This window comes from Agrobacterium radiobacter (assembly GCF_040801995.1).
Classification (GTDB): Bacteria; Pseudomonadota; Alphaproteobacteria; order Rhizobiales; family Rhizobiaceae; genus Agrobacterium; species Agrobacterium radiobacter.
The window spans coordinates 172,871-227,411 of sequence record NZ_JBEGHX010000002.1 but is presented as its reverse complement, the minus strand read 5'-3'; the positions used below and the strand labels follow the sequence as shown (position 1 = coordinate 227,411).

57 protein-coding genes (2 of these 57 cut by a window edge) are annotated in these 54,541 nt (G+C 59.5%); 27 read left to right on the top strand and 30 right to left on the bottom strand.

The window, feature by feature from the left end; genetic code table 11:
* On the bottom strand, nt 1-542 hold the 5' portion of the coding sequence (locus tag MRBLRC7O_RS15055; protein WP_020812568.1) for an NAD-dependent epimerase/dehydratase family protein. The gene continues 256 nt to the left of window position 1, outside the view; the window shows 542 of its 798 coding nt (coding positions 1-542); the start codon lies at nt 540-542; its stop codon lies beyond the left edge, outside the window.
* A 139-nt stretch (nt 543-681) separates the two neighbouring features.
* Here MRBLRC7O_RS15055 and kduI point away from each other — a divergent pair, with 139 nt between their 5' ends.
* From kduI to MRBLRC7O_RS15015, 8 genes are all read left to right on the top strand, one after another.
* Nucleotides 682-1,506 (top strand): 5-dehydro-4-deoxy-D-glucuronate isomerase, encoded by an 825-nt coding sequence (kduI, locus tag MRBLRC7O_RS15050; protein WP_020812567.1) that lies wholly within the window; start codon nt 682-684, stop codon nt 1,504-1,506.
* Entirely contained in the window at nt 1,503-2,246 is a 744-nt protein-coding gene (gene kduD, locus MRBLRC7O_RS15045; protein ID WP_020812566.1) for a 2-dehydro-3-deoxy-D-gluconate 5-dehydrogenase KduD, read from the top strand. The genes kduI and kduD overlap by 4 nt, the downstream gene beginning before the upstream one ends.
* A 114-nt stretch (nt 2,247-2,360) precedes the next feature.
* On the top strand, nt 2,361-3,272 hold the full coding sequence (kdgD, locus tag MRBLRC7O_RS15040; protein ID WP_003508120.1) for a 5-dehydro-4-deoxyglucarate dehydratase: 912 nt from the start codon (nt 2,361-2,363) through the stop codon (nt 3,270-3,272).
* A gap of 24 nt (nt 3,273-3,296) precedes the next feature.
* Entirely contained in the window at nt 3,297-4,433 is a 1,137-nt protein-coding gene (locus MRBLRC7O_RS15035; protein ID WP_065695350.1) for a D-galactarolactone cycloisomerase, read from the top strand.
* Nucleotides 4,430-5,308 (top strand): amidohydrolase family protein, encoded by an 879-nt coding sequence (locus tag MRBLRC7O_RS15030; protein WP_020812563.1) that lies wholly within the window; start codon nt 4,430-4,432, stop codon nt 5,306-5,308. The genes MRBLRC7O_RS15035 and MRBLRC7O_RS15030 overlap by 4 nt, the downstream gene beginning before the upstream one ends.
* A gap of 143 nt (nt 5,309-5,451) precedes the next feature.
* Nucleotides 5,452-6,429: a TRAP transporter substrate-binding protein gene (locus MRBLRC7O_RS15025; protein WP_060723533.1), complete on the top strand. Its 978-nt coding sequence runs from the start codon at nt 5,452-5,454 to the stop codon at nt 6,427-6,429.
* Nucleotides 6,430-6,498: 69 nt separating this feature from the next.
* On the top strand, nt 6,499-7,020 hold the full coding sequence (locus MRBLRC7O_RS15020; RefSeq protein ID WP_020812561.1) for a TRAP transporter small permease: 522 nt from the start codon (nt 6,499-6,501) through the stop codon (nt 7,018-7,020).
* Between the two features lies 1 nt (nt 7,021).
* Nucleotides 7,022-8,302: a TRAP transporter large permease gene (locus MRBLRC7O_RS15015; RefSeq protein ID WP_020812560.1), complete on the top strand. Its 1,281-nt coding sequence runs from the start codon at nt 7,022-7,024 to the stop codon at nt 8,300-8,302.
* Between the two features lie 29 nt (nt 8,303-8,331).
* Here MRBLRC7O_RS15015 and MRBLRC7O_RS15010 read toward each other — a convergent pair whose 3' ends face one another.
* Complete coding sequence (locus tag MRBLRC7O_RS15010) at nt 8,332-9,258, bottom strand: helix-turn-helix transcriptional regulator (protein ID WP_020812559.1); 927 nt, start codon at nt 9,256-9,258, stop codon at nt 8,332-8,334.
* A 212-nt stretch (nt 9,259-9,470) separates the two neighbouring features.
* Here MRBLRC7O_RS15010 and MRBLRC7O_RS15005 point away from each other — a divergent pair, with 212 nt between their 5' ends.
* The 6 genes from MRBLRC7O_RS15005 to MRBLRC7O_RS14980 all read left to right on the top strand — a co-directional run bounded on the left by MRBLRC7O_RS15005 (nt 9,471) and on the right by MRBLRC7O_RS14980 (nt 16,459).
* Nucleotides 9,471-10,352, top strand: a complete 882-nt coding sequence (locus MRBLRC7O_RS15005) for a carbohydrate ABC transporter permease (protein ID WP_020812558.1) — start codon at nt 9,471-9,473, stop codon at nt 10,350-10,352.
* A gap of 4 nt (nt 10,353-10,356) precedes the next feature.
* Nucleotides 10,357-11,241, top strand: coding sequence for a carbohydrate ABC transporter permease (locus tag MRBLRC7O_RS15000; RefSeq protein ID WP_003508131.1), 885 nt, complete (start codon nt 10,357-10,359; stop codon nt 11,239-11,241).
* A 2-nt stretch (nt 11,242-11,243) separates the two neighbouring features.
* Nucleotides 11,244-12,344 (top strand): ABC transporter ATP-binding protein, encoded by a 1,101-nt coding sequence (locus MRBLRC7O_RS14995; protein ID WP_003508132.1) that lies wholly within the window; start codon nt 11,244-11,246, stop codon nt 12,342-12,344.
* 43 nt (nt 12,345-12,387) lie between these two features.
* Nucleotides 12,388-13,656 (top strand): ABC transporter substrate-binding protein, encoded by a 1,269-nt coding sequence (locus MRBLRC7O_RS14990; RefSeq protein WP_020810474.1) that lies wholly within the window; start codon nt 12,388-12,390, stop codon nt 13,654-13,656.
* Between the two features lie 110 nt (nt 13,657-13,766).
* A complete protein-coding gene (pglA, locus tag MRBLRC7O_RS14985) occupies nt 13,767-15,320 on the top strand; it encodes a polygalacturonase PglA (protein ID WP_031233944.1) in 1,554 nt (517 codons plus the stop codon).
* Between the two features lie 8 nt (nt 15,321-15,328).
* Complete coding sequence (locus MRBLRC7O_RS14980; RefSeq protein WP_020810475.1) at nt 15,329-16,459, top strand: glycoside hydrolase family 88/105 protein; 1,131 nt, start codon at nt 15,329-15,331, stop codon at nt 16,457-16,459.
* 12 nt (nt 16,460-16,471) lie between these two features.
* Here the strand turns inward: MRBLRC7O_RS14980 and MRBLRC7O_RS14975 are convergent, their stop codons facing one another.
* On the bottom strand, nt 16,472-16,708 hold the full coding sequence (locus MRBLRC7O_RS14975; protein ID WP_020810476.1) for an acyl carrier protein: 237 nt from the start codon (nt 16,706-16,708) through the stop codon (nt 16,472-16,474).
* A 310-nt stretch (nt 16,709-17,018) separates the two neighbouring features.
* Between MRBLRC7O_RS14975 and MRBLRC7O_RS14970 the strand changes: the two genes are divergently transcribed.
* A complete protein-coding gene (locus tag MRBLRC7O_RS14970; protein ID WP_020810477.1) occupies nt 17,019-18,116 on the top strand; it encodes an acyltransferase family protein in 1,098 nt (365 codons plus the stop codon).
* A 380-nt stretch (nt 18,117-18,496) separates the two neighbouring features.
* On the opposite strand, the gene MRBLRC7O_RS14965 is transcribed toward MRBLRC7O_RS14970, so the two are convergent.
* The 12 genes from MRBLRC7O_RS14965 to MRBLRC7O_RS14910 all read right to left on the bottom strand — a co-directional run bounded on the left by MRBLRC7O_RS14965 (nt 18,497) and on the right by MRBLRC7O_RS14910 (nt 26,858).
* The gene (locus tag MRBLRC7O_RS14965) at nt 18,497-18,784 is read right to left on the bottom strand and encodes a hypothetical protein (protein WP_020810478.1); all 288 of its coding nucleotides are present in this window, start codon (nt 18,782-18,784) and stop codon (nt 18,497-18,499) included.
* 548 nt (nt 18,785-19,332) lie between these two features.
* The gene (locus MRBLRC7O_RS14960) at nt 19,333-19,473 is read right to left on the bottom strand and encodes a hypothetical protein (protein ID WP_003508140.1); all 141 of its coding nucleotides are present in this window, start codon (nt 19,471-19,473) and stop codon (nt 19,333-19,335) included.
* A 96-nt stretch (nt 19,474-19,569) separates the two neighbouring features.
* The gene (locus tag MRBLRC7O_RS14955) at nt 19,570-19,785 is read right to left on the bottom strand and encodes a hypothetical protein (protein WP_003508141.1); all 216 of its coding nucleotides are present in this window, start codon (nt 19,783-19,785) and stop codon (nt 19,570-19,572) included.
* 35 nt (nt 19,786-19,820) lie between these two features.
* Entirely contained in the window at nt 19,821-20,057 is a 237-nt protein-coding gene (gene rpsU, locus MRBLRC7O_RS14950) for a 30S ribosomal protein S21 (protein WP_020810479.1), read from the bottom strand.
* Nucleotides 20,058-20,085: 28 nt separating this feature from the next.
* A complete protein-coding gene (locus tag MRBLRC7O_RS14945) occupies nt 20,086-20,376 on the bottom strand; it encodes a hypothetical protein (RefSeq protein ID WP_031233945.1) in 291 nt (96 codons plus the stop codon).
* Nucleotides 20,377-20,485: 109 nt separating this feature from the next.
* Complete coding sequence (locus MRBLRC7O_RS14940; RefSeq protein WP_003508146.1) at nt 20,486-20,695, bottom strand: cold-shock protein; 210 nt, start codon at nt 20,693-20,695, stop codon at nt 20,486-20,488.
* A 281-nt stretch (nt 20,696-20,976) separates the two neighbouring features.
* Nucleotides 20,977-21,147: a hypothetical protein gene (locus tag MRBLRC7O_RS14935; protein WP_003508147.1), complete on the bottom strand. Its 171-nt coding sequence runs from the start codon at nt 21,145-21,147 to the stop codon at nt 20,977-20,979.
* Nucleotides 21,148-21,484: 337 nt separating this feature from the next.
* Nucleotides 21,485-22,720, bottom strand: coding sequence for a Gfo/Idh/MocA family protein (locus MRBLRC7O_RS14930; protein ID WP_020811352.1), 1,236 nt, complete (start codon nt 22,718-22,720; stop codon nt 21,485-21,487).
* Between the two features lie 19 nt (nt 22,721-22,739).
* Complete coding sequence (locus MRBLRC7O_RS14925; protein WP_003508150.1) at nt 22,740-23,561, bottom strand: sugar phosphate isomerase/epimerase family protein; 822 nt, start codon at nt 23,559-23,561, stop codon at nt 22,740-22,742.
* Nucleotides 23,562-23,585: 24 nt separating this feature from the next.
* Nucleotides 23,586-24,749, bottom strand: a complete 1,164-nt coding sequence (locus MRBLRC7O_RS14920; RefSeq protein WP_020811351.1) for a dihydrodipicolinate synthase family protein — start codon at nt 24,747-24,749, stop codon at nt 23,586-23,588.
* 10 nt (nt 24,750-24,759) lie between these two features.
* The gene (locus MRBLRC7O_RS14915) at nt 24,760-25,902 is read right to left on the bottom strand and encodes a Gfo/Idh/MocA family protein (protein ID WP_020811350.1); all 1,143 of its coding nucleotides are present in this window, start codon (nt 25,900-25,902) and stop codon (nt 24,760-24,762) included.
* Nucleotides 25,903-26,147: 245 nt separating this feature from the next.
* The gene (locus MRBLRC7O_RS14910) at nt 26,148-26,858 is read right to left on the bottom strand and encodes a TetR/AcrR family transcriptional regulator (protein ID WP_003508154.1); all 711 of its coding nucleotides are present in this window, start codon (nt 26,856-26,858) and stop codon (nt 26,148-26,150) included.
* A 117-nt stretch (nt 26,859-26,975) separates the two neighbouring features.
* On the opposite strand from MRBLRC7O_RS14910, the gene MRBLRC7O_RS14905 reads away from it, so the two are divergent.
* The 4 genes from MRBLRC7O_RS14905 (at nt 26,976) to MRBLRC7O_RS14890 (ending at nt 31,253) form a co-directional block, all read left to right on the top strand.
* Entirely contained in the window at nt 26,976-28,265 is a 1,290-nt protein-coding gene (locus MRBLRC7O_RS14905) for an ABC transporter substrate-binding protein (protein WP_020810283.1), read from the top strand.
* A 6-nt stretch (nt 28,266-28,271) separates the two neighbouring features.
* Nucleotides 28,272-29,225 carry a carbohydrate ABC transporter permease gene (locus MRBLRC7O_RS14900; RefSeq protein WP_020810284.1) on the top strand — a complete coding sequence of 318 codons (954 nt, stop codon included), beginning with the start codon at nt 28,272-28,274 and terminating at the stop codon, nt 29,223-29,225.
* Nucleotides 29,218-30,093 carry a carbohydrate ABC transporter permease gene (locus MRBLRC7O_RS14895; protein WP_020810285.1) on the top strand — a complete coding sequence of 292 codons (876 nt, stop codon included), beginning with the start codon at nt 29,218-29,220 and terminating at the stop codon, nt 30,091-30,093. Before MRBLRC7O_RS14900 ends, MRBLRC7O_RS14895 begins: the two co-directional genes overlap by 8 nt.
* Before the next feature lie 86 nt (nt 30,094-30,179).
* Nucleotides 30,180-31,253: an ABC transporter ATP-binding protein gene (locus MRBLRC7O_RS14890; protein WP_003508161.1), complete on the top strand. Its 1,074-nt coding sequence runs from the start codon at nt 30,180-30,182 to the stop codon at nt 31,251-31,253.
* Nucleotides 31,254-31,294: 41 nt separating this feature from the next.
* On the opposite strand, the gene MRBLRC7O_RS14885 is transcribed toward MRBLRC7O_RS14890, so the two are convergent.
* The 6 genes from MRBLRC7O_RS14885 to MRBLRC7O_RS14860 all read right to left on the bottom strand — a co-directional run bounded on the left by MRBLRC7O_RS14885 (nt 31,295) and on the right by MRBLRC7O_RS14860 (nt 36,845).
* Complete coding sequence (locus MRBLRC7O_RS14885) at nt 31,295-31,774, bottom strand: helix-turn-helix domain-containing protein (protein WP_020810286.1); 480 nt, start codon at nt 31,772-31,774, stop codon at nt 31,295-31,297.
* Nucleotides 31,771-32,031, bottom strand: a complete 261-nt coding sequence (locus MRBLRC7O_RS14880) for a DUF4160 domain-containing protein (RefSeq protein WP_020810287.1) — start codon at nt 32,029-32,031, stop codon at nt 31,771-31,773. The genes MRBLRC7O_RS14885 and MRBLRC7O_RS14880 overlap by 4 nt, the downstream gene beginning before the upstream one ends.
* A gap of 93 nt (nt 32,032-32,124) precedes the next feature.
* Nucleotides 32,125-32,901, bottom strand: a complete 777-nt coding sequence (locus tag MRBLRC7O_RS14875; RefSeq protein ID WP_020810288.1) for a sugar phosphate isomerase/epimerase family protein — start codon at nt 32,899-32,901, stop codon at nt 32,125-32,127.
* The gene (locus tag MRBLRC7O_RS14870) at nt 32,898-33,914 is read right to left on the bottom strand and encodes a hydroxyacid dehydrogenase (protein ID WP_020810289.1); all 1,017 of its coding nucleotides are present in this window, start codon (nt 33,912-33,914) and stop codon (nt 32,898-32,900) included. The genes MRBLRC7O_RS14875 and MRBLRC7O_RS14870 overlap by 4 nt, the downstream gene beginning before the upstream one ends.
* Nucleotides 33,911-35,788, bottom strand: coding sequence for a DUF2264 domain-containing protein (locus tag MRBLRC7O_RS14865; protein WP_020810290.1), 1,878 nt, complete (start codon nt 35,786-35,788; stop codon nt 33,911-33,913). Before MRBLRC7O_RS14865 ends, MRBLRC7O_RS14870 begins: the two co-directional genes overlap by 4 nt.
* Nucleotides 35,781-36,845: a LacI family DNA-binding transcriptional regulator gene (locus MRBLRC7O_RS14860; RefSeq protein WP_060726496.1), complete on the bottom strand. Its 1,065-nt coding sequence runs from the start codon at nt 36,843-36,845 to the stop codon at nt 35,781-35,783. Before MRBLRC7O_RS14860 ends, MRBLRC7O_RS14865 begins: the two co-directional genes overlap by 8 nt.
* Nucleotides 36,846-36,957: 112 nt before the next feature.
* Here MRBLRC7O_RS14860 and MRBLRC7O_RS14855 point away from each other — a divergent pair, with 112 nt between their 5' ends.
* From MRBLRC7O_RS14855 to MRBLRC7O_RS14825, 7 genes are all read left to right on the top strand, one after another.
* Entirely contained in the window at nt 36,958-38,250 is a 1,293-nt protein-coding gene (locus tag MRBLRC7O_RS14855; RefSeq protein ID WP_026372429.1) for an ABC transporter substrate-binding protein, read from the top strand.
* Between the two features lie 180 nt (nt 38,251-38,430).
* A complete protein-coding gene (locus MRBLRC7O_RS14850) occupies nt 38,431-39,360 on the top strand; it encodes an ArsR/SmtB family transcription factor (protein ID WP_020812829.1) in 930 nt (309 codons plus the stop codon).
* A gap of 121 nt (nt 39,361-39,481) precedes the next feature.
* The gene (gene arfA / locus MRBLRC7O_RS14845; RefSeq protein ID WP_020812830.1) at nt 39,482-40,993 is read left to right on the top strand and encodes an arabinosylfuranosidase ArfA; all 1,512 of its coding nucleotides are present in this window, start codon (nt 39,482-39,484) and stop codon (nt 40,991-40,993) included.
* Nucleotides 40,994-41,000: 7 nt separating this feature from the next.
* On the top strand, nt 41,001-42,074 hold the full coding sequence (locus MRBLRC7O_RS14840; protein WP_020812831.1) for an ABC transporter ATP-binding protein: 1,074 nt from the start codon (nt 41,001-41,003) through the stop codon (nt 42,072-42,074).
* 75 nt (nt 42,075-42,149) lie between these two features.
* Nucleotides 42,150-43,424, top strand: a complete 1,275-nt coding sequence (locus MRBLRC7O_RS14835; RefSeq protein WP_020812832.1) for an extracellular solute-binding protein — start codon at nt 42,150-42,152, stop codon at nt 43,422-43,424.
* Nucleotides 43,425-43,490: 66 nt separating this feature from the next.
* Complete coding sequence (locus MRBLRC7O_RS14830) at nt 43,491-44,375, top strand: carbohydrate ABC transporter permease (protein ID WP_020812833.1); 885 nt, start codon at nt 43,491-43,493, stop codon at nt 44,373-44,375.
* Entirely contained in the window at nt 44,372-45,199 is an 828-nt protein-coding gene (locus MRBLRC7O_RS14825; protein WP_003508186.1) for a carbohydrate ABC transporter permease, read from the top strand. The genes MRBLRC7O_RS14830 and MRBLRC7O_RS14825 overlap by 4 nt, the downstream gene beginning before the upstream one ends.
* A gap of 12 nt (nt 45,200-45,211) precedes the next feature.
* Here the strand turns inward: MRBLRC7O_RS14825 and MRBLRC7O_RS14820 are convergent, their stop codons facing one another.
* The 4 genes from MRBLRC7O_RS14820 to MRBLRC7O_RS14805 all read right to left on the bottom strand — a co-directional run bounded on the left by MRBLRC7O_RS14820 (nt 45,212) and on the right by MRBLRC7O_RS14805 (nt 49,279).
* Nucleotides 45,212-45,943 carry an ABC transporter ATP-binding protein gene (locus MRBLRC7O_RS14820; protein ID WP_020812834.1) on the bottom strand — a complete coding sequence of 244 codons (732 nt, stop codon included), beginning with the start codon at nt 45,941-45,943 and terminating at the stop codon, nt 45,212-45,214.
* Complete coding sequence (locus MRBLRC7O_RS14815; protein ID WP_020812835.1) at nt 45,940-46,809, bottom strand: ABC transporter permease; 870 nt, start codon at nt 46,807-46,809, stop codon at nt 45,940-45,942. The genes MRBLRC7O_RS14820 and MRBLRC7O_RS14815 overlap by 4 nt, the downstream gene beginning before the upstream one ends.
* Entirely contained in the window at nt 46,806-47,801 is a 996-nt protein-coding gene (locus MRBLRC7O_RS14810; protein ID WP_367727478.1) for an aliphatic sulfonate ABC transporter substrate-binding protein, read from the bottom strand. The genes MRBLRC7O_RS14815 and MRBLRC7O_RS14810 overlap by 4 nt, the downstream gene beginning before the upstream one ends.
* 149 nt (nt 47,802-47,950) lie before the next feature.
* Complete coding sequence (locus tag MRBLRC7O_RS14805) at nt 47,951-49,279, bottom strand: LLM class flavin-dependent oxidoreductase (RefSeq protein ID WP_111821041.1); 1,329 nt, start codon at nt 49,277-49,279, stop codon at nt 47,951-47,953.
* Here MRBLRC7O_RS14805 and MRBLRC7O_RS14800 point away from each other — a divergent pair.
* The gene (locus tag MRBLRC7O_RS14800; protein ID WP_060723496.1) at nt 49,278-49,457 is read left to right on the top strand and encodes a hypothetical protein; all 180 of its coding nucleotides are present in this window, start codon (nt 49,278-49,280) and stop codon (nt 49,455-49,457) included. The two genes, MRBLRC7O_RS14805 and MRBLRC7O_RS14800, sit on opposite strands and share 2 nt — an antisense overlap.
* Before the next feature lie 248 nt (nt 49,458-49,705).
* Here MRBLRC7O_RS14800 and MRBLRC7O_RS14795 read toward each other — a convergent pair whose 3' ends face one another.
* The 5 genes from MRBLRC7O_RS14795 to MRBLRC7O_RS14775 form a co-directional block, all read right to left on the bottom strand.
* Nucleotides 49,706-50,827, bottom strand: a complete 1,122-nt coding sequence (locus MRBLRC7O_RS14795; RefSeq protein WP_065695353.1) for a sn-glycerol-3-phosphate import ATP-binding protein UgpC — start codon at nt 50,825-50,827, stop codon at nt 49,706-49,708.
* 32 nt (nt 50,828-50,859) lie between these two features.
* A complete protein-coding gene (locus MRBLRC7O_RS14790) occupies nt 50,860-51,744 on the bottom strand; it encodes an ABC transporter permease subunit (protein ID WP_111792128.1) in 885 nt (294 codons plus the stop codon).
* A gap of 7 nt (nt 51,745-51,751) precedes the next feature.
* Nucleotides 51,752-52,642 carry a carbohydrate ABC transporter permease gene (locus MRBLRC7O_RS14785; RefSeq protein ID WP_003508200.1) on the bottom strand — a complete coding sequence of 297 codons (891 nt, stop codon included), beginning with the start codon at nt 52,640-52,642 and terminating at the stop codon, nt 51,752-51,754.
* An 81-nt stretch (nt 52,643-52,723) separates the two neighbouring features.
* The gene (locus tag MRBLRC7O_RS14780; protein ID WP_367727477.1) at nt 52,724-54,067 is read right to left on the bottom strand and encodes an extracellular solute-binding protein; all 1,344 of its coding nucleotides are present in this window, start codon (nt 54,065-54,067) and stop codon (nt 52,724-52,726) included.
* Nucleotides 54,068-54,315: 248 nt separating this feature from the next.
* Nucleotides 54,316-54,541 carry the 3' end of a VOC family protein gene (locus MRBLRC7O_RS14775; protein WP_080570359.1) on the bottom strand. Its footprint extends 248 nt past the window's final position, so only the last 226 of its 474 coding nucleotides appear in the window; the start codon falls outside the window, past its right edge; its stop codon occupies nt 54,316-54,318.

Below are 54,541 nucleotides of genomic sequence, written 5' to 3'. Positions count from 1 at the left end.
TCGTATGAGAACCATGTGGAAAGCATGCGGTAATTGGTGGGTTCCGGTGTGCAGGAGCCGATGCGCACCAGCGCCGTCTCCTGCCCGAACTTCTCGAAATACATGCGGGCAAGGCTTTCGCCGAAACATTTGGAAACGCCGTAAAGCCCGTCCGGCCGGACGGGCACGTCGGGACCGAGCCTCTCGGTCTGGGAATAATAGCCAATTGTATGGTTTGAGCTGGCAAAGACGATGCGCGGCCGGCCATGGGCGCGGGCGGCCTCGTAGAGATTATAAAGCCCGATGATATTGCCCTGAAGGATTTGTTCGAAGGGCTTCTCCACCGATATGCCGCCCAGATGAACAATGCCGTCGCAACCGGCGACCATGGCATCCACGGCATTCGCATCCGCAAGGTCGCATTGCACGCATTCCTCGTTCGGCCCCGCCGGGTCGAGCGGGGCGAGATCGGCAAGACGCAATATCTCGGCCATCGGTGCAAGGCGTTCACGCATCACGCGGCCAAGCTGGCCCGCCGCACCGGTAACAAGAAGCCGTTTCATTGCAATTCTCCCAAGCCTGTTCCACGTCCGCAGCCTGGTCGAGATATGCCGGCACCTCTTGACCTTGTCATACAGATCGTACAAAAAGCGGATAACATATATTATGTGCCATACGCAACAATCATGAAGGATGAGTTTGATGCTGACCGTCGAAACAAGGCAGGCCGTGAACCCGGAATATGCAAAAACGCTGGATACCGAAGGGCTCCGCCGGCATTTCCTCGCCAACGACATGTTCCGTTCCGGTGAAATCAGGCTGATCTATACCCATTATGACCGTTTTGTCATGGGCGGCGCGGTGCCAAATGGTGCGCCGCTGACGCTGGACAAGGTGGAAGAAACCAAGACGCCGTCCTTCCTCGACCGGCGTGAAATGGGCATCGTCAATATCGGCGAGGCGGGCACCGTCAGCGCCGGCGGCGAGACCTACACGCTCAATCGCGGTGACGTGCTTTATCTCGGTGCGGGCAGCGGCGCGGTAACGTTTGATGGTGCCGGCCGATTCTACATCACGTCTTGCCCGGCGCATCGCAGCCTGCCGGCAAAGCTCGTCAGCCTTGCCGACAGCAAGGAGGTCAAGCTCGGCGCGACCGAAACCTCCAACAAGCGCACCATCAACCAGTTCATCCATCCGCTGGTCATGGAAAGCTGCCAGCTGGTGCTGGGTTATACGATGCTTGAGGACGGCTCCGTCTGGAACACCATTCCCTCGCATATTCATGACCGCCGCATGGAAGCCTATCTCTATTTCGGCATGGATGAAAAGTCGCGCGTCCTGCATCTGATGGGCGAGCCGCAGGAGACCCGCCATCTGTTCATTTCGAACGAAGAAGGCGCGATTTCGCCGCCCTGGTCCATCCATTCCGGTGCCGGCATCGGTTCTTACACCTTCATCTGGGCCATGGCGGGCGACAATGTCGACTATACCGACATGGACTTCATCCAGCCGGGGGATCTGAAATGAGAAATCCCTTTTCGCTTCAGGGGCGTAAGGCGCTCGTGACAGGCGCGAATACCGGTCTTGGTCAGGCGATTGCGGTGGGGCTCGCCGCAGCCGGTGCGGAGGTGGTCTGCGCCGCGCGCCGCGCGCCGGATGAAACGCTTGATATCATCGCGAAGGATGGCGGCAAGGCGAGCGCCCTGTCGATCGATTTCGCCGATCCGCTGGCGGCGAAGGACAGTTTTGTCGATGCCGGCTTCGATATTCTCGTCAACAATGCCGGCATCATCCGCCGTGCCGATTCAGTCGAGTTTTCCGAACTCGACTGGGACGAGGTTATGGATGTCAATCTCAAGGCGCTGTTTTTTACCACGCAGGCCTTTGCGAAAGAGTTGTTGGCAAAAGGTCGGCCCGGCAAGGTGGTCAATATCGCCTCGCTCCTGTCGTTTCAGGGCGGCATTCGCGTCCCGTCCTACACGGCGGCGAAACATGGCGTCGCCGGTCTTACCAAGCTTCTGGCGAATGAGTGGGCTGCGAAGGGCATCAATGTGAATGCCATCGCGCCCGGTTACATCGAAACCAACAATACCGAGGCGCTGCGCGCTGATGCCGCCCGCAACAAGGCCATTCTCGAGCGTATTCCGGCGGGGCGGTGGGGCCATTCCGAAGATATCGCCGGCGCAGCGGTCTTTCTGGCTTCGCCGGCGGCGGATTATGTGCATGGCGCCATTCTCAATGTCGATGGCGGCTGGCTGGCGCGTTGATCTGTGACAGATTTTCGAAATTCATCATACAAGATGTATGATGAGTTGTTGACAAAGATGCGGCAAGCGGCTTAGGTGGCTTTCAGTCAGTGAACTTGCAGAGGAATTTCGATGATGAACCCTGAACAAATCAAGACGGCGCTTGGCTCCGGTCTGTTGTCTTTCCCGGTCACCCATTTCGATGCCGAGGGTCGTTTTGCGGCCGATAGCTACAGGGCGCATGTCGAATGGCTCGCCGGATACAAGGCGCCGGTGCTGTTTGCCGCCGGCGGCACGGGTGAGTTCTTTTCGCTGAAGCCGGATGAGATCCCCACCATCGTCTCCGCCGCCAAGGAAGTTGCCGGCGAAACCGCCATTGTTTCCGGCTGCGGTTACGGCACCGAGATCGCCGTTGATATTGCCCGCTCTGTCGAAAAGGTCGGTGCTGACGGTATCCTGCTTCTGCCGCATTACCTCATCGATGCGCCGCAGGAAGGGCTATACGCCCATATCAAGAAGGTGTGTCAGTCGGTCGGCATCGGCGTCATGGTCTATAACCGTGACAATTCCGTGCTGCAGGCCGATACGCTGGCGCGTCTCTGCGACGAATGCCCGAACCTCGTCGGTTTCAAGGACGGCACCGGCGATATCGGCCTTGTGCGCCAGATCACCGCCAAGATGGGTGACCGCCTGATGTATCTCGGCGGCATGCCGACGGCGGAACTGTTTGCCGAAGCCTATCTCGGCGCCGGCTTCACCACCTATTCCTCGGCGGTCTTCAACTTCGTGCCGGGCCTTGCCAATGAGTTCTATGCGGCGCTGCGTGCCGGTGAGCGCGCCACCTGCGAGCGCATCCTGACGGAGTTCTTCTATCCGTTCATGGCGATCCGCAACCGCGCCAAGGGTTACGCCGTCTCCGCCGTCAAGGCCGGCGTGCGCCTGCAGGGCTTCAACGCCGGTCCGGTGCGTGCGCCGCTGAAGGATCTGACGAATGAGGAAATCGGCATGCTCGATGCCCTGATCGGCACGCATAAGCGCAAACCCTAATCGAGACACGACGGGAGGCGAGCCATGAAAATCACGGCGGTGCGTACGCATCTGCTCGAGCACCGGCTGGACACGCCGTTTGAAAGCGCATCCATGCGCTTTGATCGACGCGCCCATATTCTGGTTGAGATCGAATGTGACGACGGGACCGTCGGCTGGGGTGAATGCCTCGGCCCGGCACGGCCGAATGCCGCCGTGGTTCAGGCTTATGCGGGCTGGCTTATCGGCCAGGACCCGCGCCAGACCGAAAAAATCTGGGCCATGCTTTATAATGCCCTGCGCGATCAGGGCCAGCGTGGCCTGAGCCTCACCGCATTGTCCGGCATCGACATTGCGCTCTGGGACATCAAGGGCAAGCACTACGGTGCTTCCATCTCGATGCTGCTCGGCGGGCGCTGGCGTGAAAGCGTGCGCGCCTATGCGACCGGCAGTTTCAAGCGCGATGGCGTTGACCGCGTCTCCGACAATGCCTTGGAGATGGCGGAACGCCGGGCAGAGGGTTTTCACGCCTGCAAGATTAAGATCGGTTTCGGTATCGAGGAAGACCTCAGAGTCATCGCTGCGGTGCGGGAGGCCATCGGGCCGGATATGCGGCTGATGATCGACGCCAATCACGGTTATACCGTCACCGAAGCCATCACGCTCGGCAATCGCGCTGCCGATTATGGTATCGACTGGTTTGAGGAACCGGTGGTTCCCGAACAGCTTGATGCCTATGCCCGGGTGCGGGCAGGTCAGCCAATCCCGGTTGCGGGCGGCGAGACCTGGCATGGGCGTTATGGCATGTGGCAGGCGCTTTCCGCTGGTGCTGTGGATATTCTCCAGCCCGATCTATGCGGCTGCGGCGGCTTTTCCGAAACCCAGAAGATTGCGACGCTTGCCACGCTGCACGGCGTGCGCATCGTGCCGCATGTCTGGGGGACCGGCGTGCAGATCGCCGCCGCCCTGCAATTCATGGCGGCGATGACGCCAGATCCGGTGCGCGTCAATCCGATAGAGCCGATCATGGAGTTCGACCGCACCTATAATCCCTTCCGCCAGGCCGTGCTGAGCAAGCCGATCGAGGCGGTAAACGGCATTGTCGCCATCCCCGATGGTCCGGGTCTTGGAATTGAGATCAACCGCGACGCATTGCTTGAATTCAGGATGCCAGACCCGTGAGCGAACTCGTCAGAAAACTGAGCGGCACAGCGCCTCGGCCCGCCTTCCCGAAAGGGGCCGTCGACACGCAGATGCATATGTATCTGCCCGGTTATCCGGCCTTGCCGGGCGGGCCGGGCCTGCCGCCGGGCGCCCTGCCGGGACCGGAGGACTATCGCAAGCTCATGCAATGGCTCGGCATCGACCGGGTCATCATCACTCAGGGAAACGCCCATCAGCGCGATAATGGCAACACGCTCGCCTGTGTTGCTGAGATGGGCGAAGCGGCCCGCGCCGTGGTCATTATCGATGCGAGTACGACCGAGAAGGACATGGAAAAGCTTGCCGCCGCCGGTGCCGTTGGCGCGCGCATCATGGATCTGCCTGGCGGTGCGGTGAACCTTTCCGAGCTTGAGGCGGTGGATGAGAGGGCGCACGCGGCTGACTGGATGGTGGCGGTGCAATTCGACGGCAATGGTCTTCTCGACCACCTGCCACGTCTTCAGAAAATCCGCTCACGCTGGGTGTTCGATCACCACGGCAAGTTCTTCAAGGGCATCAAAACGGACGGTCCGGAAATGACTGTTCTTCTGAAGCTGATGGATCGCGGCAATCTCTGGTTCAAGTTCGCCGGCGTCTATGAAAGTTCGCGGGAGAAGTGGCCCTATGAGGATGTCGCCGCCTTTTCGCGGGTGATCGCCGCCCATGCGCCGGAGCGCATCGTCTGGGGCACCAACTGGCCGCATAATTCGGTGCGCGAAACGGCTGCCTATCCGGACGATGCCCGCCTTGCCGAACTGACGCTCGGCTGGCTGCCGGATGAGGCGGCCCGTCATCGTGCATTGGTGGAAAATCCGGAAGCGCTGTTCAAGATGCCGCCATTCAAGGCGGCATAGGTCAATTCGGGATGGGAGGGGAAGGGAGGCCCCATCATCCTTTTTAAATGAGAGGTCTTTGCATGCCGGCCCGGATGGGCGTGAAAAAATCGGTCCGATAGCCTTGGAGGGGCTGGGCCGTTTCAACAATGGAGGAGGAAAGCATGAAAAAGATTGCAAGCATGATGTGCGTCGCGATGGGGATCGCGCTATCAGGTGTGGCCGCCGGCGCGCAGGAAATAACCCTGCGCTCCGCCGATATCCACCCGGATGGTTATCCAACCGTCGAAGCCGTGAAATACATGGGCGAGCTGCTGGCCGAGCGAAGCAATGGCCGCATCAAGATCCAGGTCATGAACAATTCCGTTCTCGGCGGCGAGAAAGACACTATTGAGCAGACCCGTTTCGGCGTCATCGACATGAACCGCGTCAACGCCGCCCCCTTCAACAATCTGGTCAAGGAAACCACCGTTCTCGGCCTGCCGTTCCTGTTCCGCTCGACCGAGCACATGCACAATACGGTGGACGGCCCGATCGGCGATGAGGTTCTGGCAGCCTTCGAACCACACGGCCTTGTCGGCCTTGCCTTTTACGATTCCGGTGCGCGTTCCTTCTACACCACCAAAAAGCCCGTCGAAAAACTGGCGGACCTGAAGGGCCTGAAAATTCGCGTGCAGCAGTCCGATCTGTGGATTTCGATGATGCAGGCCTTTGGCGCCAACCCAACGCCGATGCCGATGGGTGAGGTCTATTCCTCACTTGAAACCGGCGTCGTTGACGGCGCCGAAAACAACTGGCCGTCTTACGAATCCGCCCGCCACTATGAAGTGGCGAAAAACTACTCGCTGACGGAGCATTCCCTCAATCCGGAAATTCTCGTCATTTCCAAGATCTCCTACGACAAGCTCTCGCCGGAAGACCAGAAGCTGCTGCGCCAGGCCGCCAAGGATTCCGTTGCCAAGATGCGCGAACTCTGGAGCGCCCGCGAAAAGGCGTCGGAAGAAAAAGTCCGCGCCGGCGGCGCCAACGTCATCAAGGTCAACAAAGAGGAATTCGCTGCGGCGATGGGTCCGGTCTACGACAAATTCGTCACCGATCCGAAGATGAAAGACCTTCTGGAACGGGTGAAAGCGGTCAAGTAACGCGCGGAAAACCGGCCCTGGACACAGGGCCGGTTTTCTTTTGTCGCCGTGGATGCGGAGGAACAGACAATGCGAAATTTCATGCGGGCAATCCGCCCCTTTCTCGGCGCGCTCAGCCACGCGTCGCTTTATATTGCCAGTATCGGTATGATCGCCATGACGCTCATCGTCGGCTGGCAGGTCTTTGCCCGTTACATCCTGAATGATTCACCCAGCTGGTCGGAGCCGCTGTCGCTGCATCTCATGTCATGGTTCATCATGCTGGGGGCAGCCGTCGGCGTGCGCGAAAGCGTGCATCTTGGGCTTGATATTCTGCGCTACATGATGTCGCCACGCGTGCAGAAAGTCATGGACTTGACGAGCCTTGCGCTCATCTTCTTCTTCGGCGTCGGTATGGCCTGGTATGGCGCCTCGCTTTCCATGGGCACGTGGTCGGCGACGATCCCGGTTCTCGGCTGGCCCGGCGGCACGGACTTCTTCCCGCTGATCGGCGGCGGTTTCCTCATTGCGCTGTTTTCCGCCGAACGTTTCATCGATCTTATCATCGGCGAGGAAATCGCGGCTGACGTGATCGTGCAGGAGGCTGCGTAAAATGGCTTACACCATTCTCTTCGGCGTCTTCACCCTGCTGATGCTGATCGGCACGCCGATCGCCTTCTGCCTCGGCATCGCTTCCTTCGCCACGGTTCTTTATCTCGGCCTGCCACCCGTCGTTGTGTTCCAGCAGATGAATTCCGGCATGAATGTCTTTGCGATGATGGCGATCCCGTTCTTCATCTTCGCCGGAGACCTCATGGTGCGCGGCGGCATCGCCCATCGCCTCATCCGCTTTGCCGCCGGTCTCGTCGGGCACCTGCGCGGCGGCCTCGGTCAGGTCAATATCGTGGCCTCGACGTTGTTCGGCGGCATTTCCGGTTCGGCCGTCGCCGATGCCTCGGCTGTCGGCGGGCTGATGATCCCGCAAATGGCCAAACGCGGTTATGACAGGGATTATGCCGTCAATATCACAGTCAATGCCGCCATCATCGCGCTGATGATCCCGCCCTCGCATAACATGATCCTCTATTCGATTGCAGCGGGCGGCAACGTCTCGGTCGCCGATCTTTTCACCGCCGGCATCATTCCGGGCCTGCTTTTGGCCGCGGCGCTGATGGTGACGGCCTATATCGTCGCCCGCCGCAAGGGTTATCCATCCGAACCGTTTCCTGGTTTTTCGAAGCTGATGTATTATCTGCTGGCGTCGTTCCCCGGCATTCTGCTGATCGGCATCATCTTCGGCGGTGTGCGCTCGGGCATTTTCACCGCCACGGAAAGCTCCTGCATCGCCGTGCTCTATGCCTTCCTCGTAGCCATGCTGGTTTACCGCGAGCTGGACTGGAACGGTTTCGTGGAAGCGGTGATGGGTGCCGTCCGCACCACGGCCATGGTGTTGCTCGTCATCGGCACGGCGGCGTCCTTCGGCTGGCTGATGGCCTTCCTGCAGGTGCAGACGCTGATGATCGCCGCAATCAGCGCGATTTCGGACAATCCAATCATCGTGCTGCTGGTTATCAACGTCATCCTGCTGCTGCTCGGCACCTTCATGGACATGGCGCCCATGGTCATCATCTCCACGCCGGTGCTTTTGCCTGTCGTGAAGGCCTTCGGCATCGACCCCGTGCATTTCGGCGTCGTGATGATCCTGAATGCCGGGATCGGCCTCAACACGCCGCCGGTCGGAACGGTGCTCTTCGTCGGCTGCGCGGTGGGCGGCATATCGATACGGGAGGCGATGCGGACGATCTGGCCGTTCTTCGGCGCCAGCATCGCCGTGCTGCTCGCCGTCACCTATATCCCGTCGCTTTCCCTGTGGTTGCCATCACTGTTCCGGTAACTCCGGAGGTTCCAAACAAGGAGGCCCCGCTATGCCGGGGCCTTTTCCATTTCGGCGGCAAGCAGCCTCTGTTGTTCATGCTCGTCAAACGCCATCAGATTGCCATGCCGGCTGCGGCGTATCCGGTTCATATGCTCGCGCGGACTTAGTCCCAGTGTGCGCTTGAACATGCGTGAGAAATAATAGGGGTCGCCATACCCCACCTCGGCAGCGGCCGCCGAGACTGAAAGTCCTGCCTCGAGAAAATGCATGGCGCGTTCCATGCGCTTGAATTCCTGATATTTCCGCGGCGTTCGACCCACCCGTTTCTGGAATTCGCGCAGGAAATAATCGCGATTATAGGGCGCTGCGTCTGTCGCCCGACCGGCAATGTCAGGGTCCAGCGGATTGGCCGAAATCATGGTGATCGCCTTCATCACCGCAAGGTCGAGGCCTTCCGTGCCTTCCGGCTGGAAACTCGGGCGGTCAACCCATCCAAGGAAGGCATCGTCGATGAAGGCGATCAGAAGCACCATGAAAAGATGGTGCTGGCCCAGTGTCACGGAAGAGGGCGGGGCGCTCTGCCGGTAGTGACGCACGAGCGGCTCCAAAAGCGGCCAGCGGCTCAGCCGTAATTTCGGCTTCAGGTCCATCTGCGCGATCAGGTTGTGGCGGCCGTAAATGTCGAGCGTGAAATGCTGCGCCACGCCGCGATAGGTCAAGGCCTGCTCGTTCCAGCCGACAAAGCGCTGCCCCTTCAAAATCAGCATCGCATCACCGGGCTCCAGCACCCGCGCCTCGCCATCGACGAGATAGTGCCCGCGTCCTTCCAGGCAGATGATGAGATCGTCCACCTGATTGGATTTGTCGATCTGCCAGGTGCGCGAATGCTCCATCTTGATCGTCGCGCGCGTCAGGTTGAGGTTGAGCGCCGCAGGCGGAACGGATGACAGAATGCCACCTTCGATTTCGTCCATCTTTTTCCTCGTCTTTGTTAATTCACCTTGGCTCGGAAATTTGGTCTTGTCACCGCATAAATAGCTTTTACGCGCCGTATCAATGAGGGAGGAGATCGGTCGCGGCGAGAAATTGCGCCATCACGCGCCCGCCGCCGGCCGTTCCAGGAGAATCACTTGTACGAAATTGTATTCTGTCAGTCGCGTTCCATTGGGGCGCGGGGAGGTGCGGCATGAAATCTCAGCGCTTCCTCGGGCTGGGATATCTGACGCCTTATATCATCGGGCTGCTGGTCTTTACCGCGATCCCGTTTCTTGGCTCACTCTATCTCAGCTTCACCCGTTACGACCTGATGAGCGATCCAAGCTGGGCGGGGCTGGCGAATTACGAGCGCCTGTTCACCCGCGACCGCACCTTCATGAAATCGCTGAACGTTACCCTGTTCTACGTGTTTCTGACGGTGCCGCTGAAGCTTGCCTTCGCCCTCTTCATTGCGGCGATACTCAATTACAAGCTGCAATTCATCAACTTCTTCCGCACGGCCTTTTACGTGCCGTCCATCCTCGGCGGCTCGATCGCGATTGCGGTGCTGTGGCGCTACATCTTTGCAAGCGAGGGGCTCGCCAATATGGCGTTGGCGACCGTCGGCCTGTCGCCGGTTGATTGGTTCGGTGATCCCGGCAACGCGCTTTTCACCATCACGCTGCTGCGTTGCTGGCAGTTCGGCTCTGCTATGGTGATCTTTCTCGCCGCCCTGCAATCCATCGACAAATCGCTTTACGAGGCGGCCGCCATCGATGGCGCGGGCAAGGTCAGGACCTTCTTCTTCATCACGCTGCCGCTTTTGACACCCGTGATCTTCTTCAACCTCATCATGCAGATGGTGCAGGCATTCCAGGAGTTCAACGGACCTTACATCATCACCCAGGGCGGGCCGCTGAAGTCCACTTACCTCCTGCCACTTTATATCTACGACGAGGCCTTCAAGAAGTTCAACATGGGCTATGCCTCCGCCATCGCCTGGGTGCTTTTCACCATCATCACCGTGCTGACCCTCGTGGCCTTCTGGTCCTCGAAGAAGTGGGTCTATTACGCCGGCGACAAGCGGAATTGATGCCATGACCGATATCGCAACCCTAAACGACATGCAGGCGGCCCGCCGGGCACGGCTCAGGCTGCTCTCCACCTCCGTCCGCTACGTGCTGCTGTTCGCCGTCGGCCTTGTCATGCTTTACCCGCTGATCTGGCTGGTGGGCGCAAGCTTCAAGACCAATTCGGAAATCTTCTCCGGCGCCGGTTTCATCCCGGAAAACCCGACGCTGGATGGCTATATCCGCGGCTGGGAAACCTCGACGCCCTATACGTTCGGCCGGTTCTTCTGGAATTCGTTCCTGATCATCCTGCCGAAGGTCATCGGCACGGCGATTTCCTGCACCATGGCGGCCTATGCCTTTGCCCGCTTCGATTTTCCGCTGAAGAAAATCCTGTTCGGCTCGGTCATCGCCATCTTGCTCCTGCCGAACGTCGTCACCCGCATTCCGCAATATATTCTGTTCCGTGATCTCGGCTGGCTGGATAGTTTCCTGCCGCTCTGGGTTCCCTCGGCTTTCGCCGGTGATGCCTTCTTCGTCTTCATGCTGGTGCAGTTCCTGCGCTCGCTGCCATCGGACATGGAAGAGGCCGCCCGCGTGGATGGGGCCAACAGCCTGCAGACGCTCATCTATATCGTCGTGCCGATGCTGGCGCCGGCGCTGATCTCGGTCTGCCTGTTCCAGTTCATGTGGACGATGAACGATTTCCTCGGGCCGCTGATCTACCTGTCCTCGGTCGACAAATATCCGGTGAGCCTTGCGCTCAAACTCTCCATCGACACCACCGAAGCCTTTGAATGGAACCGCATCCTGGCGATGTCGGTGCTGACGATCGCGCCTGCGCTGATCGTGTTCTTTGCGGCGCAACGGTATTTCATTGAAGGGATCTCGTCTGGCGGGGTCAAGGGCTGAAAATGGCAAGCGTTCAACTTAAAAATCTCGAAAAAATCTATGGCGGCAGCTTCAAGGCCGTGCATGGCATCAATCTCGACGTCGAGGATGGTGAGTTCATGGTGTTCGTCGGCCCTTCCGGCTGCGCCAAATCCACGACGCTGCGCATGGTGGCGGGGCTGGAGGAAATCACCGGCGGCGAAATCCTCATCGGTGACCAGCGCGTCAATGACCTGCCCCCCGGCAAGCGCTCCATCGCCATGGTATTCCAGAATTATGCGCTTTATCCGCATATGAAGGTGCGCGGCAATCTCGCCTTCGGCCTGAAGATCGCCGGTGTCGCCAAGCCTGAGATCGAAAAGGCGATCGACAATGTCGCGCGCATTCTCGAAATCGAGCCGCTGCTCGACCGGTTGCCGAAGCAGCTTTCCGGCGGACAGGCGCAGCGTGTGGCGCTGGGTCGCGCGCTCATCAAGAAACCTGGCGTGTTCCTGTTCGATGAGCCGCTGTCCAATCTCGATGCCAAGCTGCGCGCCTCCATGCGGGTACGCATCACCGATCTGCACCGCCAGCTGAAGGCGGAAGGTCTGTCCTCCACGGTCATTTACGTTACGCATGACCAGACGGAAGCCATGACCATGGGGGACCGTATCTGCGTGATGCAGGCCGGGCGCATCATGCAGGTCGCGACGCCGAAGGAGCTCTACAACCATCCCGCCAATCTGTTCGTGGCCGGTTTTATCGGTATGCCGGAAATGAACCTCGTGGATGTGACCATCGACGGTGCGGAATTCGTCATTGGCGGGCAGCGCCTGCCAATCGGCGAACATCTTGAAAGGCGTCTTTCAGCAAAGCCGGTAGATGCCGTCATCGGCATTCGCCCGCAGCATCTCTCGCTGGCAGGCGAGGCTGATGGTCCGGCCTTGCAGGCGAAACTCACCAATGCGGAATTCATGGGTCACGAGGTCTATCTGCACGCCGATCTCGGCGGCCAGAAGCTGGTGAGCGTGGTGGGGGCGGCGGAGTTCGAAGCGCTCGGACGCGACGGTATCCTGCGGCTGAAGCCGGACCCGGAGAAGCTGCATATTTTCGACAAGGCCGATGGCCGCAACGTCTCGCTGTGAGGAGGGGACGCGCGTGCCTGATTTTTCGAGGAGGAGAAGAACAATGAAGATGATGACAAGAATGATGGCGATGTTCGCCGGTGTAGCCTATGCCGCTATGGCGGCGGCCCCCGCGGCGGGTGCTGCAGAACTGCGCATGTCGTGGTGGGGCGGTGAAAGCCGCCATGTCGCCACCCAGAAGGCCATTGCCGCCTGCGGCGAGAAATACGGCCACACGGTGAAGGGGGAATTCACCGGCTTCGACGGCTATCTGGAAAAGCTGACCACGCAGATGGCCGGCAAGACGGAAGCCGATATCGTTCAGGTCAACTGGCCATGGCTGCCGCTGTTTTCCAAGAACGGCGAGGGTTTTGCCGATCTGCGCCAGCTGAAACCGCTCGATCTTTCGCAATGGGCCGAGACCGATCTGGAGGCAGGATCGATGAACGGCGTGCTGCAGGGGCTTTCCGTCTCCACCACGGGCCGCGTCTTCTTCTTTAACGCCACCACCTTCGAGAAGGCGGGCGTGGAAATTCCGAAGACCTGGGATGAGTTCTTCGCGGCAACCAAGACCATCAAGGAAAAGCTCGGCAAGGACTATTACACCTTCAATGCCGTGAAAGAGACCGCCCAGTTGCTCGTAACGCTGGCCATCGTGCAGAAGACGGGCAAGGATGTGGTCGACCCCAAGACCAACCGTGTGGCCTGGACGCCGCAGGAGCTGGCAGAGGGCATCTCCTTCGTCGGCAAGCTGGTCGAAACCGGCTCCATCCGCTCCCAGAAAGAGGAGGCGGCCGATGGCAACGTCAATCTCTATGAAAAGCCGTCCTGGTCCGAAGGCCGCATCGCCGGCTCCTATGAATGGGACTCGACCTATTCGAAATATGCCGATCCCCTGAAGGAGGGACAGGTTCTGAAACCGGTGCCGATGCTGAAGCTTGCCGATGCCGTGACGGAAGGCGTTTATCGCAAGCCCTCCATGGTATTTTCGATCTCGAAAAACTCCAAAAATCCGGAAGCGGCTGCTCAGATTCTGAACTGCCTGCTTAACGAGCCGGAGGGCGTCGACGCGCTTGGCACCTCGCGCGGTCTGCCGGCGTCGAAGGCTGCGGCGGCGCGTCTGGGTGACAAGGGCGAGCCGGAAGTGCGCGCCGCCAATGCCATCGTCATGGCGGCATCGGGACCGGTGGTTTCCCCCTTCAACGAACATCCGGAAATCCGCTCGGGCTTTATCGATACGCTTGAAGAATATGCCTATGGCCAGCTGACGGCGGAACAGGCAGCCGAGCAGATCATCGATACGACCAACGATGTTCTTGCCAAGTTCGATTGACGACAATGGCCCGCCGCCTCTGGTGGCGGGCCCTCTATCCGGCCGCCGGATGATATGAAGCATGTCCGCCAAGGGTTTGGCCGGCCATTCACGAAAGACGAGAAGAGAGCATGAACGAACCCCTTGTCATCGCGTCTTCGGCGCGAACGGCAGCGCTTTGCCTTGCCGCGCCCGGCGCTCGATATTTCCTTCCGTCCAAAACGGAATGGCGTCTGACGTCGGCGGATGGCGATGAACGGAGTGGCGAAACCGCGACCGTGGTGGCGCTGCTGCATGATCTCTCCCCGGATACGCGCTATATCTTCGAAGCGGAAGGGTTCGGAAGGCTGGAGTTCAGAACCCTTTCCTGTGCCGGGCGTGTCGATGCCGCGGCATTTCAATTGTTGCCGGATGTTGCGCTCGATGATGAAGAGGGCGCGCGCGCCAATGCGCAGGTGCTGGAAAGGGCGGTTGCCGCCGTGCCGCAGGGCGGCACGTTGCGACTTGCAGCCGGTGTCTGGACCGCCTTTCCCGTGCGCCTCAAAAGCAACATGACCTTTCACCTTGCGCAGGGAGCCGTACTGCGCGCACCTTCCACCCGCAGGGGATGGCCGATATTGCCCGCACGCGATGAGGCCGGCCGCATGCTGGGCAGCTGGGAAGGATTGCCGGATGCCTGTTTTACCGCGCCGGTTCATGCCATCGGGGTAGATAATCTCGTCATCGAGGGCAGGGGCATTCTTGATGGCTCCGGCGACAAGGGCGATTGGTGGAGCTGGCCGAAAGAAACCCGCGATGGCGCGCGCCGGCCGCGTGGTCTGCATCTCGTTTCCTGTCGCAAAACCCAGCTTCTCGGTTTCACGATCCGAAACGCCGCCTCATGGACGATCCATCCGCAGGGCTGTGAAGAGTTGATCGCCGCTGGTCTCAGCATCGTCGCGCCGCATGAAAGCCCGAACACCGATGGTTTCAATCCGGAAAGCTGCCGCAACGTCACGATATCAGGCGTGCGCTTCTCCGTCGGAGACGATTGCATCGCGGTGAAGGCGGGAAAGCGCGGCCCTGACGGCGAGGACGATCATCTTGCGGAAACACGCGGCGTGCGTGTAGGTCATTGCCTGATGGAGCGCGGCCATGGCGGGCTGGTGATCGGTTCGGAAATGTCCGGCGGCGTGCATGACGTGGCGGTTGAGGATTGCGACATGATCGGCACGGATCGCGGCCTGCGCCTCAAGACACGGCGCGGGCGGGGCGGCACCGTCAGCAACATCGCCATGCGCCGGGTGCTGCTGGATGGCGTGAAGACCGCGCTTTCCGCCAATGCCCACTACCATTGCGACGCCGATGGGCATGATGACTGGGTGCAGTCGCGAAACCCCGTGCCGGTCGATGGCGGTACTCCCTTTATCGACGGCATTACCGTGGAGGATGTCGAAATCCGCAATCTCTCCCATGCTGCCGGCGCTTTTCTCGGTCTTGCCGAAGCGCCCATCCGCAACGTCACCATCCGCAATCTCACCATCGTCTCGCGCGATCCGTCGGCCATCGCAACGCCGCCGATCATGGCCGACCGGGTGCGCCCCATGCGCCATGAGGCGATTGTTTTCGAGCAGGCGCATATAGTCTGCGATAATCCCGCCCTGCTGAGCGACGCTTCCGTTTCCATTGTGTCAGATTTCGATTGAGAAACTCCATGAAAGCCACTGAATATTTTGACCAATTCTCGAGCCGCTATCGCTACTACAAGGGCGGAAGCTGGTGTTACGAGGATGGATGTCTCTATCGCGGCTTGCAGCAGCTGTTCGAGGCGACCGGAGAGGCGCGCTGGAATGACCATCTGTACCGTCTGGCCGATGCACAGATAGCGGCTGACGGAACGCTCGCCGGTTACGATCCGCAGGAATATAATATCGACCATATTCTCGCCGGCCGCATTCTCTTTCCCCTTGCGGTGGAAACGGATGATCCGCGTTACCTCGCTGCGGCGGAACATCTGGCGGGACAACTCCGCAGCCATCCGCGTATTGCCTCCGGGAATTACTGGCACAAGAAGCGTTATCCGCACCAGGTCTGGCTGGACGGGCTTTATATGGGACTTCCTTTCCAGATCGAATATGCGCAGGCGACGGGCCGAACAGAACTGATCGACGATGCGCTGCGGCAGTTTTCAGCGGCGCTCGCGGCCACGGCGGATAGTGGCGGGCTTTATGCCCATGGTTACGACGACAGCCGCAGCCAGCGTTGGGCCGATCCTCAGAGCGGCAAGTCTCCCGCCATATGGGCGCGTGCGGTGGGCTGGCTCGCCATGGCGCTGGTGGACGCACTGACCATCCTGCCCGAGGATGGCGCAACGGCGGAGCTTCGGGAGAGCACACGGCGTCTTCTGGCCGGCATCATCGCACGGCAGACTAAGACGGGCCTCTGGATGCAGGTTCTCGACAATCCGGGCCTTGCGGGCAATTATGAGGAAACATCCGCCTCGGCGATGTTTGCCTATGCCTTGCTGCACGCAGTGCGGCTGAAGCTCCTGCGGGGCGAAGAGGCGACTGCCGCCCTTTCGGCGGGCCGCCGCGCGCTTGAGACGCTTCTGGAAACGCGGCTGAAAGCCGATGAAGAGGGCGTGATGCGCCTCACCGGCATCGTGCATGTCGCGGGCCTTGGCGGCTTCGAGGGCAATTATCGCGATGGAACGCCGGAATATTATCTGACCGAACCGGTGGTGTCCGACGATGCCAAGGGTGTCGGGCCGTTGATGATGGCCTATGCCGAAAGCCTGCTTCTGGCCAAGCCGCAGGCTGTTTCAGCGGCGTCATCTGCGGGGTAAATTCCCCGTCGGTCACGCCTTGTTTTTTTCGATGAAACGGATGGCGTCGCCGACGGTCAGGATCGTGCTTGCGGCGGAATCTGGAATTTCCACTCCGAATTCCTCCTCGATTTCCATGACGATCTGAACCGTCTCCAGGGAATCCGCACCGAGATCGTCAGCAAAATTGGCATCGTCCACCACATTGGCGGGGTCGGCGCCAAGCTGGTCCACGATGATTTTTCTGATACGTTCTGCAATGGTGGACATGGTGAGACTCCGAGAAAGTTGTTTGCCGCCGAACCCGCCCGATCTGAATTTGCGCCGAAGATATCCAAGTGAAATCAAGCTGAATTCAAAAGGACAGGCCGCAGAGTCAAAGGGTCAAAAGATCGATGACATCCGGACGTAGCACGCCTTTCGCAGCCGCGAAAGGGTGTCGATCACCCTTTAGTACCCTATAATAATACGGGATGTTTGCCACGTTAACCAGTTTGTGACTGGCAGCGGCAAACCGCTACGCGCTAAAGCTCGTTGCTTGTGAACTTTTAAATCCACCAGCCACACCGAGCCTCACGCCATGGTCCAGTCGTCCCCGGAACGCTTCATATTGCTCGACGGCATAAGGGGAGTGGCTGCCCTTTTCATCGTCCACCGCCATGCCGAGGATCTGTTCGGGAAAAGCACTGCTTCGAGCTATCTCGCCGTGGATTTGTTCTTTGCGCTCAGCGGTTTCGTGTTGGCGCATGCCTATAGCCGGAAGCTGAGCGAAGGGGCGATTACACCGGGCTTTTTTTTGAAGGCGCGCTTTGCGCGTCTTTACCCTCTTTATGCGCTGGCGCTGGCGTTGATGGCGGCTTATTTCATCTGCCTCTACGTGCTGGGCGTGCCGACGCCGATCGACGATCTGCATCGTCTGGTCGATCCCGGCGAGCTCGCTTTTGCCCTTTTCACGGGGCTGCTGTTTTTGCCGGCGCCCTTCACGCTGACCCTGAACGGCGCGTTGTTTCTCGTCAGCCCTGCATGGTCGCTTTTCAACGAACTGGTGGTGAATGCGTTTTATGCCCGCTGGGGTGTTCGGGCCACGACGAGACAGACCGCTGTGGTGCTCACCGTCAGCGCGCTTGTGCTGATGGTGGCGGCCGCCGAGTTCGGCCGTTTGCATGCGGGGTTTCGCTGGCACGAAATGTATGCAGGCATGGGCCGGGTGTTCTTCTCGTTTTTTGCCGGCGTGCTGATTTACCGTTTCCGCAATCGCGTACCGCAGTTGAAACCCTTTCAGGCGGCGCTTTGCCTTCTGCTGGTCTGTTTCATTCTGGCTGTGCCCATGTCGCGCGAGCTTCGGCCGTTCTTCGATCTTGCGGTTGTCCTGTTTGTCTGGCCGCTGCTGCTATTCGTGGCCAGCAAGACGGTTCCGGGGCGCGGGGTGGGAATGGTGTCGGTGTTTCTCGGCACGGCGTCCTATGCGGTCTATGTGCTGCATATTCCGCTTCTCGCCTGGACGGAGTTTCTGATCCCGGCGGGGCACAGGGAAAATCTCGCTCTGCCGGCGGGCATTGTTTTTCTCATCGCCACGACGTGCCTGTCATGGTGGCTGACGGTCTATTATGACCAGCCCGTTCAGAAATGGTTGAAGAACCGGTTGAGAAAGCGGAGTGAAATCCGCCAGCCGGTATGATCCTGCCTTGCGGCTGCGAACCTCAATAATGGGCGAAAATCGGGGCTGTCAGCACGAAAGCTGCGACGAGGCTGATGATCGTCAGTTTCGCCGCTCGCATGCGGCGCATTTTGCGGCCGCTCCAGTCATACGTCATACTCACCTCCACGCAGACGCAAAACTTACCGGCATGGGGACAGTCGGGACCCGGCGCAGGCCGGTCATGGTCCCGCAACTCACCTGATGCACATTCCATACCCAAGCTTCCCGGATGCGCCTGATCGCGCGCGGGACGCTCAATTTCAGTGTTGCCTGATATACGGCTTTTGCCAAGCCGTTATTTTCATCAGTGATTTTGAAGGCCGCTTCGCGTGGTTGCCACGAAAAGGGCGGCAACAGCATCACCGGTAAAGAGGCGGCAGACCCTGAATGGCATAACGCGGCAGCGGTCTCCACGGTCTTACGCGTTCATGTTTGTGAACGCCGAACAGAAACAGCATTTCCTCCGAGATATCGGCGGGGTCGGTCAAGCCATCCTGAAAGAGCTGGATCACCTTGCGGGCGGCATTGTTGTAGAGAACGATTTCGTCATCCATGGTGTGGCGATCATAACCGAGACCCTCCAGCACGGACTGGAGCATTTTGAGGTCCTGCGATGTGATGATGCAATTTTCATATGCGGAAGACATGGCGTCCTCCTTTCTTGTGAGGTTCACAAAAGCCGGAGCGTCGCGCTGCCATCCGGAGATGGTGCGAGGACGCTTCAACGCCTTGAGACGCGGGCAGCGTCAGGGAAACCGTTGCCGGCCCGTGGCGTCATGCATGTCGCGTGAATTCCGAATCGCTTCCCTGGTGGTCAGCAGGCGTGACAGGGCTGGAAATACAGCAGGCCTGACGGTGGCAACGCCCTTTAATTGCCGATGAAGAAGCGTGCACCGTTTATGGGGAATAGGCAAGTTAATTCCGTTACCGCAGGGAAGATGCAGCATTCGCTGCCGCAGGCAACAAAAAAGGCCGGGGCAATATTGCACCGACCTTCCTCATATCGCTCTCAACACCAGTGCCAGTACATCCGTGGTCAAAAGTCTGAAGCGACTAAAACAACTGCGAACATCGATTTCATTCGCGCTCACCAGCAGTTGCCATGAGAGCTATTTAAACTGGCAATGTGGCCAAAACAAGTCCGGCGCCTATCGCGATGTTTTTATTCGTCGTGGCTTGCCGGCTGCGCGTCGCACTACTTCTTTTTGCCGTCCGCTGTCGTGGCATTTGCGAACTTGACCTGCGAACCGGCTGGCGGCGCTGCAGCCACTTTCGCCGTCTTGTCCTTCTTCGGTTTTCGGACTTCCTTGTTACTGCGCAATTGACCCTTGGCCATGGTGTCCTCCTCCTGTTGGATTGATGGGGCCTTGAGCGGGTATGAGATAATCCGTTCAAGACCCGTTCGATCGTCGATGCTGGAAATCCCGTCCGGCTATTTCTTGCCGGATCGTTTTTTTGCGGAAACGGGCGTGTCGGTTATGATCGTCGCTTCCTGGGCTTCGCGAAGCTGGCGAAGGCGTTCCGTTTTGCGGGCGCGCTGAGCGGCCTCGGCGTTTATGATCTGCTTTGCGGCGCTATCCGTCAGTGACGCCTTGTCCTGCGCGGATAGTTTGCCGGGTTTGAAAAAAGCTTCTTTTGTCGCAGCCATGGCATTCTCCTTTACGGAAGAGCAGTATCGAACGGCTAGCGGGGGCGGGCAACCTTTTTGGGGGCGGGCAACAGCCCTTCGCGCTGCATTTTTTTCTTCGCCAGCTTGCGGTGGCGGCGCACGGCCTCTGCTTCTTCGCGGACGCGCTTTTCCGAGGGCTTTTCATAGGACTGCCGGGCCCGCATCTCGCGGAAAATGCCCTCACGCTGCATTCTCTTTTTCAGAACGCGAAGGGCCTGCTCTATATTATTGTCTCGAACGAGTACCTGCACGAATATCTCCTTTATGCAGCCGCAGCTGCTATTTTCTGATTTTAATCCTGTCCGGATTGATCCAGCTCGATCCCGTTTCGCGCGCCGATGGGCTTTCGCTGTTGCGCGACGGCGATGGCGCCGAGGTGGGCGCACTTATTTCATCGAGTGCGACGTTGCGCTCGAAATTTTCATGCTGGAAACGCACCCTGTAGCGTACAGTTCCCTGCGCTTCGGGCAGGATCGATACGACCCTGCCAGGACCGTCGGGCTGGTTGTTGCCCAGCACGCCTGGCTTCAAGAATATGGCATCGCCGCATCGGTAGGGATTTTTACGCATGAGGACCTCCATGGCCCAAAAACAAAAGGCCGGGCTTTGACCCGACCTCTCACAATCACTTAAACCTGCAGCCAGTACATCCGTGGTCTGCGGGGTCAAATGACGAATATCAAGCTGCCTGAAGGTTGTCAGCCGAGCTCTTGCCGGACCGACGGTCCTGGACGATCTCGTAGCTGATCTTCTGGCCGTCGTTCAGCGAACGCATGCCAGCGCGCTCAACAGCGGAAATGTGAACGAAAACGTCCGTGCCGCCGTTGTCAGGCTGAATGAAGCCGAAGCCCTTGGTGGCGTTGAACCACTTTACAGTACCAGTGTTCATAACGATTTCCTTTCGTAGAATCGTTGTGGTTCCCGCGATACCTTGCGGGATAAGATCGATTATTTGAGAGGAAATCCGACGGGGAACAGTCTGTTCCAGAACGACGTCACAAGCAATGGTCGATATCCAAAATATAGGCTCAATTTTTGATTTTGCAATGGGCGGAGAACAAAAAAGCACCGGCGAGCCACTGCCCAGCGGGTAAGTATCTGGTTCAGGACACTATTTCCCGATCGCCGCAGAGTCCTTCGGGCTTGGCGCGGCCCTCCGTCCCGTGCGCATCAACCCGCGCCGGGAGACACGTCTTTCTCACGGTCATCCGGCAGGCTGCCCGCGCCCGGCGTCTTGTCATAGTCGGTGAGGGAGGGTTTGGCATGCGGGCCGGCGGGGGGAATGTCGTTCGGGCTGGAAGGCCCTTTTTCAACGGTTTTCGATTTCTTTTTCTTCGTCATATTGCGTCCTCCTTCTTGCAGGGAAAACGCCGGAGAAAAGGTACTGGTTCCGCCTCCACGCCGCGCGGGCGCGTTTTTCCGCCATCAGCGGCGGGAACGCGGTTTTTTCTCTTCCCGGTTCATATCTCGCCCCACCCATTTGAAGAATACGACGAGGCTGACGCCGATGATGATGAGCGGAACGAAGGATTCAAAACTGGACATGACTCACTCTTTCTTCCCCCGGCGATCATTTTATCGGCAGGGAAGAAGCGCGTAATCTGCGGAATATCGTCCGTTCTTTTTTGGTAATTGCCGTCTGCGGCCCATCTGTCGACGAGGCCGCAGGCTGTCGCGGCTAAACTGGCAGCGATTTCACCGCCGCTGTGCCGCCCTCACGGGCGCTTTTCAGCGCGGCCACGCCTGTCAGAACGGACATCGCGCCGGCGCGTGAACCCGCCCGCTGCCGCAGCCGGTCGTTCGAGCCCGGCTTGAAGATCATGTCTCGCATGCGGTTGTCGCCGCCATAGTGGCCGCCTGGCTCATGCGGCACCCATATGCGTTCAACACCGCCGCCGAAGCTTTTCACCAGCAGGATTTCGTCGGCCGGCGGCTCCGTCCAGGGCTGCTTTTCATATTGGCGCATTTCGATACGGCCTTTATGGCCGTTGAAGGCAATATGGTGGCCCTCGATCGGCATATAGGTGTTGAGCGAATAGGAGACCTGCACGCCGCTGGCGTAGCGGATCGAGGCGCTCATGGTGTCGGGAATGTCGATTTCCTCGCGGAAGACGCAGGCATCGCGCATGTAACCGTCCACCGCCGAAGGGTCCTCATAGAGAGCATCGAGAAAAGGATCGGCGCCCAGATCCATGAAATAATCGCACTCGCTTTTGTGCGGACAGGTGCGACAGCGTGTTCCCCGGAACGGGCCGTTCTTGCCATAGTGCAGCAACTGTCCGAAGCCCTTCACTTCCACGGGATCGGAATCGAGATACCAGTTCAGAAGATCGAAATGGTGGGTGGCCTTGTGCACGAACAGGCTGCCGGAATGTTCGGTAAAGGCGTGCCAGCGGCGGAAATAATCCGCGCCGTGCTGGTTATCGAGATACCAGTGAAAATCGACCGAGGTGACGGTGCCGATTGCACCCTCATCGATCAGCTCCTTGATGCGTGCGGCGGTGGGAGAAAAACGATAGTTGAAGGAGACATCCACACGGCGGCCGCTTTTCGCCTCCGCCGCGCGAATGCGGTCAATCTTTTCCGGGGTGGTGGTCATGGGCTTTTCGCTGATGACATCGGCCCCACCTTCCAGCGCGCGGATGATGATGTCGTCGTGAGTATCGTCAGGCGTGCAGACGATGACGAGTTCCGGGCGCTGCTCTTCCATCATCCGGTCGAAATCGTCGTAAAGCGGCGCGCTTGATCCCATCATGGCGCGGGCGCGTTCGGCGCGCATCAGGTTCAGGTCGCAAATGCCGACCAGTTCGACATAGTCGCTCCAGCCGGCCAGCAATTCGCGGCCCCACATGGTGGTGCCGCGATTGCCGGTGCCGACCAGCGCATAGCGTTTGCGTTTCACCTTTTCAGGCATTTGCTCTCTCCCGGATATATCAACAAACAGTCTTGAAACGCTCCACCACGGTGGCGAGGACCTCGTCCACCGGCCGCGCCTGCCAGCGATGCGAAAAGATTTCCACTTCCTGCGGGCCGTGGAAGCCGGCGGCCTCGATCATGGCGCGAAATGCCTTAAGGTCAATCACGCCGTCGCCCATCATGCCGCGATCATTGAGCGGATCGGTGGTAGGCACCAGCCAGTCGCAGATGTGATGCGCCAGAATTTGCCCGTTCCTTCCCGCACGCGCCACTTGCTCCTCCAGTTCAGGGTCCCACCAGACGTGGTAGACATCGATCGCAACGCCTGTTCCCGACCCTAACCTGTCGCAGAGATCGAGCGACTGTTTCAGCGTGTTGAAGCAGGCGCGGTCGGCGGCATAGAAGGGATGCAGCGGTTCGATGGCCAGCGGGACGCCGGCGGCGCGGGCATAAGGGAGCAGTTCGGCCATGCCGTCTTCCACCATCTGCCGCGCACCTTTCAGATCGCGCGAGCCGGCGGGCAGGCCGCCCACGACAAGCACAAGGCAATCGGCTTTCATCGCGGCGGCTTCATCGACGGCGCGTTTATTGTCTTCGATGGCGATGCGGCGGCCTTCGGCATCGTGGGCGGGGAAAAAGCCGCCACGGCAATGGCCGCTGAGACGCAGCCCGTTCCGTTCGACGATGCGGGCGGCTTCGGCAAGCCCGACACCGTGCACCTGCTCGCGCCAGGGCGAGATGGCGGTGATGCCGTGCGCAAGACAGGCATCGACAATAGCGCCGAAATCGCCACCCTGCCGCACGGTGGCGAAATTGATGGAAAGGCCTTCAAGGCTCATGTCGGTATCTCCCCTCGTTCTGTTTCAGCTGATACCCCGGACGGCGAGAAACGCCTTCATGCGCTGCGTCGCCAGATCCGGCTCTGCAAGCACATTGGCTTTGTCCGCCAGCCGGAAAAGCTCGGCGAAATGCTGCGTGGAGCGGGTGCTTTCCTGGCCGCCAACCATGGTGAAATGGTCCTGTAACCCGTTGAGGTAGGCGAGAAACACTACACCGGTCTTGTAGAAGCGGGTCGGGGCCTTGAAGATATGGCGCGAAAGCGCCACCGTCGGCTCCAGAATGTCGAAGAATTCATTGTCCGCGCCACGCTTCAGGCTGGCCAGCGCTTTGGAGGCGGCCGGCGCAATGGCGTCGAAAATGCCGAGCAGCGCATCCGAATGGCCCTGTTCGTCGCCGGCGATCAGTTCGGCATAGTTGAAATCGTCGCCGGTATACATGCGCACGCCAGCCGGCAGGCGACGACGCATGACGATTTCCTTTTCCTTGGAAAGAAGCGAAATCTTGATGCCGTCGATCTTGTCGGCATTCTCCTCGATCATGGCAAGGCAGGTTTCCATGGCCGTCATATGGTCGCCCGAACCCCAATAGCCCTCCAGCGCCGGGTCGAACATTTCGCCCAGCCAGTGGATCACCACTTTTCCTTCCACACGGGAGAGAACCCTGGCATAAGCCCTCAGATAATCATCCGGCGAGCGGGCGGCAGCGGCCAGCGCGCGGCTGGCCATCAGGATCACGCGTCCACCTTCTCCCTGAACAAAATCAAGCTGTTCAAGGTAAGAGTCGACAATCTTGTTGAGGTCGTAACCACTGCCATTGAGATGGTCGGTGCCCACCCCGCAGGCAATCAGCGCATCCTTGCGGTTGGCGGCTTCCTTCAGCGAACGGGAGATGAGTTCCTGCGCCTGCGGCCACGCCAGCCCCATGCCGCGCTGCGCCGTATCCATCGCCTCGGCGACACCGAGGCCGAGGTCCCACAGGCGGTGACGGAAGCGCAGCGTGGCGTCCCAGTCGATGGCGGGGGTAAGCCACGGATCATTATCGGCAAGCGGATCGGCCACCACATGGGCGGCGGCGAAAGCGACGCGGTTGAAATCCGCAGCACTTCGTTTTTCAACGGCGACCGGCGTGCCTGAGAGTTTGTAGACCTCGATGCTGCGGTCGTCTTTCGGAAGCTTGAGCTCGCTCACATCAGCCTCCTCAGGAAAGGGCGGGAACGTCGAGCCAGCGGCGTTCCTTCCACGATCTCAGCCCAAGTTCGGCAAGCTGCACGCCCTTCACACCTTCCATGAGGCCATAGGGCCACGGATCATTGTCGACGAGGTGGCGCACGAACATTTCCCACTGCGCCTTAAAGCCGTTGTCGTAGACGACATTGTCCGGCACCTCCTGCCAGGTCTTGTAGAAATCGATGGTCTGTGGCTGGTCCGGGTTCCACACCGGCTTCGGCGTATTGGTGCGGTGCTGGGTAAAGCATTTGGTCAGGCCCGCCACCGCCGAACCATGGGTGCCGTCCACCTGGAAGGTGACGAGGTCGTCGCGGCGCACCCGCACCGCCCATGAGGAGTTGATATGGGCAATGGCGCCGCCTTCCAACTCGAAGGTCGCATAAGCGGCGTCGTCAGCATCCGCCACATAAGCGCGGCCCTGCTCATCGAAACGTTCCGGAATATGGGTGGCGCCGAGGCAGCTTACGGATTTCACCGGTCCGAACAGATTGTCGAGCACATAACGCCAGTGGCACAGCATATCGAGAATGATGCCGCCGCCATCTTTCAGGCGGTAATTCCAGGAGGGCCGCTGCGCCGGTTGCCAGTCGCCTTCAAAAACCCAGTAGCCGAATTCGCCGCGCACGGAGAGGATTTTGCCGAAAAAGCCGCTGTCGCGCAGCATGGCGAGCTTGCGCAGGCCCGGCAGGAACAGCTTGTCCTGCACCACGCCATGTTTGATGCCGGCGCTTTCGGCGAGCCGGGCGATGGCCAATGCCTCTTCCATCGTGTCAGAAATGGGTTTTTCGCAATAGACGTTCTTGCCGGCCTTGATGGCTTTCTCCAGCAGGCTGCCGCGCATCTGCGTCGTGCCGGCATCGAAGAACAGTGTGTCATCGGGGTTTGCGAGTGCAGCGTCGATGTCGGTCGTCCAGCGCGCGACATTGTGCTTTTTGGCGATTTCTTCGATCTTTGCGCCGTTGCGGCCGACCAGAATGGGGTCGAGCATGACCCTTTCACCGTTCTTCAAAAGCACGCCGCCCTGATCGCGAATGGCGAGAACGGAGCGCACGAGATGCTGGTTGTAACCCATGCGGCCGGTGATGCCGTGCATGATGACGCCGATACGTTTCATGAATTTCCTCCCAAGGCGGCCTTTTCCCGAAAGCCGCTTCTGTCAAACATGGAAATTTGTAACCATTTGGTTATTTGTGGTCGTGAAGGATGCGATCTGTCAAGGTGTTTTCGACAGGAAAAATTCGTCTTGTGCGAACTGTCGCGTTTACGTAGCGCCACCGCGCCGCAAAAGAAAACGACGCGCTTCGCGGATGCGAATGGCGCGTCGTCGCTGTTGTTAAAGAGGAATTCGGTTCGGCCGGCTCAGACCGGCCGCACTGCAGCAAGCAGGGTATCGACGATGTGCTGGCCCCAGCGTTCCAGCTCGGCCGGATCGGTGAGGTCGCGCTGGAAGATCGTCGACAGCGTGAACCGGTTCGAAAGATAAAAAGCGCCGAGCGAAGCGATGGTCAGATAGACGTCGATCGGATCGAGGCCATCACGAAATTCGCCCGCGTCGCTACCGCGCCGCAGCACGTCCTCGAGTTCTGAAATAAAATTCGAATGCATCGCCGCAATCGTCGGAGATTGCCTGAGATATCGGGCTTTATTGAGGTTTTCCGTGGCGAGGATGCTGAGGAATTCGGGATGGTCGAGGAAGTAGTGCCAGGTGAAAAGCGCAAGCTCGCGCAAGCCCTCCGACGGGGCCTTGCGGGTCAGGTCAAGCCGTCTTTCGGTGTGGCGGATATGGCGATAGGCATCCTCCAGAACGGCGAGATAAAGCGCATCCTTGTCGCCGAAATAATGGTAGATCATCCGCTTGTTGGTGCCGGCGCGCCGGGCGACGACATCGATTCGAGCCCCCGCCAGCCCCTTGGCGGCCACCTCGCGACGGGCGGCTTCGAGAATGGCGGCGCGCGTTCTTTCCGGGTTTCGCACCTGTGTCGTCGCGCGTTTGCGCTTGGGCGACGGTGTATTCTCCATGGCCGGATCGGGGGCCGGATCGGACGGCTGGTTTTTTGTCGTTTCTTCCATTTCAGCACCCGCTTGACAATGTTTGCGATCAGTGTTCCCATGTAACCAATTAGTTATAAAACGGCAAGTGTCGTTTACGTTCATCATCAATTGGCAGTCAATAGGGAGGAGTTGCCAATGCCCATGATGCTTCACAGGAGAGGCGTGCTTTCAGCAGGGCTTGCGGCCCTGTCGCTTGCGACATTGGGAGGGGGGTCGGCGCAGGCGCAGGCCGCTCGCCTTAGAATGTTGTGGTGGGGTTCGCAGGAGCGCGCTGATCGCACCAACAAGGCGATAGCAGCCTATAAGCAGGTCAAGCCGGATCTCGACATCGCCGGTGAATTTGCGGGCTGGAGCGACTACTGGCCGCGCCTGGCAACGCAGGTTGCCGGCCGCAATGCGCCTGACCTGATCCAGATGGATTATCGCTACATCTTCGAATATGGCCGCCGCGGCGCGCTGGCGCCGCTGGATGATTATATCGGCAAGGGCCTGAAGATCGAAGATTTCGGCAAGATGAACATCGATTCCGGCCGGGTCGATGGCAAGCTCTACGGCATCAATCTCGGGGTCAATTCCAGCGCTGTCTTCTTCGATAAGGCAGCCTGGGAAAAATCAGGCGCAACGCCGCCGGCGATCGGCCAGACCTGGGAAGAGTTTGCCGAAAACGCCGCCAAGCTCAGCAAGAACAAGCCGAAGCCCGGTTATTACGCGACGGCCGACGCCAGCGGCGTGGAGCCGAGCTTTGAAAACTGGCTGCGTCAGAACGGCAAATCGCTTTACACGCAGGATGGCGGCATCGGCTTTGATCCGACCGATGCGACCAAGTGGTTCACCCTGTGGGCGGATCTGCGCAAGAGCGGCGCCTGTGTGCCCGCCGATGTGCAGGCGCTTGACCAGCTCAACATCGAAACGAACCCGCTGACGACGGGCAAGGCGGCAACCGCATTTGCCCATTCCAACCAGTTCGTCGGTTATCAGAAGCTCAACAAGTCCAAGCTTGCCATAAGCTCCTATCCGAAGAGCACGAAGGATGGCCCTTCCGGCCATTACCTGAAACCTTCCATGCTCATCAGTGTCGCCAATGGCAGCCCCGGCATTGAGCAGGCTGTCGGCTTCATTAATTTCCTCGTTGCGGAACCACAGGGTATCGACATTCTCGGCGTCGAGCGCGGCGTTCCGGCATCGGAATCCATGCGCAACCAGCTGAGCAGCAAGCTCGACGAGGTCAGCAAGATCATGGTGGACTATATCGCCGAGATTACCCCCGGCGTCGGCGATCTGCCGCCGGCACCGCCTCCGGGCGCGGGCGAATTCGCCTTTGTCCTCAAACGCACGGCGGAGGAAGTCGGTTTCGGAAAGATCACGCCGGAAGAGGGCGGTGACCGCCTCGTCAAGGAATCCGAAACCGTTATCAAACGGAAGTGATGGTTTATGGCCTTTCGATCTGAAACTCTTGTAGAGGAGAGCCGTGGCGCGGCTCTCCCGAAACGGGGCGGTGTGAAGCGGATTTTCGACCGCAACATTCACGCCTACCTGTTTCTCCTGCCCTGGCTGATTGGCTTCTTCGGCCTCACCCTCGGCCCCGCGCTCGCGTCGCTTTATCTGTCGTTCACCAATTACGACCTGTTGCAGTCGCCGGACTGGGTGGGGGCGGCCAATTATGTGCGCATCGCCACCGCCGACCCCAAATTCGCCGCCGCAATGCAGGTCACCTTTACCTATGTGCTGCTGTCGGTGCCGCTGAAGCTGATCTTCGCGCTTCTGGTGGCGCTCGCCTTCAATCGCGGCATCAAGGGCCTGACGCTTTATCGGGCGATCTTCTATCTGCCATCGCTGCTGGGTTCCAGCGTCGCGATTGCCGTGCTCTGGCGCCAGCTTTTCGCCTCTGATGGTCTCGTCAACATGATCCTGTGGCAGGCTTTCGGTTATGAAGGGCCGAGCTGGATTTCCAATCCGGATTACTCGATCTACACGCTGGTCATCCTGTCCGTCTGGCAGTTCGGTTCTCCGATGATCATCTTCCTCGCGGGTCTGAGACAAATCCCGCAGGATATGTACGAGGCCGCCGAAATCGACGGTGCGAGCAAGGTGCGGCAATTCTTCCGCATTACGCTGCCACTTTTGACGCCTGTCATCTTCTTTAACGCGGTCATCCAGACGATCGACGCTTTCAAGGCCTTCACCCCCGCCTTCATCATTTCCGAAGGCACCGGCGGGCCGATCAACTCGACGCTGTTTTATACGCTTTATCTCTATCAGGAAGCCTTCGGTTTCTTCCGCATGGGTTATGCCTCGGCGCTTGCCTGGATTTTGGTGATCATCATCTCGCTGTTCACGGCCTTCTCGTTCCTCAGCGCGAAATACTGGGTGCACTACGATGACTGATGCTGTTACCGCCCCCCGGCCGGGACAAGGCCCGCAACGTTCACCGCTGAAATCGGTGATGCTCCACACGGCTCTGATCATCGCGTCCTTCGCGATGCTCTATCCGATCCTGTGGATGATATCAGGTTCCTTCCGGCCGCAGGACGAGCTGTTCGGCTCTTCCTCGCTCATTCCCTCGGCGGTCGATTTCGGCGGTTATATTCGCGGCTGGACGGGGCTGCAGGTGAGCTTCGGGCAGTTCTTCTGGAACTCCTTCTTCATCTCGATACTCGCCACCATCGGTAATGTCGTCGGCTGCTCGCTTGCCGCCTTCGCTTTCGCCCGCCTCCGCTTCGGCGGGCGCAATTTCTGGTTCGCGCTTATGCTCGGCACGCTTATGCTGCCCTATCACGTCGTGCTCATCCCGCAATATATCCTGTTTCTGGAAATGGGCTGGGTGAACACCTCGCTGCCGCTGATCGTGCCGAAATATCTGGCGACGGACGCCTTCTTCATTTTCCTGATGGTGCAGTTCTTCCGTGGCATCCCGCGTGAGCTGGATGAGGCGGCTGTCATGGACGGTTGCTCACCCTTCCGCATCTACTGGAAGATCATGCTGCCTTTGTCGCTGCCGGTGCTGGCCACCGCCGCCATCTTTTCCTTCATCTGGACCTGGGACGATTTCTTCGGGCCGCTGATCTATCTGAACGACATCAACACCTACACCGTGCAGCTCGGTCTCCGATCCTTCGTGGATTCCACCGGCAGCTCGGATTGGACCTCGCTTTTCGCCATGTCCAACCTGTCACTGGTGCCGGTCTTCCTGTTCTTCCTGTTCTTCCAGAGGCTGCTCATCGAAGGCATCGCCACCACGGGCATGAAACGCTGAACGGAACCGAGATCGGGAACGCATTTTAAGACAATCAACACTGTCGCTGCCGCCCTGGATGCGGCGCGGCAGTCGGGAGAAACAGCATGGCAAGCAGCATTACTCTGGAAAAAATCGTCAAGCGGTTCGGCGCCTTTCCGGTCGTTCACGGCATCGACCTCAAGATCGAACCGGGCGAGTTCACCGTCTTCGTCGGCCCCTCGGGCTGCGGCAAGTCCACGCTTCTGCGCATGATCGCCGGTCTGGAGGAAATCTCGGAAGGTGATCTTCGTATCGACGGCGAAAGGGTCAACGAAACAGCCGCCTCCAAGCGCGGCATCGCCATGGTCTTCCAGTCCTATGCGCTCTATCCGCATATGAGCGTCTACAAGAACCTCGCCTTCGGTCTCGAAACGGCAGGCTACAAGAAACCGGAAGTCGAGGCGCGGGTGCAGAAGGCCGCCGATATCCTGCAGATCGGCCCGCTGTTGCAGCGCAAGCCGAAGGCACTTTCGGGCGGTCAGCGCCAGCGTGTGGCCATCGGCCGCGCCATCGTGCGCGAGCCGAAAATCTTCCTCTTCGACGAGCCTTTGTCCAACCTCGATGCCGAACTGCGCGTGCAGATGCGCGTCGAAATCGCCAAGCTGCACCAGACGCTGGGCAGTACCATGATCTATGTGACGCATGACCAGGTGGAGGCCATGACCATGGCCGACAAGATCGTGGTGCTGCGTGACGGCCGCATCATGCAGGTCGGCCGCCCGCTCGATCTCTACAACAATCCGGCCAACCAGTTCGTGGCAGGCTTCATCGGTTCGCCGAAAATGAATTTCCTCTCCGCAAAAGTGGCTGCAGGGGACAGTTCCAACCGCACCATCGAGGTGGCCGGCCAGCGCATCGTGCTGGAAAAGCCCGTCGCGGCTGCGCAGGGCGAGCCGCTCACCTTCGGCGTGCGTCCCGAACATGTGAACCCGCAGGCGCAATCCTCGCTCGGCGAAGCTTCTATCCAGCTCGTGGAACATCTCGGCGGCTCGACGGTGGTTTACACCAACACCCCCGACGGCCAGCCCGCCACTGTGCTGCTGGACGGCCAGCGCCAAATCCGCATCGGCGAGACAATTCCCTTTGCCTTTGATCTTTCGAAGACGCATCTGTTCGGGGCGGATGGGCGGCGGATATAGCCCGTTGCCCGTCGTGGGTTTGTTAACCGGGCGACGTGCTCTTAGGCGGCGTGTTTGGGGCGTCCGGGACGGCGTGGCCGGAAATGCGCATGCATCAGAAGCGGGTCACGTTGGGTGACCCGCAGCAGCATCTTTACCGCGTGGCTTACAGGCGTGCCTGCACGATAGTTGTTCCACGTCCGTAAAGTGACGCCGAGAAAATCCGCCGCCTCATTATTGGAAAGGCCGATTTCCTCCTGCCATTTGCGCAAATCCTCCACATCGAAGTCCCGCTGGTCCTCTGCGATCTGGTAGAGGTGATAGGCATCGATCGCCAAGTCGTCTCCGTCCCATTCCACACTCGCACCATAGTCGGCGACTGTCGCGGTCTTCCAGATATCTGCCGAATAGAGTGGATTGAGCAACTCTCCTCCGGTCGCTATCCATCCGGTCAGATCGGCGGTTGATCGGCTTCCATCGGCCCAGTCGATGGTAAGCGTTCCAGGTGGATTGGGCAGAATGGCTTTGATGCGTGGTGTCATGACTTTGTTCCCTTTCCTACAATGGGAAAGCGCGGGTTCGTCCGATTCCATTCATCGACAATCAGGTTCCCATTGGCTCTCGCCCATGCCAAAGCTTCGGCTTCAGACCTGCGAGATAGCTTGCCGCGCAGGATTTCCAGAGTTTCGATGTCGACAAGAGCATCAGCATCCGGTGTTATGATGTGAAAGTGCGGCGGCAAATGATCGTTCGCATAGATGCGTATGATGATGTTCCCGATTTGAATTAATTTGCCCATGCAGCCCCCACGGCATCAATAAAACATAGTGCATAAATTTCACTATGTGAAGGGCGGGAGTGGAGCATATTCTGGCCAGGCAGAAGGCGGGCTCTATGTTCTATAAAGAATGTCTCTGAGAATCATGGCATCTTCTGCGAACTGATCGATATCGTCACCTTTGACAAATTCCAGCATTGCGAAAGCCGGTTTTGTCCAAGCGCTTTCCGGCAGCGCATCAATGCAGGCCCGCCAGTAGTCCGTGCGCTCGGCAAGCGGCAGGCGGCTGGCGTCGGCAAGCCAGGCGAAGACGTGAAGATGGCAGATGCGCGAGCCGAGTGCGGATATTTCCGCAAGTGCATCGTCCAGCGGCAGGCCGGGTGCGGGTTGCCAGTAGAAGAAAAGGTTGGGTGCGGCCAGATCCTGCGCCAGTTGCAGGGCCGAGGGCAGGGTGTCGGTCAGCGAATTGGGGTGATATTCGAGGCCGATCGTCATGCCATAGTCTTCCGCCCGGCGGGCGATTGACGCCAACGCCTCCGTTGCCGCGCGGCGTTCCGAGGGCGAATAATCCGCTGAGGGGCGTTTGCGCTGGCCCGGCCAGATGCGGATATGGCCGGTGCCGAGCGCCTTTGCTGTTTCCAGCACGGCGGTCATGTCCTTGGGCGAAAAATCGGGTGCGAAAATGTAGGAGCCGTAGGAAGAGACGACGAGGCCCGCTTTCGCCGTCCGCGCCGCCACATCCCTTGCATTGGCAAGGTCGCCTGACGGCACATGGATATCCGCGCCCCATTCGATTGCCCTGATGCCATTTGCGGCGGCAAGGTCGATGACGGCCTGCACCGACAGGGAGCGGAAGGTGACGGAGCAGAGGCCCGGCTCAAACATTCTCATGCGATCAGTTCCAGATGTTCCGGCCGCACCTGCTGTTGCAATGGCGCTGCGCGGCAGAAGCGTTCGATTTCGGCAATTGCCATGTCGCCGAGCCTTGCACGTTCAAGGCCGGTGGCGCCGGCGATATGCGGCGTCAGAAAGACGTTCGGCAGGCTGTAAAAGGGTGACCCCGGTGGCGGCACTTCCGGGTCGGTGACGTCGATGACGGCTTCGATGCGTCCGGTTTTCAGTTCGGCCAGAAGCGCGTCTTCATCCACCAGCGCGCCGCGCGCCGTGTTGATCAGGGTTGCGCCGTCCTTCATGCGGGCAAGCGCTGCCGCGCCGATCATATGCCGTGTCTGCGGCAGGGAGGGCGCATGCAGGGAAATGACATCACTCATCGCCATCAGTTCCTCGAGCGAGACAAGACGCACACCGAGCTTTTCCGCCTCCGCTACGCTCAGGAGCGGATCGAAAAGGATGAGGTTGAGCTCGAACGGTTGCAACAGATTGATGACGCGGCGTCCGATGCGCGATGCGCCGACGATGCCGACCGTCAGGCCGAGATTGCCGATGGCCTGCGCCTGCAATCGCTCGACAGGCGCGCGGTCGCGATGCTCCAGATAAAGACGTCGGAAGCCGAAAGTGCGCTTGCCGGCCAGCAGGATCATTGCCAGCGAAAATTCGGCGACCGGCTGCGCATTCGCCTCCGCCGCGCTGCATACGGTAATGCCGCGATCAAACACCGCTTGCGACAGGAAATATTTGACCGTGCCGGCGGCATGGGAGATCAGCCTGAGACGCGGCATCAGCGCCAGTTCCCGCGCGCCGATATCCGGACAGCCCCAGCCGGTCAGAAGAATATCCGTCCGCGCCAGCTGCTCCTTTACTGAAGCGGCGTGGAAATCGCAGATCCGCCCTGCATCGAGAATCTCGACGCTCTGTGACAGCCTTTCGAACGCCTGCGGTGTCAGCACATGCTGGGTTCGCTCCGGGTCCATGGCGAGGCTGACACGCGGAAGCGGGCTCGTCATTGCGGCTCTCCCGTGGCCGCCATGCTGCTGACCGGAACACCCTGTTCCGCAAACAGGCGGTCGAGCGCCTCCATATCCGGAAGTGCCGGAACTGTCGCCAGCGCTTTCTCGCTTTCTGGCCCGGCCACCCCCGCAAAGACCGCGCAGGCAAGCAGGGTTTCGCCCGCCGGAATCTCGCCCCGCAATTGCGGCACCGTGGTCTTGGCGTTGATGAGATTGGTGTTGGGCAGCGTCTTCAGCGCCACGCCGTGACGGATTATGCTGGAGCCGAGATCGATGATGGCGGATATGTCGGCGCCGCAATCGGCTGTCGCCCGGCCCGCCTCTTCGCTCACGGCATCACGGTCGCCGTCGTTGCGGCTGATGGCGAAGCCGCCTTCGGTCACCGAAAGGAGGCCGGTCGACCTGATCCGGTGCAGCCTGACATGCCAGTCACCGGCCGCAACCAGCGTGGTTTCAACGTCGACATCGGGGAACGGCTTCCATGTCGCCCGCAGGCTTTCTCCCGCCAGCAGAACCTTTTCGTTGGTCTCACGCACGCGGTAATGCAGGCCGTCTTCGGAAAAGGCCAGCATATTGTCGAAACCATTGGTGCGGAAGCCGCGCTCATCCACTTCCACGCCGAAACCATAACGCGAGGAATAGGCGAATTTGGCATATTTTTCCGGCCCACCGCGCATGGAAAGGTTTTCCTGGCCGCTGGAAAGCGCCGTGACATTGCCTGTCGCCCGCATCATCACCATGCCGGGATGCGCGAGCGGCTTTGGGTTTGCGGATGTTTCAGGCTGCTTTTCCTCCGCCAGCCAGAAGGGGTGGTTTTCCGGCAGGGCCAGCGGCAGAAAGGCCTTGAAGGCCCAATAGGGCGAGCCCGCCGAATTATAGCTCTCAGACATGGTGAGCTGCGGATAGGCATAGCCGATGGAGAGCACGCCGTCGCGGTCGGCAATCGGCTTTTTCGCCCACCAGCGCAGATGCTGCAGATAAAGCCCCTTGATCTCGCCCCAGGGCAGCGCCTCCTCATCGGCAAAGGCCAGACCTGCCCAGAAGCCGCCGCAGGCGAAACGATAGGTCATGGAGCGCCCGAAGGCGAGTGTGCCGCCATCCTCATCGAACCAGCTGGCGAAATCGCCAGCGAAGAGGCGAGCGCGCTCGCGGTAGCGTTCGGCATAGGCATCATCAGGCTTGCTGAGCTTCGCGTAGATCAGGCTGTAAAAATGCATGGCGAAGGCGATGTAGTGATCGATGCGGCGGTAGTTGCCATCGCGATACCAGCCGTCGGCGATATAGAACTCGTCCAGTTCCTTCTGGAATGCCTCGGTCAGGCTGCGATCGAATTCGATGCCGAGATGATCAAGCGCCATATCGACCATCACCCGGAAAAACTTCCAGTTATTATCGGCGTAATTGCGCTCGCGCGCCGTCAGCAGATAACGGCGCACATTGTCTTTCTGCACGTCGGACAGCGGTTCCCACAGGTGTTGAGGCGCAAGCCGCAGCGCAAACCCGATTGCGGCAAGCTCCACCAACCGCTGGTCCTTCTGGCGCACGTCACCCCAATATTCGGGATGGGAGGGATCGGTGCCGTTGGCTATTCCCTGCGCCAGAAGCGGCCAATGGTCGAAATGATCGCCGCTGAGCGCAAGCGGGGCGATGCCCCAGAGCGGCCGGGCGAAACCTTCCAGATCCGCCGCCGCCCGGTCGAAATGCGCGGCGGCCCCGCTGAGCGTCACTCTTGCGCTGCCCTGCGAAAAATAGGGAAGAAGCGGCGCGAAACTGTCATCCAGCGCCCGCCGGACATCGGCGCGGGTTTTGAGCGGATTACCATGCAGCGGATTAAATCTGGCCATATTGAGCCTGGTCATGGTGTCATGCATCGCGTGTCGCCTTTCCCGTCTTTTTCGCCTTGCCGGCCGTCTGTCCTTCCACCAGCTGCACGCCAAGCTGCACCTGGCGGGCATTGGCGGAAGGTTCCGTCAGCCGGCGGCGCATCAGTTCCACCGCCTCACGGGCGATTTCGCGACGATCGACCCGGATTGTGCTGAGACGGGGCGTGGAGAGTTCGGCAAAGGGCAGGTCGTCGAAGCCGATGATGGAAAGATCATCCGGCACGCCGAGCCCAAGCTCCTGCGCCGCCCCAAGCGCACCCAGCGCAATCGCGTCATTCATGCAGAAAATGCCGGTGAGTTCAGGGTTTTTGGCCAATAGCTGACGAACCGCATCGCCTGCCTGTCCGAAACCGCTATCCGCCGTCGAAAGCAGAAACTCCTCATAGGTCGCGCCCTCTTCCTCAAGGATCGTATGGCGAAAGCCGCGCATACGCTCCCTTATGGTGTGGCGATGATGCGGGCCGATATAGGCGACCCTGCGGTGGCCGAGTTCCAGAAGCCGCCGCGCCGCCAGCGCGCCGCCGTAAAAATTGGAAGGCGAGACGCAATCCAGCATCATCGAGGGATCGGCGCTGTTGACCAGAACCGGTTGCAGCACACCCTGCGTGATGCGGTGGATGATTTCGTCCTCGGGATCGAGACCGATGGCGAGAAGACCGTCCACCTCGCAGACCCGCTGGGTCAGGGCGTCGTCGATCTGCTTCTGATGCAGAAGCCTGATATCAAGTTCGAAGCCATCCGTCTGGGCAAGGCTGCGCAGCATGTCGAAAATATCGTGATAAAAAGCGCCGATATCGCCGGTCGCCCTTTCGGCGGACATGAGCGCAAGGATTTTCTTGCCCTCCAGCGGCACGCCCCCGGTCTGGGTCGTGACCGGCCGCAATGGATAACCAAGCTCCGCCGCTACCCCCAGAACCTTGGTCTGGATGGATGCGCTGATACCCTTTTCCCCTGCGAGAACCCGCGAAACGGTGCTGATGGAAACGCCGGCGCGCTGGGCGATATCCGACTGGCGCGGGCGGCTGATGTCGGGCGTATCGTTCATATCGTCTCCTGCGCTTGCAAAAAAATCTAATATGATGCAAATATTGCAAACCAAGAAAATTTGCAAGAATTTAAGTGTTCAGTGAAAAATTTGCAAAACGCGGGAGGAGCAGATGCAAACTATCGACAGACGTGGATTTTTGGTGACGGCGGCGCTGGCCGGTCTCGGCGTGGCGGCGGGCGGTTTTCGCGCGGCCGCGGCCGAAACCCGGCTTCGCTGCGTATGGTGGGGATCTGCCGACCGCAGCAAGCGCACCAACGACGTGATCGCCCTTTACCAGAAGGCGAACCCGCAGACGGAGATCAGCGGTGAGATGATCGCCGGTTCCGATTACTGGACCAAGCTCGCGACATCGATGGCGGGACGGAACGTCGCCGACATCTTCCAGCTAGAACCTTCCACCATTGCCGATTATTCCGGCCGTGGCGCCTGCATGGAGCTGGACCAGTTCGTCGGCAAGTCGCTTGATCTTTCCACCTTCGGCAAAAGCGAAGTCGATCTCTGCCGTATCGATGGCAAGCTTTACGGCGTCGGCCTCGGGCTGAATTCCTTCTGCATGATGTATGACGCCGATACGCTGAAGGAAGCCGGCGTTTCCGTGCCGCAGGACCAGATCACCTGGAAGGCGCTGGCGGAACTGGCGCGTGATTTCAAGAAGAACGGCCCGGCAAAACGGAACTATTGGGCGGTGCCTTATGGTGCGCGTTATCACTATGTTTTCGATGTCTGGCTGCGCCAGCGCGGCAAGCTTCTGTTTCAGGACGGCACCATCGGCTTCAATAAGGAAGATGCGAAGGAATGGTTCGCCTATTGGGAGGACCTGCGCGAGAACAAGCTCTGCGTTTCCGCCGATATCCAGACGCGTGACGACAATACCATCGAATCCAACGCCCTGACGCTTGGCAATTCGGCCATTGGTTTTGCCTATTCCAACCAGCTGGTCGGTTATCAGAAGCTCAATAAACAGACGCTGTCCATCGGTATGCTGCCGGGTGAGGGGGCGGGCAAGCCGACCGGGCACTATTACCGGCCGGGCCTTATCTGGTCCATTTCGTCCACCTCGACCAATGCGGAGGCGGCGGCGAAATTCATCAACTTCTTCGTCAATGATCTCGAGGCGGGCAAGGTGCTCGGCGTCGAGCGTGGCGTGCCGCCGGCCAAGGTCGTGCGGGAAGCATTGTTGCCGAGCCTCAACGAGACCGAGCGCAAGACGGTGGATTATATCGAAAGCCTGTCGGGCAAGCTCGATTCCTATCCGGAACCCGCCCCGATCGGCGCCAACGAGTTTGACCGTGGCGTGATGCGTCCCATCGCCGATTCGCTCGCCTTCGGCCGCGCCAGCGTGGATGAAGCGGCGCAAAACCTCGTCGACACCGGCACGCGGACCCTGCGCAAGCGCGGCTGACGACGAAACGGGCGCCGCCACACGGAATCGAAGCCGTGTGGCGGTGCTTTTTATGAAGTGCCTGAGATAAATGGCGCTTCACGCCGTTCAAAATGGTCTGTACGACAAACAGTACTGGACAAGTATATGGCATTTAAGCCAGAAATTCTGATCTGGATCGATAAATCTGAAGATTAGAATATGGCGCCCAATTTCCTTCTCGTTGATGCTGAAAAAGAGTTCGATGTCCTGAAAGCGGCGGCGTCGCTGATCCGCGTGCAGATATTGAAGCTGCTGCACGAGGCGAGCGGCCTGAATGTCAACGAAATTGCGCAGAGGCTGGATTTGCCGCAGTCCACCGTTTCCGCCGGCGTGGCCGTTCTCGAGGAGGCGGGGCTGCTGCGAACCGAGACGCGCAAGGCGCGCAAGGGCAACCAGAAAATCTGCTTTGCCACCTGTGATGAACTCATCGTTTCCTTCCGGAAACCCGAGGCGCCGGCGGCATCAAATTACATCGCGGTCGCCATGCCGCTCGGCCTTTATACCCAGAGTTCGGTCACCGCGCCCTGCGGTATCTGCTCGCCGGAGGGCATTATCGGCCTTCTTGATGTGCCCGATACTTTCATGGATCCAGACCGGATGAAGACGGCGCTGCTGTGGTTGACATCGGGTTTTGTGGAGTATCAATTCCCCAATAATGCCAAGATTCAAGGGCGTAGCGTCGAGGAAATAGAGTTTTCGATGGAGGTCAGTTCCGAGGTGCCGGGAACGCACAGTGACTGGCCGTCCGATATCACGCTGTCCGTCAACGGCAGGGAAATCGGTGTGTGGACCTCGCCCGGCGACTTCGGCGACAAGCGGGGCGTATTTACGCCAGACTGGTGGAAACTCTCCGGTTCCCAATACGGCATGCTCAAGACCTGGCGCATCACCGCGCAGGGAACCTATGTTGACGGAACCCGGATTTCGGATGTGACGCTGGCAGATATCGATCTGGCCAGCCACCGCTCCATCCGGTTGCGCATCGAGGTCAAGGCTGATGCAAAACATCCGGGCGGGCTGAATATCTTTGGCCGCGGCTTCGGAAATTACGATCAGGACATCGTCCTGCGCCTGCGCACCGCTGACTGATCCAGCCAATTTTCAAAAGTATGATTTTCGCGGTTGACAGGCGCGGATTCCCTCGGCAACTATATTATCAAATATGGTTCATATCATATTTTAAGATATAAATGCGCAGGGAGGAGAGCCTATGAAAGCGCGGGTTTCAGTCCACCGGGACTTCCGGATTGGGCGTATCGACGATCGTCTGTATTCCGCCTTCATCGAGCATATGGGGCGTGCGATCTATGGCGGGATTTATGAGCCCGGCCATCCGCAGGCGGACGCGAACGGCTTCCGCAAGGACGTCCTGAAATTTGTTCAGGACCTGAAAATTCCGGCCATCCGTTATCCCGGCGGCAACTTCGTTTCGGCCTATCGCTGGGAAGACGGCATCGGGCCGCGCGACCAGCGCCCCATCCGCCTCGACCTCGCATGGCGCTCCAAGGAAACCAACCAGATCGGCATTAACGAGTTCGCCGACTGGGCGCAGATGGCCGGTATCGAGATGATGCTCGCCGTCAATCTTGGCTCCCGTGGTCTGGATGACGCCCGTAATTTCCTTGAATATGTGAATTTTCCGGGCGGCACCGCGCTTAGCGATCTGCGCCGCAGCCACGGCACGGAAAAACCCCACGACGTGAAAATGTGGTGCCTCGGCAACGAGATGGACGGCCCCTGGCAGATCGGCCACAAGACCGCGGTGGAATATGGCCGTCTGGCGAACGAAACCGCCAAGGCTTTCAAGGGCTTCGATCCGACGATTGAAGCAATCGTCTGCGGTAGTTCCAATGACGGCATGCCGACCTATCCCAAATGGGAACGCGAGGTGCTGGAGGAATGCTACGAGAATGTCGATCACATCTCGCTGCACAAATATTTCGGCAATAACAGCCGCGACACGCTGAATTATTTCGGCAAGATCGAGGAAACCGGGCGTTACATCCAGACCATCGCCGGTGTCATCGATTATGTGAAGGCGAAGAAGCGCGCCAAGAACGATGTTTCCATCTGCTTCGACGAATGGAACGTCTGGTATCACATCCGCGAAGAAGACGGCAAACGCATCAAGAGCTGGGACTGGCCGGAAGCGCCGGCACTTCTGGAAGAGACATACAACTTCGAAGATGCGCTGTTTGTCGCCGGCCTGCTCAATGAATTCATTCGCCGTTCGGACCGCGTGCGCATCGCCTGCATCGCCCAGCTCGTCAACGTCATCGCCCCCATCCGCGCGGAAAAGAACGGGCCGGCCTGGCGTCAGACGATCTATTATCCCTATCAGTTCGCCTCGCTTTATGGCCGTGGCGTTGCGCTGAACGTTGCGGTCGATTGCCCGACTTATGATTGCAACGCGGCCGATGACGTCAAATATCTCGATGTCGCCGGTGTCTATGACGAGGCGGAAGGCATTGTGACGCTGTTCGTGCTCAATCGTCATCTGACCGAGGCGGCAGAGATCAATGTCAGCCTCACCGGGTTCTCCTCGGCGACGCTCGATCTGCATCTGGCCATGGCGGGCTATGACCTGCGTGTCGGCAACGGTCCGGATCAGCCGGATCGTGTCGTGCCGGTGCCCGGCAGCGGCGTCGGCGTTGAGGACGGGGCGCTGAAGGGTTCCGTGCCGGCGCTGTCATACCATGTGCTGCGGCTGAAGGTTCAGTGAGGCGGCCATGGGTGTCCGTCTCAACAATATCGCCAAGTCCTTCGGCTCCTTCGCTGCGATCCGGGATGTCTCGATGGAAATCCCGACCGGCAGTTTTGCGGTCTTCGTCGGGCCTTCCGGCTGCGGCAAATCCACATTGCTGCGCATGATCGCTGGTCTTGAGGAGACCAGCGGCGGCCATATCGCCATCGACGACCGTGATGTCACGGCCGTCGAACCGGCCGATCGCGGTGTCGCGATGGTGTTCCAGAACTATGCGCTTTATCCGCATCTCAGCGTGTTCGAGAACATGGCCTTCAGCCTGCGTCTCGCGCGCCGCCCGAAAGCGGAGGTGAATGAGAGAGTGGGCGAGGCTGCCCGCATCCTGCAGCTTGAAGACCACTTGCATAAAAAGCCTTCGCAGCTTTCCGGCGGCCAGCGGCAGCGTGTGGCGATAGGCCGCGCGATCGTGCGGCAGCCGAAGGTCTTCCTCTTCGATGAGCCGCTGTCGAACCTCGATGCGGAACTGCGTGTCCAGATGCGTCTGGAGCTGACCCGGCTTCACCGCAAGCTCGGCGCCACGATGATCTATGTCACGCATGACCAGGTGGAAGCCATGACGCTTGCGGACAAGATCTTCGTGCTGAAGGGCGGTGTGGTGCAGCAGGCCGGTGCACCGCTTACCCTTTATGACGATCCGGATAACCGTTTCGTGGCGGGTTTCATCGGCTCGCCGGCGATGAACTTCCTGCAGGCGGAAATTGTCGAGGAGGCAAACGGCGTGGTGACGCTTTCGCTCGATGGCGGCCAGAGACATCTCGAAGCGCGGCTTTCGCAGCCTGTTTCCGCCGGCCAGCGGGTCGAAATAGGCGTTCGGCCCGAACATCTGATGATTTCGCAGGACGGCGCCCTGCCTGTCAATGTCGAGGTGGCGGAGGAGCTGGGAGATGTCTCCTACCTCTATACCCGCGCGTCGTCAGGCAAGGAAATCATCGTGCAGCGGCAGGGTTCGCGCGAAAGTCTGGACGGCCGGTCCGTGTCGCTGAGCGCCTCGCCCGACCATATTCTGGTTTTCGACACGGATGGCAAAAGGTTGCGATAGGCGCGAGGAGGCGTCTTTCGATGCAGCAGACCGCCTCTTCAAGGGGGGTTTCCACATAAACGGGAGGAGTAAACGATGCGATTGATCAAGACATTGCTTGTTGGCACGGTTCTGGGTTTGACCGCCCTGCCGGTGCTGGCCAAACAGGATATCGTCTGGTGGGACTTTCTGTCCGGCGGTGACGGCGTGCGCATGAAGGCGCTGATCGATGCCTTCAACAAGGAGCACCCGGATATCCAGGTCAAGGGGACGACGCTGGAATGGGGCGTTCCCTTCTATACCAAGGTGCGGACCGCCTCTGCCGTCGGGGAGGGGCCTGATGTCATGACCTACCACCTGTCGCGTGCGCCGCTCGCCCTGCAGGAAAAGGTGCTGAGCGAGATTACCGACAAGGATCTTGAGGAGGCCGGCCTGAAGAAAGACGATTTCTTCAGCGCACCGCTTGAAGCGGCCACCCATGACGGCAAGCTTTATGCCGTGCCGTTCGATATTCACGCGCTTGTTCTTTATTACAATGCCGATCTCCTGAAAGGCTCGCCCTATCTCGATGCCGAAGGCAAATTGACCGGCATCCAGACGATGGATGATTTCGAAAAGGCGCTGGCCTGGGCGAAGGAAAAGGGTGTTGAAACGCCGGTCACCTATCAGTCCGGCGGCGAAGCCGGTGTCTGGCGCGTCTTTTACACCCTGTTCTCGCAGCAGGGCGGCGAACTCGTCACCAATGGCGAGGTTCTGGCCGGCGACAATGCCGAGAAGGCCGCCAAGGCAATCGACACCATGTCGAAATGGCGCGAAAACGGCTGGGCGCCGGAACAGGCCGAGTATCCAGCCTCCGTTGCGCTCTTCTCGGCCGGAAAATCCGCCTTCCAGCTGAACGGCGTCTGGGAAGTGCCCACCTACAAGGACCTGGAGAAAAACGGCAAGCTGGGCTTCAAGTGGAGCGCGGTCGAGGTTCCGCCCTTCATGGGCAAACGCGCCACTTGGGCGGATTCGCACGCCTTTGCCATCCCCAACCAGGGTGACAAGACCGTTTCCGGCGAGAAGCGCGCCGCCGTGATGAAGGTGATCGGCTGGATGGAAAAACACGCCATCAGCTGGGCCGATGCCGGCCATATTCCGGCCTATAAATCGATCACCGAAAGCAGCGAATACAAGGCGATGCAGCCGAACGCCACCTATGCATCGCTGGCGGAAGCGGCGGTGTTCGATCCGAAGACGACGATCACCGGTGTCGCTTCGCCCGCCTATGATGCGGCTCTCAACGTCATCGCCCCGGCCATTCAGGGCTTCATGAGCGGCACGGATGCGGTGGAGCAGATCAGGGAAGAGCTGCAAAGCAAGCTGAAGTAACAGGAAACCTGCCCTCCGGTTTCTGGCCGGAGGGCAGCACGCAATGCAAGGTTCCGGAGACATTCCATGGCTATGATTGAAAACCGGCGCAAGAAATCGCTGATCGCGCTGTCGATGGTGACGCCGTTCATCGTGGTCTTCGTCACCTTCTTCCTTTACCCGCTGATCGAGATGGTGCGCATCAGTTTCACCGATGCGCCGCTGATCGGCGATGGTGACTGGGTGGGGTTTGCGAACTACGCAAAGCTGCTGGGCGACCGCCTCTTCGTCACGTCGCTGAAAAACAACGGCTATTTCGTGCTTCTGACCGTCGTGCCGACGACCGTCATCGCCCTGATGATCGCTCTCGCCGTCAGCCGCCTTTCGGGCGTGAAGCAGACGATCGCCATGAGCCTGTTTTTCCTGCCCTATGTGCTGCCGGTTTCGGTCGTCACGGAAATCTGGGCGTGGATGCTCGATCTGCAGTTCGGCATTCTCCAGCCGGTGATTTCGCTGATTGCCGGCAAGCCGGTCGCGGTTTTCAAGAACCCCTACTGGGTCATGCCGATGGTTGCCGTCGTCACCATCTGGTGGACGAACGGTTTCAACGTGCTGCTGTTCATCGCCGGTTTGCGCAATATTCCGACGGAGCTTTATGAGGCGGCCTCACTTGACGGCGCAACGACGTGGCAGCGCTTCTGGCGGGTGACTTGGCCGCTTCTCTGGCCCGTCACCGCGCTCATTCTCACACTGCAACTGATCTTGCAGCTGAAGATATTCGACCAGATCTATCTCCTGAGCGGCGGCGGACCCTTCAATTCCAGCTTCGTGCTTCTGCTCAAGGTCTATCGCGAGGCGTTCCAGCTGAACAATGGCGGTTACGCCTCCGCCGTGGCCACCGTGCTCTTCCTGCTGATCGTCACCGTTTCCATTCTCCAGTTCCAGTTGCTGCGCATCCGGAGGAACTCATGAGCTTCACGAAAAGACTAGAAAACGTCGTTCTGACCCTGCTGACATTCTCAGCGGCGCTCGTGTGGATCTTTCCGCTCTACTGGGGTTTCGTGACGTCGCTGCGTTCGGACAATAATGTTGCCGGCAACATGTCGCTGTTGCCCGATGAGTTTCAGTTGGGGGCTTATGTAAACGCCCTCTTCAACACGCGGCTGTTGACCTGGTATGTGAATTCCATCGGCACCGCCGCAATCGTCACTGTCTCCGTGCTGCTGATTTCGATGCTGTGCGCCTATGCCCTGTCGCAGATCCGCTTTCCGGGACGGCGTCTGCTTTATGGCATCGTGCTTGCGAGTTTCATGGTGCCGGCGCAGACGCTCGTCGTCACCCAGTTCATCCTGATGAAGAACCTCAACCTCATCAACACCTGGGCGGGCATCATCCTGCCGCAGCTCATCACGCCCATCGTCATCATCGTTTACAAGCAGTTCTTCGACAGCGTGCCGAAGGAGATGCGCGAAGCGGTGGTTCTGGATGGCGGCGGCGAATATACGATCCTGTTCAAGGTCTATCTGCCGCTGAACTGGGGGATCACCACCGCCATGGCGATCGTGACCTTCATTACGGTGTGGAACGCCTTCTTCTGGCCCTTCCTGGTCGTCACCTCTGAAAACATGATGACGATCCCCGTCGGCATTACACAGGTCAACGACACTTTCGGCATTGTTTATGCGCGCCTGATGGCCATCGCCATGCTGGCGGCCCTGCCGGTCATCATCGCCTATGTCATCTTCCAGCGGCGCGTGACGGAAGCGATCATGATCTCCTCCGGCGTGAAAGGGTGAGGCCGGCGCTGCTTAGATGACGTGGGCATTGTGCAGGGCGGTCAGCACCTCGTTCTTGAGGTGTGCGAGTTCAGGAGACCGCCGGTCGCGCGGGCGCGGCACGTCCACCTCTATCCGCTGCTGGATACGGCCATCATGGGCGCCCATCATGTAGATCCGGTCGCCGAGATAGAGCGCCTCGTCGATATCGTGGGTGACGAGCAGGAAGGAAATGCCGCGCTGTTCGATGAGCTTCAGCACAAGGTCCTGCAACTTCATCCGGGTGAAAGCATCGACCGCACTGAAAGGTTCATCGAGCAGCAGGATGCGCGGCTCGGTGTAGAGCGCCCTTGCGATCGCCACGCGTTGCGCCATGCCGCCCGAAAGGGCCTTCGGCAGCGCGCCGCCGTGGCCGCTCAAACCGACATCGTCAATCAGCCCCTTCACGCGCTCGACATCATATTTCCTTCCGGCCGCATAACCGATGTTTTCGGCAACCGTCAGCCAGGGCATTAGGCGGGGCTCCTGAAAGACAAAGGCGATGGGCGGTGAGTCCGATGCCTTTTCCTCGTCTTGCTGAATTCTGACAGCGCCTGAAAAACGCCGGTCTAGGCCGGCGGCGATGCGCAGCAGCGTGCTCTTTCCGCAGCCGCTGGGGCCAAGGAGAACCGCCGCTTCGCCATCACCCAGCGTGAGCTGGATATCCTGAAGGATCACTGTGTCGCCGAAAGCCTTTTCGCGCACATCGACATTGAGCAAACTCATCGCAGGCGTCCTTCCTGCTGAAGGGGATAGGTGTCGCGCCAGCGCAGGCAGCGGTCTTCGACGATCTTGAAGAGGCTGTCGGAAATCTTGCCCAGCACCGCAAGGCAGATGATGGCGATCATGACGAGATCAGGCCGGGAAAGCTCCCGCCCGTCGGACAGCATGTAGCCGATACCTTCGGACGCGGCCAGAAGCTCGGCCGCGACGACGCTCAGCCAGGCAAGCGACAGCCCGTAACGCAGGCCCGTGAAGAGATGCGGCAGGGAGGCGGGAATGAAAATCCGCCAAACCAGCACGGGCAGCGGCTGACGATACATCTCGCCAACCTCCACCAGCTTGCGGTCAACATTTCGGATACCGGAAAAAAGATTGAGGTAGACGGGAAAAAACGCGCTTTTGGCGATCAGCACGATTTTCGAGGTCTCGCCGATGCCGAACCAGATCATCAGCAGCGGCACCCATGCAAGGCTTGGGACCGCCCGCAGCGCCTGAAATGTCGGCTCGAGATAACGCTCGGCGGCGATCACCAGCCCCACCAGCGAACCGACCACGATGGCGAGCAGGGAGCCGATGACGAAGCCGACGAAGACGCGCGCGGTACTGGCCGCAACATTCGTCCACAGGGGACCTTCCGCAAGCCGCAGGAAGGTGTCGTAAAGTTCGGAGGGCGGCGGCAGCACATAGGGGCTGACCCAGCCGAGGCGGACAAAAAGCTCGAGCAGCAGCAGTGACCCGACCGGCACGATTGCGCCGCGCAGATCAAAGCGGCCAAGGAAATTCCCCACCCTTTGCGCAAGTGGCAACCGGGAAGGGAATTGTTTCGCAGTCTGTTTCACGCGCTGGAATTCGCGCGGATGGGAATTCATGCGCCAAGTGCCTTTTTCGCCGGTGCCGGATCGATCAGCGATGACAGGACAGTGTCGACATTGACGCCCGGGCGCAGGACGTCGTCGCCCAAGAGCGGCGTGACGATGCGGATCGAGTTCAGCAATTCCTCACCGGGAACGGGATCCTTCCAGTCGCGCTTCTCGATCGTCAGCTTGGTGATCTTGGGATCGTTGCCGGTGACCTGCGTGACAAAATCGATGAATTCGCCCTTGTTTTCACGGATCCATTTCTGCGTCTGCACCCAGACGCCAAGAAGCCTGTCGACCGCTTTCGGGTGCTTCGCCAGAAACTCCTCGGAAGCGCTGAAGACACTACCGTCGCGCCAGCTGCGCTCGTCGAAAATCGCCCGGTCGCCCGCAAGCTCGGCCTGGGAGGTATGCGGATCGATGCCGACCCAGGCATCCACCTGACCCTGCTGAAGCGCGTTGAAACCTTCCGGATGCTGCAGGTTCACGACCTTGAGGTCGTCGATGGACAGCTTGTTCTGGTCAAGCGCGCGGACGAGGGTGAAATAGGGCGCGGTGCCCTTGGTCACCGCAATGGTCTTGCCCTTGAGATCGGCGACGGTCTTGATCGGCGAGTCCGGGCGCACCTGAATGATGGAGGAACCGCCCCAGCTCGCCACATAGATCACCTTCAGCGGCACGCCGTTGGCGCGGGCGAGAAAGGCTGATAGTGCGGCCGAGCCGGCAAAATCCGTCGAGCCGACTTTCAGGAATTCGAGCGAATTGTTGCTGCCGCGGGATTGCACCCAGGTGATCTTGGTGCCGACATCCTTGAAAGCCTCCTCAAGCCAGCCCTTGTTCTTTATCAGCAGCGTGTGGGAGGAGTAAAACCCCCAGTCCAGCTTCAGCTCCGCAGGAAATTCCGGCGAACTCTGGGCCAGGGCATTGCCCGTGACAAGTGGTGCTGCGAGCGCGCCGGCAATACCGAATTTGAGGATCTGGCGGCGGGAATGTTCGGCCTTCATATTAATTCACCTAATTTATGTAATTTGTGTACTTAAAGGGTATGGGCGGGTGTTTTTAAGGTCAATCCGCCGTTCTGGAACCCCATGCCAAACTTTGCGAGCGGCGTGGAAAATCTCCCTACCGCGAGTGCGATTGGCGCGATGGCGCGTTATTCAGGAAAAAAACGATTGGCCGGCCGTTGCAGGCCAAGATGGTCGCGCAATGTCGGCCCCTCATAGTCCTTGCGGAACAGCCCGCGCTTTTGCAACTCCGGCACCACCTGCGTCGTGAAGTCGTCAAGGCCGGCTGGCAGGAAGGGGAAGGTGACATTGAAACCGTCCGAGCCTTCCTCATGGAGCCATTGCTCCATTTCGTCGGCGATGGTCTTTGGCGTGCCGACAAAGGCAAGACCCGCATAGCCGCCCAGCCGTTGGGCGAGCTGGCGCACCGTCAGGGCTTCGCTTCGGGCAAGCTCGATGACCCTTTCGCGGCTGGATTTGCTGGCATTGGTCTCGGGAATATCAGGCAGGGGGCTATCGGGATCGAAACCGGAAACATCGTGGCCCAGCGCAATGGAAAGCGAGGCGATTGCGCTGTCATAATGGACAAGGCTGTCGAGCCTGGCGCGTTTGGCCTTTGCCTCTTCCACACTGTCACCCACGAGAACGAAAGCGCCGGGCAGGATGACGATTCCGTCGCGGGAACGACCCGCCGCGACGGTCCTGTCCTTGACGTCCTTATAGAAGGCCTTTCCTGCCGCAAGCGTGGGTGTTGCGGCAAAAACGACTTCCGCGGTTTCGGCGGCAAGCTGGCGCCCCGGCTCGGAAGCCCCTGCCTGAACGATAACGGGCCAACCCTGCACCGGGCGCGCGATGTTGAGCGGTCCGCGCACGGAAAATTCGGGGCCCTTGTGGTCCAGCACATGCATCTTATCGGGATCGAAGAACAGCCCGCTATCGACATCCCGGATAAAGGCGTCGTCCGAAAAGGAATCCCAGAGGCCGGTGACGACATCGTAAAATTCCCGCGCACGGCCATAGCGCTCCGCATGGTCAGGCTGTTCCTCGCGGCCGAAGTTCCGGGCTGCGTCGGGATTTGACGTGGTGACGATGTTCCAGCCGGCGCGGCCATTGCTGAGGTGATCGAGCGAGGCGAAACGCCGGGCCACATGGTATGGCTCATCGAATGTGGTGGAGGCGGTGGCGACCAGTCCGATGCGGGAGGTGACGGCGGCGAGCGCCGAAAGCAGGGTGAAGGGCTCAAAGGAGGTGACGGTATGGCTGCGGCGCAATGCCTCCGTGGGCATGTTCAGCACCGCCAGATGATCGGCCATGAAGAATGCATCGAATTTCGCGGCCTCGAGCTGCTGTGCGAAGCGCGCGAGATGGGCGAAATTGAAATTCGCATCCGGGAAGGCGCCCGGATAACGCCATGCACCCGTGTGGAGACTGACGGGCCGCATGAAGGCGCCGAGATGCAGTTTGCGATCATTTGCCATGGGCTTCGCTTTCGTTGATGTTTTCGGCTCGCGCGGCGCGTTGCTGATGGCTTTAACTGCAGGCAGGCCTTTGCTTGTCGCGACGATATCCCTGCCGGACGATCGACGCGGCGAAGACTATTCCGATTATGATTTCCGAACCGAAAGATTTTTGCTGAAATTCTGCATTTGGCGGTGATCCCGTGGCGGCAGCCGCTCGGTCATCTTCGAAGTGTAACAGCGGAGTGGCCGCACTAAGATGGGTGGCGGCAAGCATTCCTCTGGCATGCAGATTATAATTAATATATAGAAATCAAAATATTGATTGAATTTCCTGATGTAATATCTCTGGTGTAATCAGTCGCAAGGCACCAAGATTGCATCTCTGCAGGAGCCGGTGCGGACGGACCATATCCGAAGCCGCACCGGAGGCATCTTGCGCGGTGCTTAAACCGCCAGCAGTTTCTCGTTGCCGATACGGGTGGTTTCGATGGCGCCCTCCGTTTCGATACGCTTGCCCGTGGCGGGATCGAAGAAGTGGAGGTGGGCGGTGGGGAGGTCCAGGTGGACGCGCTGGCCGGGTTTTACCGAGAGGTCTTCACCGATGGCGGCGGAGAAGGTCTCGCCGGCGATATTGGCATGGACGATGCGGCCCGAGCCCAGTTCTTCGACGAAATCCACTATAGCCGGTACGCCCGCGCCTTCCGTGCTGACCACGCATTGTTCCGGGCGGATGCCCACTGTCACGTCGCGGCCGCGCAGTTCCAGTGCGGTTTCGGGGAAGAGTTTCACCGGTGTGCCATCCAGCATCACGGCGGGGGATTCCACCTCCACCCTTGTGGCGAACAGGTTCATGGCAGGCGAGCCGATGAAGGACGCCACGAAGGTGCTGGCTGGGCGATGATAGATATCCAGCGGATGGCCGACCTGCTCGACATTGCCCTTGTTCATCACCACCAGCCGGTCGGCCAGCGTCATGGCTTCCACCTGATCATGGGTGACGAAGATCGATGTGGCGGAGAGACGCTGGTGCAGCTTGCGGATTTCCGCGCGCATGGTCACACGTAGCTTGGCGTCGAGGTTGGAGAGCGGCTCATCGAAAAGAAACACCGCAGGTTCGCGGATGATGGCGCGGGCCATGGCGACGCGCTGGCGCTGGCCGCCGGAAAGGGCGGCCGGTTTGCGCTCCAGATAATCGGAGAGGCCGACGATCTTTGCGGTTTCCTCGATGCGGCGCTGGCGTTCGGCCTTGGGAACACCGGCGACCTTCAGCGCATAGCCGATATTGCCGGCCACCGACATATGCGGATAAAGCGCGTAATTCTGGAACACCATGGCGCAGCCGCGTTCACGCGGCTCCAGCGTGTTGACCACCCGCCCGCCAATGGCGATTTCGCCCGAGGTGATGTCCTCCAGACCGGCGATCATGCGCAGCAGCGTGGATTTGCCGCAGCCGGAGGGGCCGAGGATGACGACGAATTCGCCGGAGTCGAAAGAGAGGTCCACCCCGTGCAGGGTGGGCGTCTTGCCGTAGGATTTGCGGACCTGACGAATATCGATCTGAGCCATGATAGAAAACCTTGTTGTTGAGAGCCGCGCTGTTACTTGTCGGACGAGACTAGACCGCGGACGAACCAGCGTTGCAGGAAGGCCACGACGAGAAGCGGCGGCAGGATGATGATGAGGGAGCCGGCCAGTGTGACGTTCCAGTCCGGCGTGCCGTCATCGGCGGGCAAAAGCGCGCGGAGCGACATCATCACCGTCTTGTAGGACGGGTCGGTGATCATCAGGAGCGGCCAGAGATACTGGTTCCAGGCATAAACGAACATGATGGTGGTGAGCGCCAGCATGTTGGTGCGCGACAGCGGCAGCAGCATGTCCACGAAGAAACGCGCGGCACCCGAACCGTCCATGCGCGCGGCCTCCGCCAGCTCGTCCGGGATTGTCATGAAGAACTGCCGGTAGAGAAACGTGCCGGTGGCGGTGGCGATCAGTGGCAAAGTGAGGCCGGCATAGGAGTTGAGGAGGTTCCATTCCAGCGTGACCTCGATGCCAAACAGGCCGAGAATTGAGCGGAACGGCTGGAAAAGATCGGCGGCGACCGAATAGGTCGGCACCACGCGCACTTCGAGCGGCAGCATCAGGGTGATAAACACCGTCCAGAAGAACAGGTGTTTGAGCGGCGAGCGGAAGAACACGATGGCAAAGGCGGTGAAGGCCGAAAGGGCGACCTTTCCGATGGTGACCAGCGTCGCCATGATGATGCTGTTGAAGAGGGCGTTGCCGAGATTGGCGCGTTGCCAGGCAGCCTGCGCATTGGTGAAGAATTCGCCCTGCGGCATGAAGCTGAAGGGGACGCTGTTGACCTGCTGGACCGTCTGGCTGGCGCCGGAAATAACGACGATGAAGGGGCCGATAAGCAGGAGGAGGCCGGCCGCCATGATCGCATAGGTCAGGGCGTCGGCGTAAGGGGTGCGCTGGATCATGGCCGTCTCACTTGTAATGGACTTGCCGCTCGACAAAGCGGAACTGGATGAAGGTGAAGACCATGATGAGGCCGATGAGGACGAGGCTCTGCGCCGAGGCGCCGGAATAGTTCAGCCCCTCGAAGGCTTCGCTGACGATGCGGTAGACCATCACTTCGGTAGCATGGTTGGGGCCGCCCTCGGTGGTGGAGGCAACGATGCCGAACGTATCGGCGCCGACGAAACCCTCGGTCATCATGATGACTGTCAGGAAGAACAGGGTTGGCGCGAGCAGCGGCACCTGAATGTCGATGGCGCGGCGAATGGGCCCGGAGCCGTCCATGGCGGCGGCCTCCGTCAGCGAACGCGGCACGGATTGCAGGCCGGCGAACAGGAAGATGAAGGTGTAACCCGCCCATTTCCAGATGAAGATGACGATGACGAGGATGAGCGCGTGTTCGCCGTATTTGGCCGGGTTCCAGATATCCGGCCACCAGGAATTCAGCGATGCGGCGAGACCGCGTTCCGGCGACAGGATGAAGCGGAAGGCCATGCCGGCGGCGGGACCGGCAATCGCATAGGGCAGGATATAAAGCACCCGGAAAAAGCCGGAGCCAGGAAGCTGGCGGTCGACCGCAAGGGCGAGCACGAGGCCGATGAGGATCGCGAAAAATGGACCGGCGATCGCGAAGATCAGGCTCGTGAGGATCGATTGCCAATAAAGCGGATCACCGAAGGTTTCCACGAAATTGGCCAGGCCGACAAATTCCGCCTGGCCGCCGAAGGGTGGTTCCAGGGTGAATGCCCAGTTCAGCACCGCCGCAACCGGCCAATAGAAGAACAGAAGGATGAGCAGGAACTGCGGCAGGGCGAAGAGCACAGGCAGCCACGTGCTTTTGAAGACGGTACGCTTTTCCATTGGAGTCCGGCAATGTTCGAGATTTCGGCGGGCCTGCCCGGAGATTGTCCGGACAGGCTTCTGACAGCGATGAAAGAGCGCTTAGTTCAGCTTGGCGCCTTCATAGGTCTTTTCGAAGCGGCGCAGACCGGTATTGGAGCGCTCGACGGCCTTGTCGAGTTCAGCCTGGATATCGGCGTTCTGCATGAAGATGGCTTCGAGCGAAGTGGCGACTTCCTTGCGGATCTGCGTGAAACCGCCGAGGCGGATACCGCGGGTATATTCGGAAGGCGGGGTGAAGGTCAGGCTCTCGATCGCCTTTTCGCGGCCCTTGTAGGGAGCCTTGTCGTAGAAACCATTGGCCTTCATGGCGTCGAAGCCGGTCTTGGTAACCGGGATGTAGCCGGTAACGGTCGACCACCACTCAACCATATCAGGCTGGGCGATGAAGTTGAGGAATGCGGCTGCACCCTTGTATTCGGCGTCCGGACGACCGGCCATGACCCACAGCGAAGCGCCGCCGACGAGCGAGTTGTGACGTTCCGCGCCCTTCCAGATCGGCAGCATGGCGACGTCCCACTTCACGCCTTCAGGCATGGCCTTGCCGACGGTGCCGTGGCTGGCGATCGAGGACATGAACATCTGGCAGGTCTGCGAGGTGAAGGCGGGCAGGATGTCCATGCCGAGCTGCTTGGTCTTGACGACGAACAGCGTCTCGTCCTGCATCTTCTTGAAGAACTTGACCTGATCGACAAACTTGGTCTTGTTGATCGTCAGTTCGGCGTCGAGACCCTGATAGCCATTGCCCTTGGTGGCGATCGGCTGGTTGTGGATGGCGGAGAACTGCTCCATCAGCATCCAGGTGTCGAAGTTGAAGGCGAGCGGGCATTCGAAACCGGCGGACTTCAGCTTCTTGGAAGCTTCTTCAACCTGCTCCCAGGTGTCGGGCTTGAAGGTGATGCCGGCTTTTTCGAAAGCGTCGACATTGTAATAGAAGACAGCCGTGGAGGAATTGTAAGGGAACGAGTTCAACTCACCGGCGGCCGTGGCGTAATAATTGGCGATGCCGGGGAAATAATTGTTCCAGTCGATCTTGTAGCCATTGTCGGCCATCAGCTTCTTGGCGGGTACAAAAGCCTTGGACAGCATCATGTCCAGCGTACCGGCGTCATAAATCTGGGTGATGGCGGGCTGCTTCTTGGCGCGGTAGGCCGCAATCGTGTTCTGCAGGGTGGATTCGTAATCGTTCTGCGAGGTGCAGACGATCTCGAACTGGGCCTGGGAATCGTTGAACTTTTTGCAGGTCTCCTGCACGCGGTCACCAAGATCGCCGGAAAGGCCGTACCAGAATTCGAACTTGGTCTTTTCTGCCTGGGCGGCCGTGGCGCCGAAGGCGGCGGCGATGGCGACGCTGGCCACGAAGGAAGTCAGAGCGGAAGATTTCATGAGTTAGCCCCGTTGATGGAATGATGGCCTGCTCGGCAAGGACCTCATGTCCCCGGCACGTAGCCACGGGCTCTGCTAACAGCCGTCTTTGACGGATCGCTTACATTTTGTTGAACATTTTATGATGACTGGCCGCGCAGCCAAATCTGCGCGGCGGAAAAGCCGGAAAACCTTTATTTATCCTTATTTATCAAGCGGTTTACGTTTTTGGCCCGTTTCACTACTTGCTGCTGAACATCTCTCGCAAGTCAACCTCGGCGTGCGGCTTCGATGGTAGCAACGTCGATTTTCTTCATATCCATCATCGCGTCGAAGGCGCGCTTGGCTTCCGCGCCGCCGGCGGCCATGGCGTCCATCAGCACACGCGGCGTGATCTGCCAGGAGACGCCCCATCTGTCCTTGCACCAGCCGCAGGCGCTTTCTTCACCGCCATTGCCGACGATGGCGTTCCAGTAGCGGTCCGTCTCTTCCTGG

What these genes read in the sequence shown, in the direction of transcription:
- kduI (WP_020812567.1), top strand. Translation starts at nt 682, where the DNA reads ATGCTGACCGTCGAAACAAGGCAGGCCGTGAACCCGGAATATGCAAAA.
- kduD (WP_020812566.1), top strand. Translation starts at nt 1,503, where the DNA reads ATGAGAAATCCCTTTTCGCTTCAGGGGCGTAAGGCGCTCGTGACAGGC.
- kdgD (WP_003508120.1), top strand. Translation starts at nt 2,361, where the DNA reads ATGAACCCTGAACAAATCAAGACGGCGCTTGGCTCCGGTCTGTTGTCT.
- MRBLRC7O_RS15035 (WP_065695350.1), top strand. Translation starts at nt 3,297, where the DNA reads ATGAAAATCACGGCGGTGCGTACGCATCTGCTCGAGCACCGGCTGGAC.
- MRBLRC7O_RS15025 (WP_060723533.1), top strand. Translation starts at nt 5,452, where the DNA reads ATGAAAAAGATTGCAAGCATGATGTGCGTCGCGATGGGGATCGCGCTA.
- MRBLRC7O_RS15020 (WP_020812561.1), top strand. Translation starts at nt 6,499, where the DNA reads ATGCGAAATTTCATGCGGGCAATCCGCCCCTTTCTCGGCGCGCTCAGC.
- MRBLRC7O_RS15015 (WP_020812560.1), top strand. Translation starts at nt 7,022, where the DNA reads ATGGCTTACACCATTCTCTTCGGCGTCTTCACCCTGCTGATGCTGATC.
- MRBLRC7O_RS15010 (WP_020812559.1), bottom strand. Translation starts at nt 9,258, where the DNA reads ATGGACGAAATCGAAGGTGGCATTCTGTCATCCGTTCCGCCTGCGGCG.
- MRBLRC7O_RS15005 (WP_020812558.1), top strand. Translation starts at nt 9,471, where the DNA reads ATGAAATCTCAGCGCTTCCTCGGGCTGGGATATCTGACGCCTTATATC.
- MRBLRC7O_RS15000 (WP_003508131.1), top strand. Translation starts at nt 10,357, where the DNA reads ATGACCGATATCGCAACCCTAAACGACATGCAGGCGGCCCGCCGGGCA.
- MRBLRC7O_RS14995 (WP_003508132.1), top strand. Translation starts at nt 11,244, where the DNA reads ATGGCAAGCGTTCAACTTAAAAATCTCGAAAAAATCTATGGCGGCAGC.
- MRBLRC7O_RS14990 (WP_020810474.1), top strand. Translation starts at nt 12,388, where the DNA reads ATGAAGATGATGACAAGAATGATGGCGATGTTCGCCGGTGTAGCCTAT.
- pglA (WP_031233944.1), top strand. Translation starts at nt 13,767, where the DNA reads ATGAACGAACCCCTTGTCATCGCGTCTTCGGCGCGAACGGCAGCGCTT.
- MRBLRC7O_RS14980 (WP_020810475.1), top strand. Translation starts at nt 15,329, where the DNA reads ATGAAAGCCACTGAATATTTTGACCAATTCTCGAGCCGCTATCGCTAC.
- MRBLRC7O_RS14975 (WP_020810476.1), bottom strand. Translation starts at nt 16,708, where the DNA reads ATGTCCACCATTGCAGAACGTATCAGAAAAATCATCGTGGACCAGCTT.
- MRBLRC7O_RS14970 (WP_020810477.1), top strand. Translation starts at nt 17,019, where the DNA reads ATGGTCCAGTCGTCCCCGGAACGCTTCATATTGCTCGACGGCATAAGG.
- MRBLRC7O_RS14965 (WP_020810478.1), bottom strand. Translation starts at nt 18,784, where the DNA reads ATGTCTTCCGCATATGAAAATTGCATCATCACATCGCAGGACCTCAAA.
- MRBLRC7O_RS14960 (WP_003508140.1), bottom strand. Translation starts at nt 19,473, where the DNA reads ATGGCCAAGGGTCAATTGCGCAGTAACAAGGAAGTCCGAAAACCGAAG.
- MRBLRC7O_RS14955 (WP_003508141.1), bottom strand. Translation starts at nt 19,785, where the DNA reads ATGGCTGCGACAAAAGAAGCTTTTTTCAAACCCGGCAAACTATCCGCG.
- MRBLRC7O_RS14945 (WP_031233945.1), bottom strand. Translation starts at nt 20,376, where the DNA reads ATGCGTAAAAATCCCTACCGATGCGGCGATGCCATATTCTTGAAGCCA.
- MRBLRC7O_RS14940 (WP_003508146.1), bottom strand. Translation starts at nt 20,695, where the DNA reads ATGAACACTGGTACTGTAAAGTGGTTCAACGCCACCAAGGGCTTCGGC.
- MRBLRC7O_RS14935 (WP_003508147.1), bottom strand. Translation starts at nt 21,147, where the DNA reads ATGACGAAGAAAAAGAAATCGAAAACCGTTGAAAAAGGGCCTTCCAGC.
- MRBLRC7O_RS14930 (WP_020811352.1), bottom strand. Translation starts at nt 22,720, where the DNA reads ATGCCTGAAAAGGTGAAACGCAAACGCTATGCGCTGGTCGGCACCGGC.
- MRBLRC7O_RS14925 (WP_003508150.1), bottom strand. Translation starts at nt 23,561, where the DNA reads ATGAGCCTTGAAGGCCTTTCCATCAATTTCGCCACCGTGCGGCAGGGT.
- MRBLRC7O_RS14915 (WP_020811350.1), bottom strand. Translation starts at nt 25,902, where the DNA reads ATGAAACGTATCGGCGTCATCATGCACGGCATCACCGGCCGCATGGGT.
- MRBLRC7O_RS14910 (WP_003508154.1), bottom strand. Translation starts at nt 26,858, where the DNA reads ATGGAAGAAACGACAAAAAACCAGCCGTCCGATCCGGCCCCCGATCCG.
- MRBLRC7O_RS14905 (WP_020810283.1), top strand. Translation starts at nt 26,976, where the DNA reads ATGCCCATGATGCTTCACAGGAGAGGCGTGCTTTCAGCAGGGCTTGCG.
- MRBLRC7O_RS14900 (WP_020810284.1), top strand. Translation starts at nt 28,272, where the DNA reads ATGGCCTTTCGATCTGAAACTCTTGTAGAGGAGAGCCGTGGCGCGGCT.
- MRBLRC7O_RS14895 (WP_020810285.1), top strand. Translation starts at nt 29,218, where the DNA reads ATGACTGATGCTGTTACCGCCCCCCGGCCGGGACAAGGCCCGCAACGT.
- MRBLRC7O_RS14890 (WP_003508161.1), top strand. Translation starts at nt 30,180, where the DNA reads ATGGCAAGCAGCATTACTCTGGAAAAAATCGTCAAGCGGTTCGGCGCC.
- MRBLRC7O_RS14885 (WP_020810286.1), bottom strand. Translation starts at nt 31,774, where the DNA reads ATGACACCACGCATCAAAGCCATTCTGCCCAATCCACCTGGAACGCTT.
- MRBLRC7O_RS14880 (WP_020810287.1), bottom strand. Translation starts at nt 32,031, where the DNA reads ATGGGCAAATTAATTCAAATCGGGAACATCATCATACGCATCTATGCG.
- MRBLRC7O_RS14875 (WP_020810288.1), bottom strand. Translation starts at nt 32,901, where the DNA reads ATGAGAATGTTTGAGCCGGGCCTCTGCTCCGTCACCTTCCGCTCCCTG.
- MRBLRC7O_RS14870 (WP_020810289.1), bottom strand. Translation starts at nt 33,914, where the DNA reads ATGACGAGCCCGCTTCCGCGTGTCAGCCTCGCCATGGACCCGGAGCGA.
- MRBLRC7O_RS14865 (WP_020810290.1), bottom strand. Translation starts at nt 35,788, where the DNA reads ATGCATGACACCATGACCAGGCTCAATATGGCCAGATTTAATCCGCTG.
- MRBLRC7O_RS14860 (WP_060726496.1), bottom strand. Translation starts at nt 36,845, where the DNA reads ATGAACGATACGCCCGACATCAGCCGCCCGCGCCAGTCGGATATCGCC.
- MRBLRC7O_RS14855 (WP_026372429.1), top strand. Translation starts at nt 36,958, where the DNA reads ATGCAAACTATCGACAGACGTGGATTTTTGGTGACGGCGGCGCTGGCC.
- MRBLRC7O_RS14850 (WP_020812829.1), top strand. Translation starts at nt 38,431, where the DNA reads ATGGCGCCCAATTTCCTTCTCGTTGATGCTGAAAAAGAGTTCGATGTC.
- arfA (WP_020812830.1), top strand. Translation starts at nt 39,482, where the DNA reads ATGAAAGCGCGGGTTTCAGTCCACCGGGACTTCCGGATTGGGCGTATC.
- MRBLRC7O_RS14840 (WP_020812831.1), top strand. Translation starts at nt 41,001, where the DNA reads ATGGGTGTCCGTCTCAACAATATCGCCAAGTCCTTCGGCTCCTTCGCT.
- MRBLRC7O_RS14835 (WP_020812832.1), top strand. Translation starts at nt 42,150, where the DNA reads ATGCGATTGATCAAGACATTGCTTGTTGGCACGGTTCTGGGTTTGACC.
- MRBLRC7O_RS14830 (WP_020812833.1), top strand. Translation starts at nt 43,491, where the DNA reads ATGGCTATGATTGAAAACCGGCGCAAGAAATCGCTGATCGCGCTGTCG.
- MRBLRC7O_RS14825 (WP_003508186.1), top strand. Translation starts at nt 44,372, where the DNA reads ATGAGCTTCACGAAAAGACTAGAAAACGTCGTTCTGACCCTGCTGACA.
- MRBLRC7O_RS14820 (WP_020812834.1), bottom strand. Translation starts at nt 45,943, where the DNA reads ATGAGTTTGCTCAATGTCGATGTGCGCGAAAAGGCTTTCGGCGACACA.
- MRBLRC7O_RS14815 (WP_020812835.1), bottom strand. Translation starts at nt 46,809, where the DNA reads ATGAATTCCCATCCGCGCGAATTCCAGCGCGTGAAACAGACTGCGAAA.
- MRBLRC7O_RS14810 (WP_367727478.1), bottom strand. Translation starts at nt 47,801, where the DNA reads ATGAAGGCCGAACATTCCCGCCGCCAGATCCTCAAATTCGGTATTGCC.
- MRBLRC7O_RS14800 (WP_060723496.1), top strand. Translation starts at nt 49,278, where the DNA reads ATGGGCTTCGCTTTCGTTGATGTTTTCGGCTCGCGCGGCGCGTTGCTG.
- MRBLRC7O_RS14805 (WP_111821041.1), bottom strand. Translation starts at nt 49,279, where the DNA reads ATGGCAAATGATCGCAAACTGCATCTCGGCGCCTTCATGCGGCCCGTC.
- MRBLRC7O_RS14795 (WP_065695353.1), bottom strand. Translation starts at nt 50,827, where the DNA reads ATGGCTCAGATCGATATTCGTCAGGTCCGCAAATCCTACGGCAAGACG.
- MRBLRC7O_RS14790 (WP_111792128.1), bottom strand. Translation starts at nt 51,744, where the DNA reads ATGATCCAGCGCACCCCTTACGCCGACGCCCTGACCTATGCGATCATG.
- MRBLRC7O_RS14785 (WP_003508200.1), bottom strand. Translation starts at nt 52,642, where the DNA reads ATGGAAAAGCGTACCGTCTTCAAAAGCACGTGGCTGCCTGTGCTCTTC.
- MRBLRC7O_RS14780 (WP_367727477.1), bottom strand. Translation starts at nt 54,067, where the DNA reads ATGAAATCTTCCGCTCTGACTTCCTTCGTGGCCAGCGTCGCCATCGCC.